The organism is Neisseria sp. P0016.S008 (assembly GCF_051957775.1).
Classification (GTDB): Bacteria; Pseudomonadota; Gammaproteobacteria; order Burkholderiales; family Neisseriaceae; genus Neisseria; species Neisseria flavescens_B.
Genome location: NZ_JBQCWB010000001.1, coordinates 409575 through 457607, shown reverse-complemented (window position 1 = coordinate 457607; position 48033 = coordinate 409575). Strand labels below are relative to the sequence as shown.

The window sequence follows — 48033 nt, the reverse complement described above, 5'->3', positions numbered from 1 at the left end:
ATATCTAAAAATATTTTATAAAATAAATTATATTAAAAATAAAGTGCTAAGTAATTAAACTAGAAAATGTTGAAAAATTTTTTGTAAAAATTTAATTTAGCTCAAAATTTGTGTAAATTAGTGCTAAATTGTCAACATTGTTAATGAGTGTATTACGCGAATATAGGGAAGGTCGCCCCATTGAAGACAGAGAGGCAGGCCGTCTGAAAATTCGGTACAATACACACGAAATTCCCACAACACATACACTAAGGAAACACATGAAAGCCTATCACGACCTTATGCGCCATGTTCTCGACAATGGTATCGACAAATCCGACCGTACCGGCACCGGTACACGTTCCGTGTTCGGTTACCAAATGCGTTTTGATTTGAGTGAAGGCTTTCCGCTGTTGACCACCAAAAAACTGCATCTGCGCTCGATTATTCATGAGCTGCTTTGGTTTCTCAAAGGCGATACCAACATCAAATACCTGAAAGACAACAACGTTTCCATTTGGGACGAATGGGCGGATGAAAACGGCGATTTGGGCCCGGTTTACGGCTACCAATGGCGCAGCTGGCCTGCACCCGACGGCCGCCATATCGACCAAATTGCCAATGTGGTGGAACAAATCAAGAAAAATCCCGACTCACGCCGTCTGATTGTATCGGCATGGAATCCGGCTTTGGTCGACGAAATGGCCTTGCCGCCTTGCCATGCGCTGTTTCAGTTTTACGTTGCCAACGGCAAACTGTCCTGCCAGCTTTATCAACGCAGCGCCGATATTTTCCTTGGCGTACCGTTCAACATCGCCAGCTACGCATTGTTGACCATGATGATGGCGCAAGTGTGCGGCTTGGAAGCCGGTGAATTTATCCATACGTTTGGCGATGCGCATTTGTACAGCAACCATATCGAGCAGGCCCAGCTGCAATTAAGCCGCGATTTCCGAAACCTGCCAACCATGAAAATCAACCCTGAAGTCAAAGATTTGTTTGCCTTCAAATTTGAAGACTTTGAGTTGGAAGGCTATGATCCGCATCCGCACATCAAAGCAGCCGTATCGGTGTAATCCAAGTTGAAAATAAAAAGGCCGTCTGAAACTTCAGACGGCCTTTTGTTTAGGCAGGTTTATTGACGTTTCGCGCCATAGCCACCGATTAAGTGTTCGGTTGCATCTTTGTTTTTCAAGCCGTAAGTGCCGCCAATTTCTGCAGCATTTGGGCCGTAGAATTTGCCGTTCAGATTACCGCTTAACTTGTCATCGGCCGTGCTGACTTTACCGGAGAAGAGGTTGCCGTCTTTCCAGCTTGCCGTACCTTTGAAATCGTAGTTTTTATCTGCTTCGGATACTCGCTTACCATTTTCCAAAGTATGGAAGTGTGAGTTTGACGTTTCAAAACGGACACCTTTGAGGCCGAAATCAACGATAGCCATGACATTGGAAGTCAGCTGACGATTGTTATTGTCGGTAACCACATAGGCAGTGGAAATACCTTTGTAGGTGGCTGTACCTTTTGCAGGCAGAGTAGTGAAGACAGTTTCATCGCCTAGGCTTTGGTAGCCTTGGTATACATGTCCTTTAGGGTCGGTGTAATGCGCGAAGGTTTGATATGTCCAGCCGGCTGCGGAAGGGTCATGCAACACAATCTGGGTACCGTCATCAAAATTGATGACATAGACACCGTCGAATTGTTTGTCAAAAACTAAGCCATCTTGGTTTGGACGGAAATAAGCTAGATCCTTGCTGGCTTTTTCATTCATTTCTGCTAGTTTAGCCCGAACTTCAAGATTTTTAGCGTGTAAAGTATTTAATTCTTCAATCTTTGCTTTGATCTCAGTTACTTTTTTATTGTTAACTGGGCCAGCTTCTGGATTTTCTTCTTTTTCAAGCTTTTCTTGTTCAGCTTTTAACTTTTTAGAAATTTCAACAATACTGTCATCCAAAGTTGATTTTCCGTATGCGAATTCAGTATTTTTCTCTTTACCTTTTTGTTCGCTGACATCAGTTTGAGTATTGCCTTTTGAATATACTTTGGCGATAAGGGAGCTAGGGCTTGCCCATGTAGGCTGAGTTGCACTTCCTTCTGGGGTTTTATTCAACAACACAACGCCGTCCATTTTGACTTCATCATTGCTGTTAAAGTCAATAGAACTGATCAGGCCATTTTGGTTGCGGTCTTGATTGTCCGTTTGGAACATTTTGCCTGCGGCATCTCTGCGGATTTGTACGTTAGGGTTGGATTGCTGCGCACCTTTGGAGGAGATGAAATGTGTGTGCAAAGGCTGGGTTACGTTGGCCGGATCGATTGGAGCTTCATCGGTCAGTTCGGCAAGCTTGTCGGCATGGTTGGTAAGCGTAGTAGACGGCGCTTTCGGAGTGTTGGCATTGCTGTTGTTATTGGCAGAATTGCCATTGTTGCCGGCAGAGTTGCCGGTATTATTGGTAGGAGTCGCGCCGGTGCTTAAAGCAGATGAACCGCCGCCTCCGCCACCACCACATGCAGACAAAATGGCTGTGCTGACGGCCGTGAAAACGATGGTTTTAAGTTTGGTTTGAATGTTTGACATGGTATTCCCTGTATGGTTATTCGCTTGATGAAAAGGTTGGAGAGATCGTTTATCTGATTTTTAAACCTTTAATTTCCGATAATAACCATAAATCATAAAAAAATAAACAGTTTGTTTGCATTTCTGTACAAAAATTAATCAAAGGGCAGGTGGTTGGGCAGATGTTTTTTTAGGTAATTGTTTTATATTAATTTATTTTAAATATTTTAGTGAGTTCGATAGCTAGTCTGTTTCTTTTTAACAAACTTTTCAGACGGCCTTTTGAAGATAAAAAAGCAGTCGGACTTTATGGATGCTTTTCTCTCAACGGATAAGCGTATTTCCGTTAAAATACGCCTTCTTTTCCGATTCGAAACATTGCCATGCGCCTTACCCACATCAAACTCTCCGGCTTCAAATCTTTTACCGACCCAACCACGATTCATGTGCCGGGGCAGCTTGTTGCGGTTATCGGGCCGAACGGCTGCGGCAAGTCGAATGTGATTGACGCGGTGCGCTGGGTGTTGGGTGAGGCTTCGGCGAAGCAGCTTCGTGGCGAGAGTATGCAGGACGTGATTTTTAACGGTGCGGCGACGCGCCGTCCTGCGCCGAGGGCTTCAGTGGAGCTGGTGTTTGACAATAGCGACCACAGTTTGCAGGGCGCGTGGGGGCAGTATGCCGAGGTGAGCATCAAGCGGCAGCTGACGCGGCAGGGCGAATCGACTTATTTCATCAACAATCAGATCGTGCGCCGCCGCGACATTACCGATTTGTTCTTGGGGACGGGCGTGGGCGCGCGCGGTTATGCCGTTATCGAGCAGGGGATGATTTCGCGCATCATCGAAGCGCGGCCGGAGGAGTTGCGCGCCTATATCGAAGAAGCGGCGGGTGTGTCCAAATATAAGGAACGCCGCAAGGAGACAGAAGGCCGTCTGAAAGACACGCGCGAGCATTTGCAGCGTTTGGGCGATTTGCAGAACGAGTTGGCGCGTCAGGTGGAAAAGCTGGAAAAACAAGCCGAAACCGCCGAACGCTACAAATCCCTGACCGCGCAGTTGAACCAGCAACAGGATTTGCTCGATTACGCCCAATGGCAGCAATCGCTTGCCGCCGCCGACAAGGCGACCGCGCAACATCAGTCTTTGCAGGCGCAGCAGGACGAAACTGCCGCTCAGGTTCAGGTGTTAAACGACGAAGTATACGCCTTGCAGACTGCCGAACAGGCGCAGCAGCAGGCGGTACATGAATTGAGCAACAAACGTGGTGTGTTGCGCGAGCAGATTGCCCGTTTGGAAGAACAAATCCGCCACCAGCAAAACCTGCACCAACGCATCGAACGCGATAAGCAGGCGGCGCAGGCGCAGTTGCAACGCATCCATCAAGAGCAGCAGCAAATCCGCGTCAAGCTGGAAGAAAACGAGTTGCAGGTTGAAGAAAAGCAAACTGAATTGGCGGAATGGGCGATGCAGGTTGCCGAACACGAAGAGCGTCTGCCCGAATTGGAAGAAGCCCAAGCCACGCTCAACGCCGCCTTCCAAACCCAGCAGGACGAGGCAAACCGCATCCGCCGCGAACTGGCGTTGAAGCAGCAGCAACTTGCCCATGCCGAACAAACGATTGCCAAGCATGAAGAGCGTAAAGGTCGTCTGAAACAGGAAAACCAAGCCCTGAACCTGCCCGACGAAGCCGAAACCGCCGCCGCGCAGGAAGCCGCCGCCTTGTTGCAAAGCCAGCAAGAGCATTACGAAGAGCAAATCATCGCCGCCGAAGAGGCCTTACACGCCGCCCGCGAAGCGTTTCGGACGGCCTCAAACCGCTTCCAAAGCCTGAAGCAGCAACACATCACCTTGCAGGCGCAGCAACAGGCGTTGTCGCAAATCCTGTCGCAACAGCAGGAAGCCGCTGACTTCTGGCAGGCAACCGACCACGCCGCAGCACCGCAACTGTGGCAACACATCACCGCGCCCGCCGAGTGGCAGCACGCCCTGTCTGTCATCCTTGCCGAACGTCTGCACGCCCGTAGTGTGCCGCAAGGCTTCGTTCCGCCCGCGCCGTTGCCGCAGGGGCAGGCGGCATGGCTTTCAGACGACCTCTCCGGAGGCATCAAAAAATCCCTGCCCGTACAGGCATTGCTGAACCAAATCCAAGCGCAGCCGCCGTTTCAGACGGCATTGCACCACTGGCTCGACGGCGTATTGTGCGCGCCCGATTTGAGCTACGCCCTCGCGCATCAAAATGATTTGGGCACGCATCAAATCTGGCTCACGCCCGAAGGCCATCAGGTCGACAAAGTCAGCGTCCTGCTCTATGCCAAACCCGCGCAGGAAAGCCTGATTGCCCAAAAAGCGCGCCTTGACGGCATAGCGTCCGAACTGGACAACCTCGCCCCCGAACTTTCCGCCGCCGAAGCCGCGTTCAAACAGGCGGAAGTCGCCGTGCGCTCGTCTGAAGTGCAGCATAAAAACCTGATGCAGCAGCAACAGCAGCACACGCGCCAATACAGCCAAGCGCAGCAACGCGCCGCCGAGCTTCTGGCGCGTACCAACCAAGGGCAAATCCGTCGCGAACACATCGAGCGCGAACTGGCGCAGTTGGCGGAAGAACAGACCGTGTTGCAACACACGTCCGACGGGCTTTCAGACGACATCGCTACTTTGCAGGAAGCCGTTGCCGAACTTGAACACCAACAGCAAACCGCCGCACATAGTCGCCAAGAGCAGCAAGGCCGTCTGAAACAGGCGCAGCTTGCCCTGTTGGAAGCCAACCGCCAATACGGACTGGCCGAAGTTGCCGTCCACAAGCTCAATCAGCAAAAACAAAACTACCAACAGCAAATTGTCCAGCTTGAACAGCAAACATTCGATTGGCAGGAACGCCAGCAAGAGCTTGCCCTTGCCTATGAAACCGAGTTCCAAAACGATGAGCAGCACATCAAGCTCGACGAGTTGACAGAAGCCGTACAAACTTTGGATGAAGAATACATCGCCGTGCAAGACAAACTCGCGCAGATTCAGGAACAGGGCAGGGAACAATACGCTAAAGTGCAAACCCTGCAAACCCAGCTGCCGCAGCTTCAGGCCGCGACCCAAACCGCCCTGTTGCAACAGCAGGAAGCCCTGATCAACGCCAAACGCTACCATCAAAACCTAACCGAACGCGCCGCCGATTTGGACGCGCTCGAAGCGTTGGCAAAAGAATCGCCGAAAGTATTGAACAGCAGCATAGGCAGCCTCACCCAACAAATCGAAGCCCTCGGCGCTGTCAACCTTGCCGCCCTGCAAGAACTTGAAGAAGCGCACGAACGCGATGGCTACTACCGCAGCCAAAGCGAAGATGTGCAGGCCGCCATCGCACTTTTGGAAGAAGCCATCGCCCAAATCGACGACAAAACCAAAGCGCGTTTCAAAGAAACCTTCGATGCCGTCAACGGCAAAGTCCAAACCTTCTTCCCAACCCTGTTCGGCGGCGGCGAAGCTACTCTCAAAATGATAGGCGACGACCTTTTGACCGCCGGCGTGTCCATCATGGCGCGCCCGCCCGGCAAGAAAAACAGCACCATCCACCTCCTCTCCGGCGGCGAAAAAGCCCTCACCGCCATGAGCCTCGTGTTCGCCCTGTTCAGCCTCAACCCCGCTCCGTTCTGCCTTCTGGACGAAGTCGATGCCCCGCTGGACGATGCCAACACCTCGCGTTTCTGCAACTTGGTCAAAGAAATGTCGGCGCAAACCCAGTTCCTCTACATTTCCCACAACCGCCTGACCATGGAAATGGCAGAGCAGCTCGTCGGCGTCACCATGCAGGAAAAAGGCGTATCGCGCGTCGTTGCTGTGGACATCAAGCAGGCATTGGAAATGGCAGAGCCGAATTGAGGTAAGAGATTGTTTTTTATTTAAGTGTGAAATATAAAAGGTCGTCTGAAAACTGATTTGGTTTTCAGACGACCTTCTTTATATATGCCATCTCTTTAAAATTGTTTGGAAATATCAATAAACAAGCGATGCTGGTTTTGACGGTAATAAAAATGATTGCTGTGGACATGTGTCCAACCCCAGTTCAGGCGCGGAGTAAAGCCTTTCCAGGACAACTTTTTATGACCTGCTGACAAATGGACGTAGGTTTCACGATCATTCCGTTTGATATTGAAAATATCTTCTGCCTGATAGCGGCGGTACTGTACAGTAGTATTGAGTGAAGTAACAAGCTTGCCTGACTTGCCCCATGCTTTTGTCCAGCCTGCACGCAGATTTTCATATTTATAGGCATCAGAACGGTCATGCGCACTGTTGTATCCTTTTCCTGCGCCAAATACGAAATATTCACCACTCTTACGATAATAGAGGGCTGATATAGAGGCAATATGGTTTGCGCCGTTTAAGAATTTTCTTTCTTTATGTTTACGGTAGCCGGACTGCCATGCGCCAAATACTTGCCATTTGGGCGATAACACACGTGAATAGCGCAAAATACCGCCTGATGTATTGGAGTAGGGCTCTGTACCATACCAGCGCTTTTCATAAAATGGCGATAAGGAGATTTCCTGAGTATGATTACGCCAGTCGGCACCGGTTTCAGCACGTACCGTTAAATCATCATAATCATGCGCATCCCAATAGAACTTGCCACCGGCAGACAGGTTTTTTTTCCAGACCCAATGCCCATTGAGCGGAGTATTTTTTTGTGCAGAAACATCGTAGGCAATACCGTTTGCTGTACGAGGCGCTTCAAACTCAAAACCTCCGTACACACGTTCGCGCGGCGTTCGGGCAATATTATTATCTCGAACGTAGGAAATATTACCGTCAAAATTCCAAGATTTATCTTTTTTTAAAAATTTATCAAATTCATTCAAATATTGCAGTGTTGGTTCAGGTAGGTCGGGAGTTTTGCGGACTTCTTGTAACTCTTTTGCTGCGTCACGCATTTTTCCGTCTTGTGAAAGGGTTAATGCCAATTGTAGGCGTACAGGAGAGTAGTCAGGATGATTGGCAAGGATATTCCGAAAATCCTGTTCTGCTACTTTGTACTTTCCATCTGCACGGGAAAGAATTGCATCTGCATAGGAAGCCATTGTTTCGTCGTGTCCGGTCATGCGACGGTAGAGTGGCAATAGGAAACGGATGTTGTCAATATTTTGGTGTGCAAGGGCAGTATCCATTGCATCGGTTAAGATTTCAGGTTGTTGGAGCAATTCTTCTGATGACATAGAAAACTGTTGTTGCTCAACCTGATTGTCTTCTTTCAGAGTTTGTTTTTCAGCCTGGCGGATTTGATTATGGTTTAGGTCGGGCTGAATTTCATCGTGTGGTGTTGGTGCAGCTGAGGCATAGTGTACCGCAGCGTATAAGATTAAAGCCAAAGTTGGATAGCGCATATTTTTTTATTTCGTTTCGGGACGTTTGAACATGGTAAAAATTCTTTCAGACGGCCTCTTGGTAAAACAAACCGCCCGGCGATGCCGGACGGTTGAAAACGGCAGATTATTGTTTTTTCGCGCCGAAAGAGCCTTGGTAAACACTATTCTCATGCTCAGCACTAAAGACACCACCTAGTTCTGCAGCTTTAGGGCCAAAGAAATTACCCTTCATACGGATACCGTCTTGCTCGCCGCTGAAGGATGAGCCGGAAATTTTACCGGAAACAGGAATGCCATATGGATGATCAATTATGCCTGAGATGGTTTTACGACCGAAATCAACATCAAATTTAGATGCGCCTGTTGTATAAGCTGCACCTTGAAGCAGAATGGCATCACCGACATAAGATGCTTTGCCAGAAGTTGGCATAGCATCTGCACCACTAGTTGGCGTAATATTACCAATAGCAAAAGAATCATGATGAAGTGTTGGTTGATAAGTAGGGCTAATAATGCCGACAGTTTGTGCACCGAATTGAACATGGCTGTATTTACGTCCGCTCAAGACAGTTTGACGGGTAGACATTTTGTCTTCGGTAGGAGCAGTTTCTCTATAGAAGAGAAATGCTGCATTGGCTTTGGATAAATCAATTTTACGACCGTCAATGGTAACACTAGCATTCATCTTGCCTTGAGGAGTAACGTATTTTGCAGTGTTATAGGATGCATTTGTTGAAGTCATTGCATTACCGCCAACAGCTGCGCTAGGTGTTGGTTGAGATGGAGTAGTCGGTTTAGCCGGAGTCACAGGATTAGCTGGTTTAGTCGGAGTTGTAGGAGTAGTCGGTTTAGCCGGAGTCACAGGAGTAGTTGGTTTAGCCGGAGTTTCAGGAGTAGTCGGTTTAGCCGGAGTTTCAGGAGTAGTCGGTTTAGCCGGAGTTTCAGGAGTAGTTGGTTGAGCTGGAGTCGTAGGAGTAGTCGGCTTAGTTGGAGTAATTGGATTAGTTGGGTTGATATCTGGACCGCTCTCACCATTGCTACTACATGCAGTTACCGCAAACAAAGCGGCGCAAACCAAAGCTGTCGTTTTGATTTTTGTATTCATAAGTTTGAATCCTTAAATATTTGAATATCGGTTAAATTTGGTTAATGACTTTTACGGTCGAAAAGAATTCTACAACAAATACATATACAAACAAACAGATAAGATAGAAAGTGTAGGAGGAAACTGTTAGGAGAATAATGAAATTTAAATATTTCTTTTATGAAATCAAGATATTATGTATTTTGATATTTTTGAATATTTTTTTGATGTTGTAGGAAAGATACAATATATAAAACAAAGTGTTATTAAAATTAAGAGGAATTGAGTCAGGGTAATATGTATAGCCTTACGTAATAGAGTGTCAAATGCTTTTATTTAATAAACTGTTTAGAGTGTGCCCCAAGCTTGTTCATATTTTTTTAGATATGCGTTAAGTCTTTGGTAATACTACGTTAAATTTAACAAGGCTATGCTTTGTCAGATTCAAATATTTCCAATGTGTTGGGTATATTTGATTGCATCAATAAATCTATTTTATTGACGATATGGGGTATTTGAGTAGTTTGGATTTGTTTTATACATAGTGCTTATCTCTATCAGAATGGGTAGTGTTAGAGAAGCATGTTTTGAACATGGCAAATTGAAGTGTTTTTATTTTCAATGAAAAACTGCCTTCGTGCATTAAATATGCAGAAGACAGTTTTTTAAGTTGGCTTGCTATATTTGAATTTTTGATAAAAAGGCTTTGATATAAAAGGATTTTAATCTGATATAAATATTATTATTGTTTTGACGTATTATCTTTGGCGCGTTGAGACTGTCCCGAGCGTTGGTTGCTGCGGTTGACGGCATCGCGCCATGCTTTGCGTTCGGCTTCGATTTTGGCGGCTACTTCGTGAACCATGGTTTCTTGTTTTTTGACGGCCGGCTCTTTTGGTGTGTTGTCGGAAAAGTGGAGGCCGTACCACAAGGCGGCGAAAATGCTGCAGACGAAGATAACGGCAATCAGGCCGACGATGGCTTGTTTGCCGGCGAGGGGTTTTTCAGGGGGAGGGACGAGGACGTCAAAGCAGTCGGCGCAATCGAGGGCGAAGCAGACGTTTTCAGCTTCTTTGCGGCCGCGCCGGCCTTCTGTGATGTTGAAGGAGATGTATTGCCCTTCGGCCGGAAGGCGGGTAAGGGTGGTGAAGGCGGCAAGGGCAAGAAAGATTTCTTGGCCTGTGTCTTCTATGGTAGCGGCGCCGAAGCCGCGCTTGCTGTTCCAGCGAGTAATCGTTCCGTAATAGCGCATAATGTATGTGGGGATATTATTATAGGTAACAGTTTTTCCTTGGACTGATTTTAAATCAAAAAGTTTGGTTATTGTCTTAATTTTACACTAGATTTGTCTTGTTGGAAGAAGGCGGGCCGTCTGAAGGATTTCAGACGGCCTGCATGGTTTATGCCTATTTATTAAACACTTTTTGGAAGGTGTCGATCAGGTGTTGCGCTATGGCTCGGCTGCCGAATTGTTGCAGGCAATCTTGGCGCAAGCGGACGGGATCGTAGTGTGCATGGTTTTCGTAGAGGGTGAGCAATGCTTTGGTCAGTTCCGGTATGTTTTCGATTGGCACCAGCAGGCCGTTGTCGGAAGTGACGATGGATTCGGGGCCGCCGCAGCGTGTGGCGATAACGGGCAAACCTTGCGACAGTGCTTCGATATAGACGACGCCGAAGGTCTCGGTACGGCTGGCGAGGACGAAGGCGTTGCTGTGGCGCATGAGGTCTAGGGTTTGGTTGGTGGTCAATGCGCCGGTAAAGGTAACGGCGTGGTTGATGCCCAAGTTGCTTGCCAATTGTTTCAGACGGCCTTCTTCTACGCCGCCGCCGCCGATTTTGAGTTTGAGTTGCGGATAGGTTTTGAGTGCTTCGGCAAAAGCAGGCAGGAGCAGGTCGTGGCCTTTGAGGTGGCGCAGGTGGGAGACGCTGCAGAAGGTGAAGTCTTGATTGTTTTTTTCGGGGAACTCGAAATCCTGTTCAAAATTGCCGCCCAGCATATTGGGCAGGTATTGCCAGTCTGTACCGGCGTAGGTTTTTTCGAGAATGCGGCAGAAATCACGGCTGACGGCGAACCGTGCCGCGCTGTGGCGCACGGCTTCGTGCATGGACGGCCATTGGTTTTTGCGGACAAGGCCACGTGAAATGGCGCTGCTGTGTTCGGTAATGACGTAGGGAATGCCGTATTTTTTGAAGATGGCGCAGGCCAAAATGGCGGCATAGTTGACGCAATGGGCGTGAATTACGTCGGGTTTGCCGTTGTCGGCGATATAGGCTTCAAAAGCTTTCATGCCTGCATTGACCCAGCGGATGCGGTCGATATCGACAACCGGACAGCGCGGGAAGAAATACATGCTGTCGTAGGCGTAAGTGTTGAGTCCGCCTTGCTGATGGCGGCGCAGGCCGTAGAAGCGCGAGAAGATGGTCTTCGGCTGACTTCTCAAGTAGCGGAACATGGGCACGACCATGCCGATTTTCATGCCTTCGCGTTGCAGGGCTTGGGCTTGGAGGCGGAAAAAGATTCCATCCACGTCGGTTTCGGAAGAAGGATACCAAGAGGGGATAACGACAATATGCATGATGTGTTTTTTATGGAAGTAGATAACGGCGAGGCCGTCTGAAAAGAACAGATATCTTTCAGACGGCCTTTTGTATATTTAGTTCAATCAGTTGCCGGCAATCGTCATTTTGGAAACCAAGATGGAGCCGATTTGGTTGGACGAACGGCGTAATGCGTCGTCTGCCACGCCGATGATGTCGCGGTACATCTCCTGCAAGCGTCCGGCAATGGTGATTTCCTGAACCGGATAGGCAATGACGCCGTTTTCCACCCAAAAACCGGCCGCGCCGCGCGAGTAGTCGCCGGTAATGCCGTTGACGCCTTGTCCCATCAATTCGGTAACCAGCAAACCTGTTCCCATTTCTTTCAACAGGTCGGCCTGCGTGGCGTGGGTGTGGTTCAGATACAGATTGTGCGCGCCGCCGGCATTGCCCGTTGTCTGCATGCCGAGTTTTTTCGCGCTATAACTGCTGAGGAAATAGCCCTCGACTATGCCGTCTTTCACCACAAAACGCGGCTGCGTGGCCACGCCCTCGGCATCGAAATAAGTGCTGCGGAACGAGCGCAGGATATGCGGTTCTTCACGAAGGCTGAGAAACTCGGGAAGCACCTGTTTGCCGATGCTGTCAATCAGGAAGCTGCTTTGACGGTAGAGCGCGCCGCCGCTGAGTGCGCCGATAAGGTGGCCGATTAAGCCGACGGCGACGGTGGTGTCAAACAGTACGGGATAGTTGCCGGTCGGAACGCTGCGGCTGTTCAGACGGCGTAAAGTCCGTTCGGCTGCGATTTGGCCGATGAGTTCGGGCGCGTCCATGTCTTCGTGACGGCAGGAAGAATCGTACCAATAGTCACGCTGCATGCCATGCTCATCACTGGCGACCACGCTGCAAGAAATGCTGTGGTGCGTGCTTTGCTGGTGTGCGGCAAAGCCGTGGGTGTTGCCGTAGACGTATTGGTAATGGCCGGTATGAACCGATGCGCCTTCGGAATTTTCAATGCGTTTGTCCGTTGACAGAGCGGCCTGTTCGCATTGCTTGGCCAAATCAATGGCGGATTCGGTACTCAAATCCCATTCGTGGTAGCGGTCGAGGTCGCCGATATGGGTTGCCATAAAGGCAGCATCGGCAAGTCCGGCGCAATCGTCTTCGGCGGTATAGCGTGCAATATCAATGGCGGCTTTGACCGTATCTTGCAGAGCGCGTTCGGAGAAGTCGGCAGTGCTGGCTCGGCCTTTGCGTTGGCCGACATAGACCGTAATGTCTAAAGATTTATCTTGTTGGAACTCGATTTGTTCGATTTCGCCCAAGCGTACGCTGACGCTTTGACCGAGCGACTCGCTGAAATCGGCTTCGGCCGAGGTGGCGCCGGATTGTTTGGCCAAATCCAGCGTGTGTCCGCACAAGCGCAACAGCTCGTCCGGTGTGTGGTTAAACAGCATAAAAGGTTTCCTGACAGGGTTTGGCGGCATTTTAACCGTTTCAGACGGCCTCTGCAAAAATCGCACGGAAAGGCCGTCTGAAAACTGATAAAATAGGCAGATTCAGAAAATCAGGGAAACACAATGTTTGAACAAGAAGACGAATGGGTCAGCAAAACCCAAATGAAAAAGCAGATGAACGATTTGCAGGCTTTGGGTATGGAATTGACCAAGCTCTCCAGCGATACGCTGAAAAAAATCGGCTTGGACGAAGAGCTGTTCGAGGCCATCGCCACCTATAAAAAAATCACGTCCAACAGCGCGCTCAAACGCCAAGCCCAATTTATCGGCCGCCTGATGCGCGATACCGACCCTGCGCCCATTGAAGCCTTCTTGGCCAAACTGCGTGGCGACAATACGGCGCACAATGCCTTTTTGCAACGTGTCGAGCAGGCGCGTACCCGACTGTTGGCAGACGATGGCGCGATTACCCAATTTATGGCTGATTTTCCGCAAGCCGATGCCGGCAAATTGCGCACCTTGATCCGCAACACCAAAAAAGAGCAGGAACAAAACAAACCGCCGAAAAACTTCCGCGCTCTGTTCCAAGAAATTAAAGCAGTGATGGAGGCCGGTCAATCCGACGTTTCAGAAGAAGGGCAGGATTGGGAAGAATAAACTCTAAGGCCGTCTGAAAACGGATTGCAGGTTTCAGACGGCCTGTATCGTAATACTGAAGGAGGATGACCATGAAATTTCGCCACTCTGCAACCGTCTTGCTGGTTGGTGTATTGACCCTCAATGGATGTACTGCCTTTCTTTGGGGAGAGAACAACCCGTTCCATAAAACCACAACCGAAAAAACCGTTGCCAAAGACAATATTCAAGCATTTGGCGTGGTTGCCAAAGACAATACGCAACTGGAAACAGGCAGCTTGGTTATGATGGGCAAAAAATATTGGTTTGTCGTTAATCCTAAAGATTCGGCCAAATTGAAGGCAGTCTTGGATGTTAAATTGGACAAACAGTTTCAAATGGTTCAGCAAAACCCAAGATATGTGTATGAGGCTTTGCCGGTCGAATTGAAATCCCCTGAAGCGCAAACTTTCCGCTCGAATTTCTGCCTGCGTTACGATACTCAAAAAGCTGCCGAGATTGCCAAGTTAAAACAGTTGGCGTTCAAACCGGTCGAACTCGATGACAAAACTGTCTACACACGGTGTATTTCTACCGAAGGTCATTATTATGCAACACCGAAAAATGTTGCCAAAGATCGCCGTTTTGATACTGCCGTCCCGGTCAGAATTTATTATACGGAAACCAAAAAAAGCACCGACGTTCAGAAGTTGACGGAGAATATCCTGCAAACGCCATTCACATTGGCTTTGGATGCAGTCGGCGCAGTGATAGCAATCCCCTATGTCGTAGTCAGTGAAATTATCGATGCTTCACGCAAATAATATCCCAGGCCGTCTGAAAACGGATTGCAGGTTTCAGACGGCCTCCTCCTTAAAATAAACGCTTCAAAAATATTAATTTTCTCTCTATTTAAACCCACACACCATGTCCGTCAAAATCCAAACACGTTCCATTAATCTGACTGTTTTTAACGACTTGCTTACTGCCGGTACCGATCCTTTGATTGCGCGGCTGTGTGCTGCGCGTGATGTGCAAAGTCCGGCCGAGTTGGACGACAAGCTTGCTGCGCTTTTGCCGTATCAAACGCTGACAAACTGCGAAGCCGCCGCCGGCCGTCTGGCGGATGCGATTGAGCGTCAGGAAAAAATCTTGATTGTCGCCGACTACGATGCCGACGGTGCGACAGCGTGTGCCGTCGGTATGAGCGGTTTGGCGGCTATGGGGGCGAAAGTGGATTTTCTTGTGCCCAACCGCTTTGAACACGGCTACGGCTTAACGCCCGAGCTGGCTGAAATCGCGGCAGAGCAAGGTGTGGATTTGTTGGTAACGGTGGATAACGGTATCGCCAGTATTGCAGGCGTGGCGCGTGCGCAGGAGTTGGGTTTGGATGTGATTGTGACCGACCACCATCTGCCTGCCGAGACCGTGCCCGACTGCATCATCGTCAATCCGAACCAAAAAGGCTGCGGTTTCCAAAGCAAAAGCTTGGCGGGCGTGGGCGTGATTTTTTATGTATTGATGGCTTTGCGCGCCGAACTGCGCCGCCGCAATTATTTTTCAGACGACCTAAAAGAGCCGAATCTGGGCGACCTTTTGGATTTGGTCGCACTCGGTACCGTCGCCGACGTCGTTACTCTAGACCACAATAACCGTATCCTCGTGTCTCAAGGTTTGAAACGGATGCGTTTGGGCAAAATGCGCCCCGGTATCCGTGCCTTGTTTGAAGTAGCGCGACGGGATTGGCGCAAGGCTCAGCCTTTTGATATGGGCTTTGCGTTGGGACCGCGCATCAATGCGGCCGGACGGCTGGACGATATGTCGGTCGGCATTGCCTGTCTGTTGGCGCAAGATGATGCCGAAGCGCAGGAACTGGCGGCTCAGTTAAACAACCTCAATATCGAACGCCGCGAAATCGAGCAGTCTATGCTGCAAGACGCGCTGAATGATTTTCCCAAAACCTTACCTTCAGGGCAGACGACTTTGGTGGCGTATCGCGACGACTTCCATCAAGGCGTGGTTGGCATCGTTGCCAGCCGCCTCAAAGACCGTTTTTATCGTCCGACCATCGTGTTTGCGCCTGCCGACAACGGCGAAGTGCGCGGTTCGGGACGTTCCATTCCCAATCTGCACCTGCGCGATGCTTTGGACTTGGTGTCCAAACGCCATCCCGATTTGATTTTGAAATTCGGCGGACACGCGATGGCGGCGGGTTTGAGCATACTTGAACACAATATTCCCGCGTTTCAGACGGCCTTTGAAGAAGCCGTGCGCGAGATGGTGTGCGAAGACGACTTGTCGCAAACCTATATCACCGACGGCAGCCTGCCTGCACGCGACATTACGCTGGAACAGGCGCAAAACCTTGCTAAACACGTTTGGGGACAGGGCTTCGCGCCGCCAAGTTTTACCGATGAATTTCACGTTGTCCGCCAGCAGCCTTTGGGCGCGGAGGGCAAACACAAAAAAGTCTGGCTGCAAAAAGACGGCTACGAATTTGAAGCCATGTTTTGGCGTTGCAGCGAAGACATTCCCGAATACATCCGCACGGTGTACCGCCCCGTTGCCAACGAATGGCGGAATAATCTTGAATTGCAGCTTTATATCGACTACTGGGAAGCCGCGTAAGCAAAGGCCGTCTGAAAAATGAAGAAACAAAAACCTTGGCTCGGCTTTTCATTGGCGCTGCTTGCCACCATGACTTGGGGCTCGCTGCCGGTCATCGCACAACAAGCCTTAAAAGCCGTCAATGCGCCCACGCTGGTGTGGATACGCTTTTTAGTGGCTTCGCTGGTGTTGTTTGTGTTGTTGGGGCTGACCGGCAAGCTGCCGAGGCCGTCTGAATTTTCCAAGCAAACCTTGTTTTTATTGGTGTTGGGCATTATCGGCATTTCCGCCAACTTCGTTCTCGTTGCCATGGGTTTGCACTATATTTCGCCGACAACCACGCAGGTGTTGTGGCAGCTCTCGCCCTTTACCATGATTTTGGTCGGCGTAGGCGTGTTTAAAGAAGCTTTTACGCACTGGCAAAAAATCGGCTTGATGCTTTTGCTGACGGGTTTGGCCATGTTTTTCAACGACAAATTCGGCGAACTTTTCAGCTTGGGCAGCTACGCGGTCGGCGTGATGATGGCGGCTTCGGGCAGCATGATTTGGGTGTGCTACGGCGTGGCGCAAAAACTTTTGTCCAAACATTTCAATTCGCAACAAATCCTGCTCATGATTTATTTTTGCAGCAGCTTTGTTTTCCTGCCGTTTGCCGAACCGTCGCAAATCGCCCATATCGGCAATCCGTTTTTATGGGGCTGCTTTATCTATTGCTGTTTGAACACGCTGATCGGCTACGGTTCATTCGGCGAAGCGCTCAACCATTGGGACGCTTCAAAAGTCAGTATCGTAACCACGCTGATTCCTGTGTTCACCATGATATTTTCTACCATCGGTCATCATCTCGCCCCCGATTATTTTGCCGCTTCGGATATGAATATCGTCAGCTATGTGGGTGCCATGGTGGTTGTGGCCGGGGCATTGCTGGCGGTGGCCGGAGAGAAAGTAATGGGGCTTTTTTTGAGAAAGATATAAAGCATTTATTGCAAAACAGAATAAAGCAAGGCCGTCTGAAACAGGTTTCAGACGGCCTCATGTGGAACGGTCAGCCGAAAGACCGCCCGCCAAATTCCCTTTCTGCAGGATTCTGCTGCACAGAAATTTCCCTCGCTGCCGTTTGTTGCCGTTCCTGTTCCATTCTTTCCTGCACTTTGGCATTGAAAGCATCAACAACTTCGCGGTTCTCTGCCAAAACCTGTTTGGCGAAAGAGCCGTCCTTATCGTTGAGCAAGCCTTGAACTAAGGCATGGAATTTATCTGCTTGGGATAACGTTTTTTCACGGGTCGGAGCGGTAACGTCCTCGATGTGTTTGTCTCTGCGACGGGCATCGGCGGGATGTTTGACGCCGTAAGCCGTATTCATACGGAAGTTTTTTAAATCTTCTATATCCAGTTTGCCTTCGACTTTGACCTGTCGTCCTCCCGGCAGCCTTACTCCGTTATCTTCTTTACTCTGGCTGAGGAACTCCTCCAAAGCTCTGTTTACTTTTCCTCCATATTGGTTGCCTATATCGGCAATAAAGACTTGTGCCTGCATATTGGATTGCAGGAATTTTTTATTGTCAGGATTTGTAATTTTAGAGATAACGTTATTTACCTTCTTAACTTTGTCATCAAGTGCTTTATCATAATCCTTATTAATTAATGAGATACCGGTTTCGGAAGCCAAAGCCTGATTCAATTTCGGTTTCAAATTTTGATACACCTGTTTGTCTTCGGCAGACATTTTATTGAATGGCTTGTATAGATGGATTTGCATCTGCTTTATTTCATTATCGGAAATAAAACGGTTGCCTTTTGAGTCTGCTGCCTCTCGCGCAATCCGTTCCAATAATTGCTGTCCTTTGTCATTGCCGCCTATGTCGTATTGGATGGGGCCGAAGCTCGGACCGCTGGCAGCCTTCTCCGCATTCGATATTTTGTACGCGCCGCGCCCGCCCGACAATTCGTTTACCATCATGGCTTGATGGATATAGTATTTCAAACCGTCTTCCGGTTTCAGATGGTCTCCGCCTGTAAAACGACTCATATCAGCCTCCTATAAAAATTAAAAACGTTCCAATGCTTTCAAATGAAGTTTCGTCTGTTCAATGGCGCAAAGAGAATAAATCCTGTCCGCAGGTGTTTTCAAATCGGTCGTTACCGTCGGGTCGTCGCAAAGTTCTTCTTTGTAAGCCTCCCATTTCGAGCGGACGCTTGCAAAATACTGTTTGGACAATCCGTGCAATTTTCGGTCTTTGGCTACTGCACGTCGAAATAATTCTTCATACTTCTTCTTCAGCTTGTCCTCGAATTCCCCTAAAGTAATACTCAAGCAATCATCACTCATCAGATTGACAGGCTCTGGACAAATAGCCCTGTTCTGTTGCTTTGCATCTTTTTCGTTAGTTTTTTCAGACGGCCCCGCCGCACCGACACAGGCGGCGGATGTCATTATTGCCAGCAACGGCAGAATGTAACGGATTTTGTGTTTCGACATATCAGTCTCCTATAAAAATTAAAAACGTTCCAATGCTTTCAAGTGATATTGTGTTTGTTGAACGTCACACAGATAGAGGATTTTGTCTGAATGAGTTTTCAAATCGGTTGTAATTGTCGGGTCGGAACAAAGTTCCTCCTTATAAGCCTTCCATTTTGAACGGACATTTATAAAATATTGTTTGGACAGCCCATGTAGCTTTGAATCTTTGGAAGCGGCACGTCGAAATAAATCTTTGTACTTCATATCCAGTTTGTTTTCAAGTTTCAGCAGAGTAATTTCTAAACAATCTTCATCCATTTGGTCAACAGGTTCGGGACAAAGATTCTTTTCCTGTTTCGGTTTAACGGCATCTGCAGCTTTTTCAGACGACCCCGCCGCACCAATACAGGCGGCGGATGCCATCACGGCCAGCAGAGGCAGAATGTAACGTGTTTTGTGTTTCGACATAATTTATCTCCTAAAAAAGGTATTGTGTAATTAATAGGGCAGTTTGAAAAGTTTTCAAACTGCCCTATCATGTTCAAACCGCTATTATGCGAACATTCAATCAATAGAAGCCTTCGCGTTCTTCACGGGTGCTGATATAGATGTTTTTCACTTGGGTGTAGGCGGCGAGCATCATTTTGTGGGTTTCGCGGCCGATACCTGAAGTTTTGTAGCCGCCAAACGGCGCACCGGCAGGCAGGCGGTTGTAGCAGTTTACCCAAACGCGGCCGGTTTCCAATGCGTTGGAAACGCGCAGGCAGCGGTTGATGTCGGTACTCCACACTGCGCCGCCCAAGCCGTATTCGCTGTCATTGGCCATTTTGATGACTTCTTCTTCGGTTTTGAATTTAATCACGGTGGCAACCGGGCCGAAGATTTCTTCTTGGGCAACACGGGCTTCGTTGCTGCTGGCTTCAATCAAAGTAGGCTCGACAAATTCGCCTTTGCCCAATGCGCCTTCGATTTTTTTACCGCCGGTAATGATGCGGCAGCCTTCTTGTTCGCCGATTTTGACGTATTTCAAAATAGTCTCGAGTTGACCGGCGTTGACTTGCGAACCCATTTGGGTATCGTCTTCCCAAGGCAGGCCGACTTTGATTTTTTTGAATTCTTCAGCCAAAGCATTGACGAATTTGTCGTAAATGCCTTCTTGTACAAAAATGCGCGAACCGGCGCAGCACACTTGGCCTTGGTTGAACAAAATACCTTTTTGCGCGCCTTCGAGGGCTTTGTCGAAAGGCATATCGTCGAAGAAGATGTTGGCAGATTTGCCGCCCAATTCCAAAGTGGACGGAATCAGCAATTCGGCGGCGGCGATACCGACGCGGCGGCCGACTTCGGTTGAGCCGGTAAAGGCCAGTTTGTTGAAGCCTTTGTGGTGCAGCATATATTCGCCGGATTTGGAACCGCGGCCGGTAATCACGTTCAGCACGCCTTTAGGCAGCAAGTGGTTGATTTTTTGAGCAAGGGACAACAGGCTCAATGAAGTGCTGGAAGAAGGGTGGATGACGATGGTACAACCTGCGGCCAATGCCGGAGCGATTTTCCATGCGGCCATCAAGAATGGGAAGTTCCAAGGAATGATTTGGCCGACAACGCCGATCGGTTCGCGCAGAACAATGGATAAGTCTTCGGCGTCAAGCTGGGTCGCAGTGCCTTCTTCGCCGCGGATCACGCTGGCGAAATAGCGGAAATGGTCGGAAGCCAGCGGTATGTCGGCAGCTCGAGTTTCGCGGATGGGTTTGCCGTTGTCCAAGGTTTCTTGCAGGGCGAACAATTCGGCGTTTTCATCAATCACGTCGGCGATTTTGTTCAAAATGGCCGCGCGTTCGGCAGTCGTGGTTTTACGCCATGTTTTGAACGCTTCTTGCGCAGCGACTACAGCAGCATCGACATCGGCATCGGTTGCGTCTGTGAACTTGGCCAACTCATCGCCATTGGCAGGGTTATAAGAGGATAAAAGTTTGCCTTCGCTACCTTTTGTCCATTCGCCGTTGATCAAAAGGCCGTATTCTTTATCAAACACATTTAAATCTTTTGCCATAATGCTGTCTCCTTAATGAATGGGAATAGGTGTTTCCACACCATGAAAACAGCTTATGCTTTTTTCTTTTTAAGTTCAAGTATTAAAAATGAGAATGTTCTCAAAATTTACATTTGCAATGTTGTTTCATGTAGCAGGCCGTCTGAAAAATAAAGGATTTAATTGAAATAAAAGTGCATTTGTTAATATATTTAAAGATTTATAGGGCTTAAATAGATTTTGTTATGATATAACATTATAACCCATTGTTTTAAAAAAGATTATGGGTTGACGATTTAGGATATGGGGAGTATTCTCATTCACAGCTAAACAGTTTTTCAACACCCTAGGAGACTCTCTCATGAAAATGCATGCTGTGGTAGTAAATAAAGATGTAGCAGGTGATGTAGAAGTTGTTGAACGCGAACTGCGTCCGCTGGAATACGGCGAGGCGTTGGTGGAAGTCGAGTATTGCGGCGTGTGCCACACCGACTTGCACGTTGCGGCAGGCGATTACGGCGACAAACCGGGTCGCGTGTTGGGACACGAAGGCATCGGTTTGGTTAAAGAAGTTGCCGACGGTGTGAAAAATCTGAAAGTTGGCGACCGTGTCAGCATCGCATGGCTGTTCCAAAGCTGCGGTTCTTGCGAATACTGCAATACCGGCCGCGAAACCTTGTGCCGCTCTGTATTGAACGCAGGCTATACTGCCGACGGCGGCATGGCGACCCACTGTATCGTCGATGCGGACTACGCCGTTAAAGTACCCGACGGTCTTGACCCTGCGCAAGCTTCGAGCATTACTTGTGCCGGTGTGACCACTTATAAAGCGATTAAAGTTTCCGGCGTTCGTCCGGGTCAATGGATTGCGATTTACGGTGCAGGCGGTTTGGGCAACTTGGCGGTTCAATACGCGAAAAAAGTGTTTGGCGCGCACGTTGTCGCCATCGACATCAACGATGAAAAACTGGCATTCGCTAAAGAAAGCGGCGCTGATTTAGTCATCAATGCCGCCAAAGAAGACGCTGCCAAAGTGATCCAAGAAAAAACCGGCGGCGCACACGCAGCCGTTGTTACCGCCGTATCCGCCGCCGCGTTCAATTCTGCCGTGGACTGCGTCCGTGCAGGCGGCCGCGTCGTTGCCATTGGTCTGCCGCCCGAATCTATGGACCTGTCCATCCCGCGTCTGGTCTTGGACGGCATCGAAGTGGTCGGCTCTCTGGTCGGTACCCGTAAAGATTTGGAAGAAGCATTCCAATTTGGCGCAGAAGGCTTGGTTGTGCCTAAAGTCCAGTTGCGTGCTTTGGATGAAGCGCCTGCCATCTTCCAAGAAATGCGCGAAGGTAAAATTACCGGCCGTATGGTGATTGATATGAACAAAGAGTGCAGCTGCATTCATCACTAATCAAATGATTCCGTGACAAAAGGCCGTCTGAACAATTTCAGACGGCCTTTTTTATTGGATTGAATAACTTAAAGCATAAAGCTACTTTCAAATACGCAGATTTCTCCGCTGACAGGATCAGTAAACTCTATTCTTTTGGCCAAAAGTTTTAAAGGTCTATCGTAGTCTTCATCACCGGCCGCCAATGGGGTAGGGTAAAGCGCATCGTTCATTAGCGGCATATTCAAACTCATCATATGCACGCGGAGCTGGTGTTTCTTTCCGGTATGCGGTGTGAGGCGGTAGAGGCTGAATGCGCCGCGGTTTTCGATAAGCTCGATGGTTGTGTGGGCGTTGGGTTCGCCTTCCGTTTCCCGTGTGAGAAAGAATTTTTCGCCGCGTTCCATTCGTGACGAAATATTCAGCGGATAGTCCAAATCCATCCGAGTTGGTGCAACTGCCTCATAGGTTTTTCGGACGGTTTTTTCTTGGAACATGGTCTGATAATCACGACGCGTGGCAGGATTGAGCGAAAGCAGCATAACGCCTGCCGTATCTTTGTCCAAGCGATGAATCGGCGTAATGTCTTCAACATTCAAATGCTGCAATTCCGGCCGCAAACGCAGGCGCGTGAGCAAGGTTTCCCGCAAAAACCTGCCGCTGGGGATGACAGGCAGAAAATGCGGTTTGTCCACCACAATCAAATGCTCGTCAATATGCAAAATCTTTTCTTCAAACGGAATACGCGGCTCGCTCTCACAGCTGGTTTCACGGTAATAAAACATCGTCTTGCCGGGTTCGAACAAGGTATTCTCATCAAACGGTACGCCATCCGCGCCCACCACAAAACCGCTGTTCAGCCGCCGCCGCCAGTTTTCTTCGCCGACAAAGGGAAAATGAGCGCATAAAAAATGCAGTAGCGGCAAGCCGTAAAACTGCTTTTCATGCGGCAAAACCAAGTAGCTGGGTTTGACACCGTCTAAAAGGGGTAGGGGATTGGTACGTTTTTTCATGCGGCGGATTGTACTCGGTTTTTAGGATTTTTTCAGGGTGATATTTTGGTTTAAAAAATAGTAGCAGAGTAGGGGGATACCTGACGTTTATAACGTCTGTAATAGAGTAGGATATTGCCGTTTTTCTTTTAGTCAGTACACCTACACATTACTTTCGATATATTCCACAAAAGAGTTTTCCATACTGACATGGAATGGAAAAGAAATTTGGAGGCCGTTTCGGTTTACAGTAAGATACAAGAAAAACTGTTAAATAGAAGGGAAATTTGATGAAACCGATGACCGCATTAATGACCGCCGCCGTATTTTCAGTACTCAGCCTGAATGCCTGCGGCGGTTCGGAGAAAAGCATGAGTATTCAGGAACAAACCGAAGCAAGATTCCAGCTAAATCCCCATCCCAAACAGGCTTACCGTCTTAGAATCAAAATCAACGATGCGCCGGGGCCGTTAAAACTGATAGGTAAATTTGGGGTTGGCTATAAAGCCGAAAATTGTACGTACATCATCAATAAAATCGAAGGAGCCCCTGCAAAACCTGAAAAGAACTTACAGACCGATATCCGCCAGCTTGGGGAGTTTGAATATGAAACTGTGGTTTATGCTGACGCATTGTTGGATGAAGACTATTTCGGAGAAGGTGTCTGCCACTGGCAGCCTGAAGGCTTCGGTTTTTCGCTGAAGGCAACAGGAAGTCCTGAAGAAACAGAGTTTAATTTCAGCGATATAATGAAATATTTATTAGAAAAAAAGACGCTGACTAATTATTATTGGAAATGGTCATATCCTTATTCTAGAAAAGAAGATGGTACTCTTTACACCGATTCCGTTGATTTTGGAATTGAATCGCCCGAAATTTATAGTGCCGAAGAACATAAAGAAATGTTTACTATCACAGTAACCCTTGAGGAAATTTCATTATGAGCAAAATTACCCGACAACAACAGGCTGACCTTGCCGTAGATGCCTACAATACCCGTACAGTAACCAAAGGAAATAAAAAAATTACCATTGAAGGCAACGATTACAAAGTCTTGGCCGTCCGCAACAACCCTGTAACAGGTTATCAAGGCACGGTGTACCAAGATGTCCAAACCAATGAAATTGTCGTTGCCCACCGAGGAACGGCAAGCGTTACGGATGGTATCATCAACCTTGCGATGGTGATCAACAGTGTCAACTATCAGGCTGCTGAATCGAAAAAACAATGTCTATATTGTCAAGAACAGTTATGAAATATTTTAAAAATCTGTCAACTAAAAAGTTGTTATCTTTTTTCTCATTATTTGTGCTTTCCAGTTGCACCCCTTCTTCCGTAATCAGTGATGAGGATTGGAAAAAAGCTGAAAACACTCCCCTGCCGTTTTCTTATATTGCACCTAATGCACACTACATATGTATCCAAAGTTCATACCAACCTTATGAGGATTTTATTTCTTCAAACCATCAGCCACATATTCCCGAAAAAGAGTTTTCTATGCTGACACAGGACGGACAGGAAATTTGGTGGTTGTTTTCGACTGACGGAAAAGTACAGGAAAAACGGTTTAATGGAGGGAAATATCCTAAAATTTCTCAAAATCAAAGTTTTTGTGTCGATTTACAAAATGCTTGCCTGTTTGTTGACAAAAGGTCGTCTGAAAAGCGGTATGAAATTCGTTCGTGTATTAATTTGAAAAAGGAAAAAATTTGATGAGTGCTGAATATGCTTATGAAAAAAGCCATAGTCCTGTTAATGATTTTTTTACAGGGCATGTGGCAAGTGCTGCTATTAATGAAAGTGTAGGTTCTCATTTGCCTGGCCGCAGTGATGGACCTGCTGATGCGTATCGACATGTTTTGCTTTCTGCTGAGTTGACTCGTCGTTATGGAGAAAATTATGCACGGTTTATTTTATCTGCACATGAATTTACAGGAAATATGCAGGATCAGACTAAAGAAGCCAATGAGATGGATGTGCATAATAATGAACTAGGTATCAAAATTGGAAACAGATTACGCCAGCAAAGAGGAGGCAGTTCTTGGGAGGACGTGGTAATAGAAGCAAGAAAAACCATTGTTCCCAATGATCCAAATGGAAATAACGCTCGGTGGCTGCCACAAGACAAGTGGAAAGTAAATCCCAAATTGGATGGTAAAGAACTTCCAGTTGGGCATAAGGATGTTAATTGGCCTGTAAATTGGAAACCAGGGGCATATTCCAAATATCCCATTCCACATTTAGAAGATTATGATACTCATCATGATCAACATTCTTCACTATCGCCTTTAGAAATGGAAATTCTAGGAGAGTATTATCCTAACCTTGTTGCTTCGGGCGGTTATATAAAAAACACCTTTTATCAGTATGATAATGAGAATGAATGGGTCGATATTACTAAACCCTTAGCCAAAAACGTCTCTGCCGAAGAATTCCGCAAATACGGTTTTGCAGCCTTGCTATCGGATGACGATAACAAAAGGTATGCCGCTTTGGATAGTATGCTGGATTCTGATGTTGGGCGCGGTTTACGGCAAAACGTAGACAAGATTTATGTCACACAGGAACACGAGCAGGAAATGGCGCGCTTGGCGGAGGAACAGGCACGGCAGGTTGATATGTCTGTGATGCGGATGGGCCGCGGTTAGTAGGTTGGATAAATAAAAGCATTAATCGATCAAAGGCTGTCTGAAACTTTCAGACGGCCTTTTGATTTGTTCCCAAACTCACAAACCCTTAAAAATCAGCTATAATGCCCAACTATTTGATTTTCGCTTATCCCATATTGAAATGGCACAAAAAATTCAATCTGTAAAAGGTATGAACGACCTTTTACCTGTCGAACAAAAAGATTTCAAACTGACGGCTTCGTTTTGGCAGGCGTTTGAAGATACGGTCGGCCGTTGGACACGCGCTTACGGCTATCAGCAAATCCGTACGCCGATTGTCGAGCAAACCGGTTTGTTTGTCCGCTCTATCGGCGAGGAAACCGATGTGGTCGGCAAGGAAATGTATACCTTCTCCGATTCAAACGATTCTTTGAGTTTGAGCCTGCGTCCTGAAGGTACGGCTTCTTGTCTGCGTGCGGTGGTCGAACACAACCTTCTGTACAACAGCCCGCAAAAGCTGTGGTATATGGGGCCGATGTTCCGCCGCGAGCGTCCGCAAAAAGGCCGTTATCGTCAGTTCCATCAGGTCGGTATCGAGGCTTTGGGTTTTGAAGGGCCGGATATCGATGCGGAAATCATCGCGATGTCTGCCGACTTATGGGAAAAATTGGGTATTCGTGAATACCTGACTTTAGAAATCAACAGCTTGGGCAACCGTGAGGAACGCGCGGCACACCGTGCGGCATTGGTTGAATATCTGACCCGCTATGAGGCGCAATTGGATGAAGACAGCAAACGCCGTCTGAAAACCAATCCTTTGCGCGTTTTGGATACGAAAAACCCTGATTTGCAGGAAATCTGCAACGCGGCGCCGCGTCTGGTGGATTACTTGGGCGAGGCTTCGCAAAACCACTATGCACGCTTCAAGGCGATGTTGGACGGTTTGGGTATTCAATACATTGAAAATCCGCGCTTGGTCCGTGGTTTGGATTACTACAATCAGACGGTTTTTGAGTGGACGACCGACAAACTCGGCGCGCAGGCGACTGTGTGCGGTGGCGGCCGTTACGATGGTTTGATTGAAGAACTTGGCGGCAAACCTGCGCCGTCTATCGGCTTTGCGATGGGTATTGAGCGTCTGTTGCTTTTAGTAAGCGAATACGGCTCGCTGGAAGTGAACGCCGCGCCTGATGTCTATGCAATACACCAAGGCGAAGGTGCGGACTTGCAGGTGATGAAATACGCGCAAGCCTTGCGCGTCCAAGGTTTCAATGTGATGCAGCATTCCGGCTATCAGAGCCTGAAAGCGCAAATGAAAAAAGCAGACAACAGTGGCGCACGCTTTGCCCTGATTGTGGCTCAGGATGAGCTGGCAAACGGTACGGTTACCCTGAAAGATATGCAGGGCAAACACGAACAACAAACCGTTGCCGCCGCTGATTTGACAGACACTTTACAACAATGGAAGAACGCATAAATGGCAGCCCATTTGGAAGAACAACAAGAGTTAGACAACTTTAAATATTTTTGGAAAAGCATCGGCCGTTGGATTTTTGCCTTGCTGATCGTGGCGTCTTTGGGGTATTTGGGTTACACCATTTACCAAGGCCAAAAAGCTTCAAAAGATCAGGAAGCCGCTGCCGTATTGGCGCAAATGGTGGAAAAGGCGCAGCAAAAAACCGACCCCAAAGCCATCAACGCCGATTTGGCCGAATTGCAAAAAAACTATCCTGATTCTATTTCGACAGCCCAAGCCACTTTGATGGTGGCGGCAACTGAGTTTGATGCCGGCCGTTATGATGTGGCGGAAGGTCATTTGAATTGGGTGCTGAAAAACCAAAACGCACCGTTGGTTCAAGCTTTGGCGGCGCAGCGTTTGGGCGTTGTCCTGTTACAGCAGAAAAAATACGATGCCGCCATCAATGCCCTGAATACTCAGGTTGAGGCTGACTTCGAGCCTTTGATGTTGGAAACCAAAGGCGATGTTTACGTTGCCCAAAATAAAACCAAAGAAGCCGTACAAAGTTATGAAGCTGCTTTGAGCAAAATGCCACAAACCGCAGTAGGCCGCGAATTGCTGCAAATGAAAATCGACAGCTTGAAATAAGTTTGTTTGAAATCAAGGCCGTCTGAAGTTGCAATGACTTTTCAGACGGCCTACACTTATCCTTATCAACCGTGTTTTTAAAACACCTGCTTGTGTTCCGCTCCCGTTTTTAGGCGGCACTTGACACAGAAAGACTCAATCATGAAACCAACCATCGCGCTTGTCGGCCGCCCTAACGTCGGCAAATCTACTTTATTCAACCGTTTGACGCGCACCAAAGATGCGCTCGTGCATGACCTGCCCGGCCTGACGCGTGACCGCCATTACGGTCATGGCAAAGTCGGCAGCAAACCTTATTTGGTCATCGATACCGGCGGTTTTGAGCCGGTTGTGGACAGCGGCATTTTGCACGAAATGGCAAAACAAACCTTGCAGGCTGTCGATGAAGCCGATGCAGTTGTGTTTTTGGTGGATGGCCGTACCGGTTTGACGCCGCAAGATAAAATCATTGCCGACCGTTTGCGCCAAAGCCCGCGTCCTGTTTATTTGGCGGTAAATAAAGGCGAGGGTGGCAATAGGGCCGTGCTTGCCGCCGAGTTCTACGAACTTGCTTTGGGCGACCCTTATGTTATTTCAGGTGCGCACGGCGATGGCGTGTATTATCTGATTGAAGATATTTTGGAAACCTTCCCTGAGCCTGAAAAGGAAGAGGAAGAAGCGAAACATCCTGTTTTTGCTGTAATCGGCCGCCCAAATGTCGGTAAATCGACCTTGGTAAATGCCATTCTCGGCGAAGAGCGCGTGATTGCCTTTGATATGGCAGGCACGACGCGCGACAGTATCCATATCGATTTTGAACGTGAAGGCAAACCGTTTACCATCATCGATACCGCAGGTGTGCGCCGTCGCGGTAAAGTGGATGAAGCAGTAGAAAAATTTTCTGTTATCAAAGCTATGCAGGCGGTTGAAGCGGCAAACGTTGCTGTTTTGGTGTTGGACGCTCAACAAGATATCGCCGACCAAGATGCAACGATTGCAGGTTTTGCTTTGGAAGCAGGCCGTGCCTTGGTGGTGGCGGTCAATAAATGGGACGGCATCAGCGAAGAGCGCCGCGAGCAAGTGAAACGCGATATTAACCGCAAACTGTATTTCCTTGATTTTGCTAAGTTCCATTTTATTTCTGCATTGAAAGAGCGCGGTATAGACGGTTTGTTTGAAAGCATTCAGGCTGCCTATAATGCGGCGATGATTAAGATGCCGACGCCGAAAATCACGCGCGTATTGCAAAGCGCGATCGAGCGTCAACAGCCGCCGCGTGCTGGCTTGGTGCGTCCGAAAATGCGTTATGCCCACCAAGGCGGCATGAATCCTCCGGTGATTGTGGTACACGGTAATTCGCTGCACGCGATTTCAGACAGCTACACACGCTATCTGACCCAAACGTTCCGTAAGGCCTTCAATCTGCAAGGTACGCCGCTCAGAATTCAATACAATGTTTCGGAAAACCCGTATGAAAATGCGGAAGACAAACCGAAGAAAAAACCGTTGCGCCGTGTCAGCCTGAGCAACCGTATTGAGAAACGCGAAGGCCGCAAGGAAGAGAAAAACCGCTTCAAGAAGAAAACCAAAGTCAGCGTGAAAAAACAATTCAGCAAATAAACACAAAGGCCGTCTGAACAATTTCAGACGGCCTTTTATAATGAAAAACAGCTCATTAGAGCTTCATAGCATATTTTCGACAGGGTTTGCCGAATTTAAAGAAAACATCCAATTTGGATTTGGGATTGTTGTGAATATGGAAATGAAACAGTCGGTTTGACGGAAAGTTCCCTTATTACTGGATTCCTAAACGGTGTGATAGAAAAAAATAGTTGGTAATTTATCCTATTCGGGGCTACAATCCCATCAAACGCCGATTTTGGCGTCTTTACAATCATAATAATGGAGCTCAAGAATATGACAGCTAAAGGACAAATGTTACAAGATCCTTTTTTGAATGCGTTGCGTAAAGAGCACGTTCCGGTTTCAATCTACTTGGTAAACGGCATCAAGCTGCAAGGCCAAGTGGAATCATTTGACCAGTACGTTGTTCTGCTGCGTAATACTTCCGTCACTCAAATGGTTTACAAACACGCTATCTCAACAATCGTCCCTGCACGCGCAGTCAGCCTGCAACACGAAAACAAGCAACCTCAAGCCGCTGCCGCAGCTGCTCCGGTTCAAGTTGAGACTGTGCAACAACCTGCCGAATAAATGATGTAACGCATTCCTGTTTTTCAATACCTTACCGCTTTTGCGGTAGGGTATTTTTATTTTCAGACGACCTTTATCATGCTGCTTGAAAACATTCTTCCCTTTGCCCACTCCTTATTACGACAAGCCTTAAAAGCAGGCGGCCGCGCTTTGGATGCGACGGCCGGAAACGGGCATGATACTTTGCTGTTGGCGCAGTTGGTTGGCGAGACGGGTAGGGTGTGGGCATTTGATGTGCAATCTAAAGCACTGGCGCAGACTCAAGGCCGTCTGAAAGAAAACGGCGTAGATGGTCGGGTAGCCCTGATACATGACGGCCATGAAAACCTTTTATCTTATATCGACGAGCCTTTAGATGCCGCAGTATTTAATTTTGGTTGGCTGCCAGGGGGCGATAAAAGCTGTACGACTGAAGCAGCAAGCAGCATCCGTGCGCTGACGGATACTTTGGGTTTGTTGAAAGAGGGTGGGCTTGCCGTAGCGGTATTGTACCCGGGGCATGAAGCCGGCCGAATAGAGGCTGAAGCTATTGTGCAATGGGCGGAAACTTTGCCGCAGGAAGCTTTTGCCGTGTTACGCTATGGCTTTGTCAACCGCCGCAATGCGCCGCCCTATCTGCTGGCGATTGAAAAGTTGCGTCAGAAATAGATGTTTGCGGTAAAATAGCTGCTTTGTTTTTCAACCCTCAACATAAGAAACTGCCATGCAATATCTGTTTGTAAAATACAGCCATCAGATTTTCGTTGCCATCACTATTCTGTTGTTCAACATTCGTTTTTTCCTGCTCTGGCGTCATCCTGAGAAGCCGTTGGCAGGCATTTGGAAAGCCATGCCGCATTTGAACGACACCATGTTGCTGTTTACCGGCTTGTGGCTGATGAAGATTACCCATTTTTCGCCGTTCAATGCGCCGTGGCTCGGCATGAAAATCCTGCTGTTGCTGGTTTATATTGTGTTGGGCATGATTATGATGCGTTCGCGTCCGCGTTCGCCGAAATTCTATATCGTCTACGTTTTGGCCATGTCGTGTGTTGCCACGATTGTTTTCCTTGCCAAAACCAAAACGCTGCCGTTTTAAAAGAGGCCGTCTGAAATGTATCCGCATTTTGCCATTATCGCTTTGGGCAGCAATCTCGCCAATCCTGCCGAACAGGTTCGCGCCGCTTTGACCGAATTAGCCGCGCATCCGCATATCTGGCTCGAAAAAACATCTTCCTTGTATCTGACTGCACCGGTCGGCTATGATGATCAGCCCGATTTTGTGAACGCCGTTTGTACCGTGAAAACATCATTGGACGGCGTGGCTTTGTTGGCAGAGTTAAACCGCATCGAGGCCGAATTTGGGCGCGAACGTACCTTCCGCAATGCGCCGCGCACTTTGGATTTGGACATTATCGATTTTGACGGTATTCGCAGCGATGACCCGCATCTGACTTTGCCGCATCCACGCGCGCATGAGCGCAGTTTCGTTATGTTGCCGCTGGCTGAAATCCTTCCGGATTTTGAGTTGGGCGAGCATGGCCGTGCGGCTGATTTGGCTCAGGCTTTGGGCGGGCAGGGTATTCGCCTGTTGAAAGAATAAAGGCCGTCTGAAAAACGGACTAAAACAAGAACGGGCGTGTTGGACACGCCTTTTTTGCTATAAAATATTGTTGGGAAACACATTACAAAGAGTTACTATGAATCCTCGTTATATTGTTGTCGAAGGCGCCATCGGTAGCGGCAAGACCGCTTTGAGCCGCCGCTTGGCAGAGCATTTCAGCGCGTTGCTGTTGTCGGAGAATCCGGATCACAATCCGTTTCTCATGAAGTTTTACAGCAATGTTTCCAATAATGGCTTGGCTGCCGAGCTTTTCTTCCTGACGCGCCGCGCTGAAAGCGTGAATATTATTGAAGAGCAATGCGCGCAAGGCGGAATGGTTGTGGCTGATTTTCTGCCGGAAAAAGACCGTATTTTTACGCCTATCGTTTTGAATGATGACGAGCAGCAGCTTTTTGCCGATATGAAGCAACGCATTCTGCCGCAATACGCAGAGCCCGATGTGGTGATTTATCTGCAAACCGCCGTCGAAAACAACCGCAAACGTCTGCAAAAACGTCACGAAGGCATTATCAGCTTGTTTCCCGAAGGCTATTTGGGACGTGTGCATGACGAATACAGCCACTTCTTTCATTTGTATCAAAGCGCGCCTTTGCTGACCGTCAATGCCGATGAGTTGGATTTGGCCGGCAATGACGACCACTTCCAGCTTTTGTTACGCGCATTGGAAGATTTTCAAGGTACGCGCAGTTATTTGAATTTAAGCGAAAAATAAATGCAGGCTAGGTTTAGGCCGTCTGAAAGGAATAATATGTCAAAATATCAATTCACACTCCCATCTTCTTCCGGCAGCGATTTTAACTCTGCCGAACATTTGCCGTTGGTTGTCTATTTTTATCCTAAAGACAGCACGCCCGGCTGTACCACCGAAGGCTTGGATTTCAATGCCCGATTGGAACAATTCAAAGCATTGGGCTATACCGTTGTTGGTATTTCGCGCGACGGTGTCAAATCGCATCAGAATTTCTGCGCCAAACAAGGCTTCCAGTTTGAGTTATTGAGCGACAAAGAAGAAACCGTCTGCAAACTGTTTGACGTGATCAAGCTGAAAAAGCTTTACGGCAAAGAATCCCTCGGCATTGAGCGCAGCACGTTTGTGCTGGACGAAAACGGCGAAATCGCCCATGAGTGGCGCAAAGTCAAAGTGGCCGGACATGCGCAGGAAGTGTTGGATACAATTTCTCAGGCCTCTTAAATAGGGCTTTGAAAACCTAAGGCCGTCTGAACGGATGTAAAGTCATGCCGTTCAGACGGCCTTTCAATACAGTTTGATGAATATGGACGATTTAATAGACAAACTGCTTGAATCCCTTTGGTTGCAAGACAGGCTCAGCAACAATACGCTGCAAAGTTACCGCCGTGATTTGGTCAAAGTTGCGGCGCGGTTGGCCGAGGGCGGGCAGGATTGGTTGAGTGCCGATGAGTTTGCCCTGTCTGATGCCGTGTATGCGGAAGGGGAAAAAAACACGTCCCAAGCGCGGGCATTGTCGGCTTGCAAACGTATGTACGGCTGGCTGGAAGAAACGGGCCAAAGAGCAGACAATCCCACCCGTTTTCTCAAAACGCCGAAATCGGAACGCAAACTTCCCACGCTGATTACCGAAGCCCAAATCGACGCGCTGCTGGCTGCGCCGGATGTGGAAACGCCGCATGGACTGCGCGACAAAGCCTTGCTCGAAGTTATGTATGCAACAGGTTTGCGCGTGACCGAAGCCGTCAAATTGACGCTCAGTGATATCGATTTACATCGCGGCAGTATCCGTACCATAGGCAAGGGCGACAAATTGCGTTTGGTTCCGTTGGGGCAGGAAGCGGCATATTGGGTAGAACGCTATTGCAACGAATCGCGCCCGTTGTTGCTAAAAAACAAAATCTGCGACGAAGTGTTTGTCAGTCAGAAACGCAGCGGCATCAGCCGTCAGCTTGCATGGATGATAGTCAAAGAATATGCCGAAGCGGCCGGTATTGCTTCGCTCAGTCCGCACGGCTTGCGCCATGCTTTTGCCACGCATTTGGTCAATCACGGCGTCGATTTGCGCTCAGTCCAGATGATGTTGGGACATTCCGATATCAACACCACGCAGATTTATACCCATGTTGCCAATATCCGTTTGAAAAACATGGTCGATGAACATCATTCCCGTTCATAAATAAAGGCGGCATCTCGAAGATGCCGCTTTTTTATTGAGGCCGTCTGAACAGTTATCAAACTTTAAAATTATAAAATATCAATCAGAATATAAATTTCCATAGAAAAATTTCAAAGCAAAAGGGCTGTGCCAATATTGCAATGCAAACCGTTTTTATTTATATTTACGTTCAAGAATAAATCCTACTCTCAATTACAGAGGGTAACAAAATAATTGGAGCACATCATGTTTGTCTGCATCTGCAACGCCATTACTGACCACGACATCAAAGAGACCATCGCCGCCGGTGCAACCACCATGAGCGATTTACAGGCTCAATTAGGCGTGGCGACTTGTTGCGGTTGCTGCGGCGAATTGGCTGCATCGTTTTTAACTGCAAGCAGTGCTCAAAATACCGTGACTGCCGGTATTAACGTTCAGTCTTAATTTTAGAATACACACAAAGGCCGTCTGAAGGCGTGACAGAAATCCTTGATTTCGTTTCGCGCCTTCAGACGGCCTTTGTCATGCCTGTATGGTTTGGAGGCATTTTGCTATACAATGGCCGCTTTTGTCCCTTCGAGAGTAACCGCCATGAAACTAACCTTGATGTTTCGGGAATATTGCAGCCTGTGCCACAAAATGCGCGAACAATTAAAGCCTTATCAGGAGCAGTTTGGATTTGAGCTGGATATTGTCGATGTTGATGCCGATCCGGTTTTAGAAGAAAAGTACAATGAGCTGGTGCCTGTTTTGCTGGATGGCGATACCGAAATTTGCCATTGGTTTTTGGACGAAGAAAAACTGAAAGCGCATTTGAGCGCGTAACAAACCTTTGACCATATTATCTTTCAGACGGCCTTTGGCTGTTTATGCCGTCTGAACATTGATTTTATTATGACTGAAAAACTTTCTCCCGATGCGCTGATTGAAGCGGCGCTGTTGACGCAAGTCGAACCCTTAAACGAAAAAGCCATGCGCGAATTGTGCGTGCCGCCGTTGTCGCAAGACAAGCTGATTGACGTATTGGCGCAACTGAAGACCCGTTGGCAGGGCAGGGCTTTGCAACTGGTGCATACCCATGAGGGCTGGCGCTTCCAAATCGCCCAAGCTGCATTTGAACGACTGGGCAGCCTGCAAGAGCAGCGCGCGCCGCGTTATTCCCGCGCCGTGATGGAAACACTGGCGATTATTGCCTATCAGCAACCGGTCACGCGTGGCGATATCGAAGGCATACGCGGCGTGGCGGTGTCGCAAAATGTAATGCAAACTTTGCAGGATAGGGGCTGGATTGAAGTTATCGGCCACCGTGATTCTGTCGGCCGTCCGGCATTGTGGGCAACAACGGCAACATTCTTAAGCGATTTGCGTTTGGAAAGTTTGGAAGAATTGCCGCCACTGACTGAATTGGGCGAGCTGGTGTTGCCTGATTTGATGGAAACGCCGCCGACTGGCGATGAGGAGGCTGAAGAAGCAGTAGAATCAGGAAGCAGACTGATTAACTGATTTGAATGTAAAGGCCGTCTGAAACAATCGTGTTTCAGACGGCCTTTATTGTTGTATAACATCATGATTTTAAATATAATTTTCATCTATTTTAATAACTTATTGATTTTATGATATAATTTAAAAATTATTAGAATAAATATCTCTCATTCTGTAATAGTTTGAGAAGGCATACGGAAACGTTTCCCTCTTTATCAATCGGCAGCCCGTTTGTTCTTCAAATATGCGCTGTATCAACTACGGAACCGATATGAAATTCAAACAATTCATTCAAAACAAATCTTCTTTCAACCCAAGCGTGGTCGGTATTACGCTTTTCTTCGTCCTTTTGCTTTTGTCAGCTGCTTTGGTTTGGCCTCAAAATACTGAGGCTTTGTTAAATGCCATGAAGCAGTTTATCTTTCAAAATGTCAGCTGGTTTTACATTCTGACTTTCTCTGTATTTCTTATTTTCTTATTGGCGCTTCCCATCAGCAGCCTCGGCAGTATCAAGTTGGGTACAAACGAGGACGAACCTGAGTTTTCGTTTTTATCATGGCTGGCCATGCTGTTTGCGGCCGGTATGGGCGTGGGCTTGATGTTTTTTGGTGTGGCCGAGCCTTTATCGCATTTCTCTTCCCCGATTGCCAAAGGCAATGCGCAAGAGGCGATTCTGCATACGGTGTTCCACTGGGGGATTCATGCCTGGGCAATCTACGGAATCATTGCGCTTGCCTTGGCGTATTTCGGTTTCCGCTATAAATTGCCGCTGGCGTTGCGCTCCTGCTTTTATCCGATTTTAAAAGACAAAATCAACGGCAAAATGGGCGATGCCATCGATGTGATGGCTTTGATTGCGACTTTGTTCGGTATTATCACAACCTTGGGATTTGGCGCGGCACAAATGGGTTCCGGTTTGTTGAAGATGGGCTGGGTGCAGGACAACAGCTATGTCTTGCAGGTCGGCATTATCGTTGTTGTGATGGCGATTGCCATATTTTCCGCAACTTCGGGCGTGGGCAAAGGCGTCAAAATTTTGAGTGAAACCAACTTGGTATTGGCACTGTCATTGCTGTTGTTTGTCTTGTTGAGTATGCCGACGACGTATTTGATTTTCGCATTCAGCGACAATTTGGGCACTTATCTGAGTAACTTCGTTTCGTTCAGCTTTAAGTCATATACCTACGAGCCTGAGCATACAAAATGGTTTACCGGCTGGACGGTGTTGTATTGGGCTTGGTGGTGTTCGTGGTCGCCTTTTGTCGGTTTGTTCATTGCCCGAATTTCGCGAGGCAGAACTATCCGCGAATTTATTTTTGGCGTATTGGCAGTGCCTAGCCTGATGAGTATTTTGTGGTTTACCGTATTTGGCAATTCAGCCTTGTGGCTGGACACACATGTGGCAAACGGCGCTTTGTCTGCTTTGACCAACGAGCCTGAAAAATTGTTGTTTGCCTTTTTGAATTATCTGCCGTGGCCGGTTGTCAGCAGCTTGGTAGCATTGCTGGTGATTTCGCTGTTTTTTATCACTTCTGCCGACTCGGGCATTTATGTGCTGAACAATATTGCTTCGCGCGATAAAGGGCTGGCTTCGCCCAAGTGGCAATCGGTTATGTGGGGCGTGTTGATTTCGGCTGTGGCTATTGTGTTGCTGGGTGCCGGGGGTTTGCCTATCTTGCAAACCATGACCCTGATTGCGTCTCTGCCGTTTGCGGTGTTGATGATTTTTATGATGGTTTCTTTGTGGAAAGCCCTGAACAACGATGCCAACTATTTTGCAACCGCCGTCAATCCGAGCAGTATTTTCTGGTCGGGCGATCATTGGAGGGAACGCCTTGGCCAAATGATGAATCAGACGCAGGAAGTCGATATCATCAAATTTATGAAAAATACGGCGCTTCCGGCAATGCAGGAATTGAAAAACGAATTGACCGAAAAATACAATATGGACGTAGAAATCCGTTGCCTGTTGCAGCAGGATGAGCCGTCGGTGGAGCTGGTGGTGCATAAAGGGACGGTAAGGGATTTTGTCTATGGGATTAAATCTGTAAAGCGGGAAATTACCGACCAGTTGATTCGCGAAGACAGCCTGCCTCATTTCAAATATGCGGCAACGTTCATACCGTTGACGTATTTCTCGGATGGGCGCGATGGATACGATGTGCAATATATGACGCACAAAGAATTGATTGCCGATATGCTCAAACAGTATGAGCGTTATCTGAACCTGCTTGCCGGAGTAGGGCAGGAATTGATGGGGCATGAACAAGTAGATCTGGCAGAGTAAAGTGAAGTTAGGCCGTCTGAACATGTAGCAATATTCAGACGGCCTTTTTATTGCCTGCTTAAAAAATAATTTGTTTAAAATAAATATCTTAGATAAATTATAAGAAAAATCTGATTTAAACTATAAAAAATCTTAGTTATAATCAGCTTATCTAAAGCTATTCCGCATAGGTGCGGGTGATTTACTAAGGAATACTGCAATGCTGTTGGCACTTTCTTTGCGTGATTTTGTCATTGTTGAAAACCTGAATCTTGATTTTCAAAACGGCTTTACCGTATTGACGGGCGAGACCGGCGCAGGCAAATCGATTACTCTGGATGCGATTGGCCTGTTATTGGGCGATAAAGCCGATTACAGCCAAGTGCGCAGCGGCGCCAAAGAAGCGCAGTTGTCGGCTTTGTTCGATATCAGTGGTTTGCCTGAACTGAAAGCGCAGCTGCAGGAGCAAGGTCTTTTGGAAGAAGATGCGGAAGAGCTCAGCATCCGCCGTATTATCGATGCCAAGGGCAAAAGCCGCAGTTATATCAATAACCAAGCGGCAACACTGGCGCAACTGAAAGCCATCGGCGAGCAGTTAATCGATATTCACGGACAAAATGCCCATCATTCGTTGAATCAAGAATCTGCGCAACGCGAGTTGTTGGACGCATTTGCCGGCAGCAAAGAGCAGGCTGAAACGGTCAAACAGCTTTATCAAAATTGGGTCAATGCGAAAAAAGCCCTGCAAGAAGCACAAGAGCAGGTAGAAACCATGACCATCGAGCGCGAGCGTTTAGAATGGCAGTTTAATGAATTGAACCAATTGGAGCTCAAACCCAACGAATGGGAAACCTTAAGCCAAAGCCACGACAGTCTGGCGCATTCGGCCGAGTTGCTCCAAACCGCCGAACAAGTAGGCGACAGTATAGACGGAGATAACGGCATCCAACGTCAAATCTATCAATGCCAAAAACTACTGGGCAATCTGCAAAACATTGAGCCGCGCTTTGCCGAGAGCCTGAATATGTTGGCAAGTATTGAAGCAGAATTGGGTGAAATCAGTGCCAATATGCGCGATGTAGCCGGTCGCAGCGATATCGATCCTAATGAATTGGCCGCACAAGAAAGCCGTATGGGCGAATTGATGAGCATGGCGCGGAAATACCGCATTGAGCCGGAAGAGTTACCACAAAAGTTGGCTGAAATCGGCGAGCACCTGCAAAACCTGCACGCGGCTGCCGATTTGGAAGCCTTGGAAAATACAGTCGCACGCAATCTTGCCGAATACCACGAAGCCGCGCATATTCTTTCCGCCATGCGTCATCAGGCGGCCGGTCGTTTGGGTGAAGAGACCACCGAGCATATGCAACATTTGGCCATGAAGGGCGCACGTTTTGACATCATCTTGTTGCCGTCTTCGCCGACCGCACATGGTCTAGAGCAGGTGCAATTCCAAGTGGCGGCGAATAAAGGCAATCCGTCCCGTCCTTTGAATAAAGTGGCTTCCGGCGGCGAATTGGCGCGTATCAGCTTGGCTTTGCAAGTGGTTGCCAGCCAATACACGCAAGTGCCGACATTGATTTTTGACGAAGTGGATACCGGTATTGGTGGCGGTGTTGCTGAAATGGTCGGTAAAGCTTTGCGTGCCTTAGGTAAAAAACATCAAGTCTTGGCGGTAACCCATCTTCCTCAAGTTGCCTCTTGTGGTGAAAACCATTGGCAGGTCCGCAAGCATAGCGAAGGGGAGCAAACCGTCAGCGAAATCAGCGTCTTGAACCATCATCAGCGCATTGAGGAAATCGCGCGTATGCTGGGTGGCGAAATCATTACCGATACCACACGCAGCCATGCCGCCGAACTCTTGCATTTGGCAGCCGCCTAAAAGCCTCAAGGCCGTCTGAAAATAGGATTCAGACGGCCTTTTCTATATTTTGCCACCTTTTCAGGCAGGTAGAATACAAGGTATGATTATATCGTCTGTTTACAAGGAAATTTTGATGAAAGTCCTGTTTATCGCCGATCCGATGGCAAGTTTTAAAACCTATAAAGACACTACTTACGCCATGATGCGTGAAATGGCAAAGCGCGGTTGGCAGCTTTTTCATACCTTGAGCGGAGAATTGTCCGTCCGTGAAGGCTTGGTAGTGGCTCAGGCTGCGGCATTTGAGTTTGTCGGCGCGAAGAGTGATGACGATCATGAATGGTTTAAAGCAGAGGCAAAAGTTCAGACGGCCTTAAAAGATTTCGATGCGGTCATTATGCGCACTGATCCGCCGTTTGATATGCAATATCTGTATGCGACCCAGTTTTTGACGTTGGCACAGCAGCAGGGCGCAAAAGTATTTAACAGCGGACAAGCAATGCGCGATTTCAATGAGAAATTGGCGATTTTAAATTTTAGTCAGTTTACTGCGCCGACTTTGGTTACCACACGTTCCGCCGATGTCCGTGCCTTTTTGAAAGAACACGGCGACATCATCATCAAACCTTTGGACGGCATGGGCGGTATGGGCATTTTCCGTCTGACCGAATCCGACCCCAATATCGGCAGTATCCTTGAAACCCTGATGCAGCTTGATTCACGCACCATCATGGCACAACGCTATATTCCTGAAATCGTACATGGCGACAAGCGCATTTTGATTATCGGCGGGGAAGTTGTTCCGTATGCTTTGGCGCGTATTCCGCAAAACGGTGAAACGCGCGGCAACTTGGCTGCCGGCGGTCGCGGCGTGGCGCAGGAGTTGAGCGAGCGCGACCGTGAAATTGCAGAAACCCTGGCGCCTGAATTGAAGCGGCGCGGTATTTTGCTTGCCGGTTTGGATGTCATCGGCAGCAACCTGACCGAAGTCAATGTAACCAGCCCGACCGGCTTCCAAGAAATCATGAAGCAAAAAGATTTCGACGTTGCTGCCATGTTTGCAGATGCCGTCGCATCTTGGGCGAAACAATAAACCCAAAGGCCGTCTGAAAATTGACTTGACCGTTTCTTTTCAGACGGCATTCTAATGTTGAGTATATGATGAAACTATCTTCCTACGCTTCCGAGAAAAAAGGCAAAAACGGCATCAAGCGCATCATTAATGCGTTTGGCTATTCCAAAGACGGACTGGCTGCCGCATATCGGTATGAAAGCGCATTTCGCCAAGTTTTTTGGTTGAACCTGATTTTAATTGTCTTGGCCTTATTCCTTGATTTCGGTTCGGCCACCAAAATGGTGCTTGTTGTCGCATCGTTTATTTCACTGATTACCGAATTGTTTAATACCGCCGTTGAAGCAGCCGTTGACCATACTTCTACTGAAAAACACGAGCTGGCCAAGCGTGCCAAAGATGCCGGTTCGGCCGCGCAACTGATGGCTTTGTTAATGTTATTTATTGTTTGGATTGTTGCATTAACTGCTTAGAAATGTGGTAATATGGTAATTCATTAGGATTAGATAGTATTAGTTAATCTATATCAAAGTTTTCAGACGGCCTTCGGCTGTAAGATGAAGGCTGTATATCCCAGCCATTTGGCAAACACAAGGAGCAAAAGATGAAAAAATTAATGGCAACCCTGATTCTGGCAGGCTTGGCAACTTCCGTATCTGCAGCCGGTATCCATATTGAAGACGGTTGGGCACGTGCCACTGTCGAAGGTATGAAAATGGGTGGCGCATTCATGAAAATCCAAAACGATGAAGCCAAACAAGACTTCTTGGTAGGCGGCAGCAGCCCTGTTGCCGAACGTGTTGAAGTACACACCCATATTAACGACAACGGTGTTATGCGTATGCGCGAAGTTAAAGGCGGCGTTCCTTTGGCTGCAAAAGGCGTAACCGAGCTGAAACCAGGCAGCTACCACGTTATGTTCATGGGTCTGAAAAAACAATTGAAAGAAGGCGAAAAAGTGCCTGTAACCCTGAAATTCAAAAACGCCAAACCTCAAACTGTCGAGCTGGAAGTGAAAACCGCGCCTAAAGCCGAAATGCAGCACGACCACGGCGCACACGGTGGCGCACATCAGCACTAATTGCTTGAATTTGCATATAAAGGCCGTCTGAAAGTCATTGGGCTTACAGACGGCCTTTTCTGTCGTCAAATCAAAATGTGCTAAAATCACGCTTTAAAAAATGTATTTAAAACCCACATTCCCCTCATGAATACTCACAACACACCAGCAAACATCATCGTCGGCCTCTCCGGCGGCGTCGATTCATCCGTTACCGCGGCCCTGCTCAAACAGCAAGGCCATCAAATCAGCGGCGTGTTCATGCAGAACTGGGAAGATGACGACAACGACGAATATTGCAGCATCAAACAAGACTCCTTCGATGCCATTGCCGTTGCCGACATCATCGGCATCGACATCGACATCGTTAATTTTGCCGCGCAATATAAAGACAACGTATTTGCCTATTTTCTCAAAGAATACAGCGCAGGCCGCACGCCAAACCCGGATGTCTTGTGCAATGCTGAAATCAAATTCAAATGCTTTTTGGACTACGCCATAGAGCAGGGCGCAGATACCATTGCCACCGGACACTATGCCCGCAAAGAAGTTCGAAACGGCGTGCATTACCTGCTCAAAGGCTTGGATCAAAACAAAGACCAAAGCTATTTTTTGTACCGCCTCAAACCTTTCCAACTCGAGCGCGCGATTTTCCCATTGGGCGAGTTGGAAAAGCCTGAAGTCCGCCGTCTTGCCGAAGAATTCAAATTACCGACTGCAACCAAAAAAGACAGTACCGGTATTTGCTTTATTGGTGAACGCCCGTTCCGCGAATTTCTGCAAAAATACCTGCCGACCAATAATGGCAAAATGGTTACCCCTGAAGGCAAAGTAGTCGGCGAACACGTCGGCTTGATGTTTTACACGCTGGGCCAACGCAAAGGCTTGGGTATCGGCGGCGCAGGCGAACCATGGTTTGTTGCGGCCAAGGATTTGACCAAAAACGAACTGATTGTCGTACAAGGCCATGACCATCCTTTGCTTTATACGCAAAGCCTGATTATGAACGATTTGAGTTTCACATTGCCCGAACGCCCGAAAGAAGGCCGCTATACCTGCAAAACGCGCTACCGTATGGCTGACGCGCCTTGTACGTTGCGTTACTTGGATAATGAAACCATCGAGCTTGTCTTTGACGAGCCACAATGGGCAGTAACCCCCGGTCAATCAGCGGTACTGTACGACGGCGATGTGTGCTTGGGCGGCGGTATCATTATGTCCACCGACAAGCCTGTCATCATTACTGCTTAATAAAAGGGCCGTCTGAAAACGAAGCGGCGGATTAAATAAAGCCTTCAGACGGCCTCGATTCCAAAAAACGACTAAATAAAAGACTGATCAATATGGAAAAACTCTGGCTCAAAAGCTACGAACAAGGCGTAAACCCTGAAATCGATATCTCTCAATACAGCTCCATCAGCGACGTATTCCGTCAAAGTGTCGAGAAATTCTCGGATAAACCTGCTTTTCAAAACATGGGCAAAACGCTGACTTATGCCGAAGTGGGCAAGTTGGCGACCGATTTTGCGTCTTACCTGCAAAACGTATTGAAACTGCCGCGCGGTGAGCGCGTGGCGATTATGATGCCGAACGTTTTGCAGTATCCGATTGCGCTTTTCGGTATTTTGCAGGCTGGTTTGGTGGCAGTGAATACCAATCCGCTTTATACGCCGCGCGAGTTGGAGCATCAGTTGAAAGACAGCGGTGCGACAACGATTGTCGTGTTGGAGAACTTTGCCAATACGTTGGAGTTGGTGTTGCCGCGTACGCAAATCAAACATGTGATTGTCGCGTCGGTCGGCGAAATGTTCGGCATGATTAAAGGTGCGTTGATGAACTTCGTCATCCGCAAAGTGAAAAAAATGGTGCCGGAATACCGTATTCCCAATACCGTGACTTTTCAGACGGCCTTGAAGCAAGGTGCGGCAAATACGTTCAAACCAGTCGAGTTGACACGCGACGATACTGCCTTGTTGCAATATACAGGCGGCACGACCGGCGTGGCAAAAGGCGCCGTCCTCAGTCACGGCAATATCTGCGCCAATATGTTGCAGGCAAAAGAATGGATTAAAAACAGCCTGCACGAAGGCAAAGAAACGGTTATTGCCGCGTTGCCGCTTTATCATATCTTTGCCTTGACGGTAAACCTGATGATCTTTGCGAATACCGGTTCTAAAATCATCCTGATTACCAATCCGCGCGATATGAAGGGGTTTATCGGCGAATTGAAAAAAGAGCCGATTAGCGTGTTCATCGGTGTGAATACCTTGTTTAATGCGATGGTCAACCGTCCAGATTTCGCTGAAGTCGATTTTTCCCGTTTGAAGCTGACTTTGGGCGGCGGTATGGCAACGCAAAAAGCCGTGGCGGAAAGATGGAAAAAAATCACCGGTACGCCGATTGTGGAAGCTTACGGCTTGACCGAAGCCAGCCCGGGTGTATGTTGCAATCCTTTGAATATCGAGGCTTACAGCGGCGGTATCGGCCTGCCTGTTCCTTCAACTGAGATAGAGTTGCGCGATGCGGACAGCAAAGAAGTGCCTATCGGACAGCCGGGCGAATTGTGGGTACGCGGTCCGCAAGTGATGAAAGGCTATTGGAACCGTCCTGAAGAAACCGCCAAAGCAATCGATGCACGCAGCTTTTTAGAGACCGGCGACATTGCCGTGATGGATGAAAAAGGCTGGCTGAAGTTGGTGGACCGCAAAAAAGATTTGATTGTGGTATCCGGTTTCAATGTATATCCGAACGAAATCGAAGAAGTGGTGGCCAGCAACGACAAAGTCTTGGAAGTCGCCTGTATCGGCGTGAAAAGTGAGAAAACCGGTGAAGCGATTAAGGTCTTCGTCGTACGCAAAGACCCGTCTTTGACCAAGGAAGAACTGATCGATTTCTGCCGCAAAGAACTGACGGCGTATAAAGTGCCGAAAGACATCGAATTCCGCGACGAGTTGCCAAAATCCAACGTTGGCAAAATCCTGCGCCGCGAGCTGCGCTGATATATAGAATCAGTATGATAAGGCCGTCTGAAAACGCTGTTTTCAGACGGCCTGAAGCTTTTGCCGTTTGCCAGAATATGCTGCTTCAAGTTAAAATCATACATTCCAACATGGGTATCACATCATGACTAAATTTATTTTCGTAACCGGCGGCGTTGTATCTTCTTTGGGTAAAGGTATCGCCGCCGCTTCTATTGCTACTATTCTTGAGTCGCGTGGCTTGAACGTGACCATGCTTAAGCTCGACCCGTATATCAACGTTGACCCGGGTACCATGAGCCCATTTCAACACGGCGAAGTATTCGTGACCGATGACGGCGCGGAAACCGACCTTGATTTGGGTCACTATGAGCGTTTCATCAACGCCACCATGACCCGCCGTAACAGCTTCAGTACCGGCCAAGTCTATGAAAACGTGATTGCCAAAGAGCGTCGCGGCGACTATTTGGGCGGTACCGTACAAGTGATTCCGCACATTACCGATGAAATCAAACGCCGTATCCACGAAGGCGCGGCTGGTTATGATGTGGCGATTGTCGAAATCGGCGGTACAGTCGGCGATATCGAGTCTTTACCTTTCTTGGAAGCCATCCGCCAAATGCGCAGCCAGCTCGGCCGTAACAATACATTGTTTGCCCACCTGAGCTATGTTCCTTACATTGCCGCTGCCGGCGAAATCAAAACCAAACCGACCCAGCATACCGTTAAAGAAATGTTGAGCATCGGTTTGCAACCGGACATCCTGATCTGCCGTATGGACAGAGAAATGCCTGCGGACGAGCGCCGCAAAATCGCCTTGTTCTGTAACGTTGAAGAACGCGCCATCGTGGGCAGCTACGATGTGGACAGCATTTACGAATGTCCTGAAATGCTGCACAACCAAGGCATCGACAGCATCATTACCGAGCAGCTCCAACTGAATGTCAAACAAGCCGATTTGACCGAATGGAAGAAAATCGTTCACGCGATTCAAAATCCGAAACATACCGTCAAAATCGCGATGGTCGGCAAATATGTTGATTTGACCGAGTCCTACAAATCATTGATCGAAGCCCTGAAGCACGCTGGTATTCACACTGAAACCGATGTACAAATTACCTTTGTCGACAGCGAAAGCATCGAGAAGGGCAATGGCGACGTTTCCATGCTCAAAGGCATGGACGCGATTTTGGTGCCGGGCGGCTTCGGTTCACGCGGCGTAGAAGGCAAAATTGCCGCCGTACGCTATGCGCGTGAAAACAACGTACCATACTTGGGTATCTGCTTGGGCATGCAAATCGCCCTGATCGAATACGCCCGCGATGTTGCAGGCTTGAAGGGTGCGAACTCTACCGAGTTTGACTTGAAATGCGCCGCGCCTGTCGTTGCCCTGATTGACGAATGGCAAACTGCCGACGGCAGCGTAGAAACCCGTGACGAATCTGCCGATTTGGGCGGTACCATGCGTTTGGGTGCGCAAGAAGTTGACCTTAAACCGGGCAGCCTTGCGGCAAAAATCTACGGCAGCGAACATATCCGCGAACGTCATCGCCACCGCTATGAGGTTAACAACAACTATGTTTCTCAGTTGGAAAAAGCCGGTTTGGTCATTGGCGGCGTATCCGCAGGCCGCGAGCGTTTGGTTGAAACCATCGAATTGCCAAATCATCCTTGGTTCTTCGCGTGTCAGTTCCATCCGGAATTCACTTCCAATCCGCGTAAAGGCCATCCTTTGTTCAGCGCGTTTGTGAAAGCCGCGTTGGGTAACAAAAAAGCCTGATTGATGTGATTGAAAAAGCACCCGTTATCCGGGTGCTTTTTTTGTTTTCAGACGGCCTTAGAAGTTATTTGTCTTCATTGACTTCGCGGTCGTTTAAAGGTTGTACGGGACGGTTGTTTTCGCCGCCGATAATGTCGCGCATGGCTTTAAACTGCGCCGCATCTGCCTGAACCGGAGTTTTTAAGACAACCCAAGTAACGTTTTCGCTGCAAGGCGGCGTTGTCAGCGAGCCTTTCAGTTGGAAGGACTTGCTATCTTTAGGCAGCAGGGCTTGGATATTCAGGTTTTTCAACGCTACGGATTCGCCCGCTTTCAGTTTTTTGGCAGTGAGTGCGGACAGGGCAGGATTGTTTTTGCCCGGTTTAAATACAGAGCCGATGACCGCCAAAGTACCGTCTTCGGCTTGATGGACGAAATGCGCTTCCATTGGGAAATGTTTGCCTTTGAAAGTATGTTCGCTCGGCGTATGGAAGTGGAATTGTTTGAAGGTATAGGTTTTACCGTTAATCACGATGGTTTGGGCCTTGCCTTGCGGCGTGGCTTGAAGGGTATGGCCGTTATTTTCTACTTTGTAGTCGGCGACGTTGTAACGGTATGCCAGTTGTTTGCCTTTTACTGCTTTTGTTGTGGAGAAATCCACTGGAGATTGCTGTTTGCCTGTTTTGCAGACAGCAAAGTCTTCACTCAAATCGCCCCAGTGTGCAGCATCGTTTTCACCTGTGTAAGACCAATGTGCATGATGGGTTTCGGCGGATACCGTTGCAGTAGAGACAGCCATTAGCAAAGATAAAAAGAGATGTTTGTTCAACATAAGGACTCCTATTTATTTATATTAGGTAAAAGGAAAAATTATACAAAATAAATTGTTGATATAAAAAAGCTTCTTCATAAAAAGAAAGTTAATAATAGTGGTAATTTGGGAACATTGGGTTGATATATGGCAAACATTTATCAAGCAATCATTTTTGATTAAATGATTACAATAATAGGGATGATTGTCCTTGCCATGACTTTGAATGGGAGAGGCCGTCTGAAATTTTTTCAGACGGCCTGTTTTATTTAAAAATGTTGTAAAAAGTCTAAACTCTAATGAATAAAAGTGTCTATCAAGATGAAAGTAGTTGTTTGTATCGTTAGAAAACATTAATATTGCCAAACGTGTTTTCACGAGATTTTAACTTTGTTTTGGAGAGAATAATGAAAAAATCGATTATCGCTTTGGTTATTGCCGGTTTGCCACTGGCTGCCTCTGCAGAAGTGATTCTGTATGGTCAAATCAAAAGCAGCGTGACCGTTGGTCAAGTAAAAATCAAAGGTGACGCAGGTTCTGAAACCAGCTCTACCGCAACCAGCATCAATGACAATACCTCCCGTATCGGTTTTAAAGGTAGCGAGAACTTGGGCGGCGATTTGAAAGCCATCTGGCAAGTTGAACAAAAAACGGCCATTACCGGCGGCTCTCAAGGTTTTGCCAATCGCGATTCCTTCATCGGTTTGCAAGGTAAATTCGGTAAGATTCGCGCCGGTAAACTCAGCAATATGCTGAACGAAATGGACACCATCGATCCATGGATGTACAAAACCAATGCCGCAGGCTTGGGCATCTTTACTCGTACCGGCAACCGTAACGCCGCTGTACGCTACGACAGCCCGGATTTCGGCGGATTCAAATTCAACGTGTCTTACGCACCGCGCGACAACCGCAATCCTTCAGACAAATACACGCACACCAAACCGGCCAAAGACCAATACACCGGCGGCGTGAGCTTCTCTAAAAACGGCTTTACCGCCAATGCGGCTTACGGCCACTACAACGGCGCGTACACCGACAAATCAGGCA

At 48.0% G+C, this 48033-nt stretch carries 45 protein-coding genes (1 of these 45 cut by a window edge); 33 read left to right on the top strand and 12 right to left on the bottom strand.

What is annotated here, in order from left to right; all coding sequences use genetic code 11:
- Positions 1–260: 260 nt before the first annotated feature.
- Positions 261–1055 (top strand): thymidylate synthase, encoded by a 795-nt coding sequence (locus tag ACTHS8_RS02190; RefSeq protein WP_070591013.1) that lies wholly within the window; start codon positions 261–263, stop codon positions 1053–1055.
- A gap of 59 nt (positions 1056–1114) precedes the next feature.
- Here ACTHS8_RS02190 and ACTHS8_RS02185 read toward each other — a convergent pair whose 3' ends face one another.
- Complete coding sequence (locus ACTHS8_RS02185; protein ID WP_440372844.1) at positions 1115–2554, bottom strand: transferrin-binding protein-like solute binding protein; 1440 nt, start codon at positions 2552–2554, stop codon at positions 1115–1117.
- Between the two features lie 362 nt (positions 2555–2916).
- Between ACTHS8_RS02185 and smc the strand changes: the two genes are divergently transcribed.
- Positions 2917–6402, top strand: coding sequence for a chromosome segregation protein SMC (gene smc / locus ACTHS8_RS02180; RefSeq protein WP_440372843.1), 3486 nt, complete (start codon positions 2917–2919; stop codon positions 6400–6402).
- A 95-nt stretch (positions 6403–6497) separates the two neighbouring features.
- On the opposite strand, the gene ACTHS8_RS02175 is transcribed toward smc, so the two are convergent.
- From ACTHS8_RS02175 to pmbA, 5 genes are all read right to left on the bottom strand, one after another.
- A complete protein-coding gene (locus ACTHS8_RS02175; protein WP_440372842.1) occupies positions 6498–7904 on the bottom strand; it encodes a surface lipoprotein assembly modifier in 1407 nt (468 codons plus the stop codon).
- Between the two features lie 106 nt (positions 7905–8010).
- A complete protein-coding gene (locus ACTHS8_RS02170; RefSeq protein ID WP_440372841.1) occupies positions 8011–8991 on the bottom strand; it encodes a transferrin-binding protein-like solute binding protein in 981 nt (326 codons plus the stop codon).
- A gap of 721 nt (positions 8992–9712) precedes the next feature.
- Positions 9713–10222, bottom strand: coding sequence for a cold-shock protein (locus ACTHS8_RS02165; RefSeq protein ID WP_440372840.1), 510 nt, complete (start codon positions 10220–10222; stop codon positions 9713–9715).
- A 154-nt stretch (positions 10223–10376) separates the two neighbouring features.
- Positions 10377–11546, bottom strand: coding sequence for a glycosyltransferase (locus ACTHS8_RS02160; RefSeq protein WP_440372839.1), 1170 nt, complete (start codon positions 11544–11546; stop codon positions 10377–10379).
- Between the two features lie 87 nt (positions 11547–11633).
- Positions 11634–12965, bottom strand: coding sequence for a metalloprotease PmbA (pmbA, locus tag ACTHS8_RS02155; protein WP_440372838.1), 1332 nt, complete (start codon positions 12963–12965; stop codon positions 11634–11636).
- 123 nt (positions 12966–13088) lie between these two features.
- Here pmbA and yjgA point away from each other — a divergent pair, with 123 nt between their 5' ends.
- The 4 genes from yjgA (at position 13089) to ACTHS8_RS02135 (ending at position 17162) form a co-directional block, all read left to right on the top strand.
- Complete coding sequence (yjgA, locus tag ACTHS8_RS02150) at positions 13089–13622, top strand: ribosome biogenesis factor YjgA (RefSeq protein WP_311476449.1); 534 nt, start codon at positions 13089–13091, stop codon at positions 13620–13622.
- A gap of 71 nt (positions 13623–13693) precedes the next feature.
- Positions 13694–14404, top strand: a complete 711-nt coding sequence (locus ACTHS8_RS02145; RefSeq protein WP_440372837.1) for a hypothetical protein — start codon at positions 13694–13696, stop codon at positions 14402–14404.
- A 103-nt stretch (positions 14405–14507) separates the two neighbouring features.
- Positions 14508–16208 carry a single-stranded-DNA-specific exonuclease RecJ gene (gene recJ / locus ACTHS8_RS02140; protein ID WP_440372836.1) on the top strand — a complete coding sequence of 567 codons (1701 nt, stop codon included), beginning with the start codon at positions 14508–14510 and terminating at the stop codon, positions 16206–16208.
- 18 nt (positions 16209–16226) lie between these two features.
- A complete protein-coding gene (locus ACTHS8_RS02135; RefSeq protein ID WP_440372835.1) occupies positions 16227–17162 on the top strand; it encodes a DMT family transporter in 936 nt (311 codons plus the stop codon).
- Positions 17163–17232: 70 nt separating this feature from the next.
- Here ACTHS8_RS02135 and ACTHS8_RS02130 read toward each other — a convergent pair whose 3' ends face one another.
- The 4 genes from ACTHS8_RS02130 to ACTHS8_RS02115 form a co-directional block, all read right to left on the bottom strand.
- Complete coding sequence (locus ACTHS8_RS02130) at positions 17233–18171, bottom strand: hypothetical protein (protein ID WP_440372834.1); 939 nt, start codon at positions 18169–18171, stop codon at positions 17233–17235.
- A gap of 63 nt (positions 18172–18234) precedes the next feature.
- Positions 18235–18666 (bottom strand): hypothetical protein, encoded by a 432-nt coding sequence (locus ACTHS8_RS02125; protein ID WP_440372833.1) that lies wholly within the window; start codon positions 18664–18666, stop codon positions 18235–18237.
- A gap of 18 nt (positions 18667–18684) precedes the next feature.
- Positions 18685–19071 (bottom strand): hypothetical protein, encoded by a 387-nt coding sequence (locus ACTHS8_RS02120; protein ID WP_440372832.1) that lies wholly within the window; start codon positions 19069–19071, stop codon positions 18685–18687.
- A gap of 145 nt (positions 19072–19216) precedes the next feature.
- Positions 19217–20698: an aldehyde dehydrogenase family protein gene (locus ACTHS8_RS02115; protein ID WP_440372831.1), complete on the bottom strand. Its 1482-nt coding sequence runs from the start codon at positions 20696–20698 to the stop codon at positions 19217–19219.
- A gap of 340 nt (positions 20699–21038) precedes the next feature.
- Here ACTHS8_RS02115 and adhP point away from each other — a divergent pair, with 340 nt between their 5' ends.
- On the top strand, positions 21039–22082 hold the full coding sequence (adhP, locus tag ACTHS8_RS02110; protein WP_254321641.1) for an alcohol dehydrogenase AdhP: 1044 nt from the start codon (positions 21039–21041) through the stop codon (positions 22080–22082).
- Positions 22083–22150: 68 nt separating this feature from the next.
- Here the strand turns inward: adhP and ACTHS8_RS02105 are convergent, their stop codons facing one another.
- Positions 22151–23074 (bottom strand): RluA family pseudouridine synthase, encoded by a 924-nt coding sequence (locus ACTHS8_RS02105; protein ID WP_440372830.1) that lies wholly within the window; start codon positions 23072–23074, stop codon positions 22151–22153.
- 269 nt (positions 23075–23343) lie between these two features.
- Between ACTHS8_RS02105 and ACTHS8_RS02100 the strand changes: the two genes are divergently transcribed.
- The 25 genes from ACTHS8_RS02100 (at position 23344) to ACTHS8_RS01980 (ending at position 46193) form a co-directional block, all read left to right on the top strand.
- Positions 23344–23997 carry a hypothetical protein gene (locus ACTHS8_RS02100; RefSeq protein WP_231900171.1) on the top strand — a complete coding sequence of 218 codons (654 nt, stop codon included), beginning with the start codon at positions 23344–23346 and terminating at the stop codon, positions 23995–23997.
- Positions 23994–24308, top strand: a complete 315-nt coding sequence (locus ACTHS8_RS02095) for a hypothetical protein (protein ID WP_440372829.1) — start codon at positions 23994–23996, stop codon at positions 24306–24308. The genes ACTHS8_RS02100 and ACTHS8_RS02095 overlap by 4 nt, the downstream gene beginning before the upstream one ends.
- Positions 24305–24766 (top strand): hypothetical protein, encoded by a 462-nt coding sequence (locus ACTHS8_RS02090; RefSeq protein WP_156474255.1) that lies wholly within the window; start codon positions 24305–24307, stop codon positions 24764–24766. Before ACTHS8_RS02095 ends, ACTHS8_RS02090 begins: the two co-directional genes overlap by 4 nt.
- Positions 24766–25701: a DUF6973 domain-containing protein gene (locus ACTHS8_RS02085; protein ID WP_063076035.1), complete on the top strand. Its 936-nt coding sequence runs from the start codon at positions 24766–24768 to the stop codon at positions 25699–25701. Before ACTHS8_RS02090 ends, ACTHS8_RS02085 begins: the two co-directional genes overlap by 1 nt.
- 142 nt (positions 25702–25843) lie before the next feature.
- Entirely contained in the window at positions 25844–27139 is a 1296-nt protein-coding gene (gene hisS, locus ACTHS8_RS02080) for a histidine--tRNA ligase (RefSeq protein ID WP_440372828.1), read from the top strand.
- Positions 27140–27769, top strand: coding sequence for a YfgM family protein (locus ACTHS8_RS02075; RefSeq protein WP_440372827.1), 630 nt, complete (start codon positions 27140–27142; stop codon positions 27767–27769).
- A 141-nt stretch (positions 27770–27910) separates the two neighbouring features.
- Positions 27911–29368, top strand: coding sequence for a ribosome biogenesis GTPase Der (gene der / locus ACTHS8_RS02070; protein ID WP_049331367.1), 1458 nt, complete (start codon positions 27911–27913; stop codon positions 29366–29368).
- 297 nt (positions 29369–29665) lie between these two features.
- A complete protein-coding gene (hfq, locus tag ACTHS8_RS02065; protein WP_036493792.1) occupies positions 29666–29962 on the top strand; it encodes an RNA chaperone Hfq in 297 nt (98 codons plus the stop codon).
- Positions 29963–30040: 78 nt separating this feature from the next.
- Positions 30041–30610 carry a tRNA (mnm(5)s(2)U34)-methyltransferase gene (locus ACTHS8_RS02060; protein ID WP_049329895.1) on the top strand — a complete coding sequence of 190 codons (570 nt, stop codon included), beginning with the start codon at positions 30041–30043 and terminating at the stop codon, positions 30608–30610.
- A 55-nt stretch (positions 30611–30665) separates the two neighbouring features.
- The gene (locus ACTHS8_RS02055; RefSeq protein WP_003681989.1) at positions 30666–31040 is read left to right on the top strand and encodes a SirB2 family protein; all 375 of its coding nucleotides are present in this window, start codon (positions 30666–30668) and stop codon (positions 31038–31040) included.
- A gap of 15 nt (positions 31041–31055) precedes the next feature.
- A complete protein-coding gene (gene folK, locus ACTHS8_RS02050) occupies positions 31056–31544 on the top strand; it encodes a 2-amino-4-hydroxy-6-hydroxymethyldihydropteridine diphosphokinase (protein WP_440372826.1) in 489 nt (162 codons plus the stop codon).
- 97 nt (positions 31545–31641) lie between these two features.
- Positions 31642–32277 carry a deoxynucleoside kinase gene (locus ACTHS8_RS02045; RefSeq protein ID WP_049350657.1) on the top strand — a complete coding sequence of 212 codons (636 nt, stop codon included), beginning with the start codon at positions 31642–31644 and terminating at the stop codon, positions 32275–32277.
- A 36-nt stretch (positions 32278–32313) separates the two neighbouring features.
- The gene (locus ACTHS8_RS02040; protein ID WP_003683206.1) at positions 32314–32757 is read left to right on the top strand and encodes a peroxiredoxin; all 444 of its coding nucleotides are present in this window, start codon (positions 32314–32316) and stop codon (positions 32755–32757) included.
- A 76-nt stretch (positions 32758–32833) separates the two neighbouring features.
- Positions 32834–33712, top strand: a complete 879-nt coding sequence (xerD, locus tag ACTHS8_RS02035; protein WP_440372825.1) for a site-specific tyrosine recombinase XerD — start codon at positions 32834–32836, stop codon at positions 33710–33712.
- A 225-nt stretch (positions 33713–33937) separates the two neighbouring features.
- Positions 33938–34138, top strand: a complete 201-nt coding sequence (locus ACTHS8_RS02030) for a (2Fe-2S)-binding protein (protein ID WP_003681978.1) — start codon at positions 33938–33940, stop codon at positions 34136–34138.
- A gap of 147 nt (positions 34139–34285) precedes the next feature.
- Entirely contained in the window at positions 34286–34519 is a 234-nt protein-coding gene (locus tag ACTHS8_RS02025; protein WP_070461515.1) for a glutaredoxin family protein, read from the top strand.
- Positions 34520–34588: 69 nt separating this feature from the next.
- Entirely contained in the window at positions 34589–35197 is a 609-nt protein-coding gene (gene scpB, locus ACTHS8_RS02020; RefSeq protein ID WP_314588504.1) for an SMC-Scp complex subunit ScpB, read from the top strand.
- 250 nt (positions 35198–35447) lie between these two features.
- On the top strand, positions 35448–37463 hold the full coding sequence (locus ACTHS8_RS02015; RefSeq protein ID WP_440372824.1) for a BCCT family transporter: 2016 nt from the start codon (positions 35448–35450) through the stop codon (positions 37461–37463).
- Positions 37464–37662: 199 nt separating this feature from the next.
- Complete coding sequence (gene recN, locus ACTHS8_RS02010) at positions 37663–39324, top strand: DNA repair protein RecN (protein ID WP_440372823.1); 1662 nt, start codon at positions 37663–37665, stop codon at positions 39322–39324.
- A 115-nt stretch (positions 39325–39439) separates the two neighbouring features.
- Positions 39440–40396 (top strand): glutathione synthase, encoded by a 957-nt coding sequence (gshB, locus tag ACTHS8_RS02005; protein WP_440372822.1) that lies wholly within the window; start codon positions 39440–39442, stop codon positions 40394–40396.
- Positions 40397–40464: 68 nt separating this feature from the next.
- The gene (locus tag ACTHS8_RS02000; RefSeq protein WP_440372855.1) at positions 40465–40848 is read left to right on the top strand and encodes a diacylglycerol kinase; all 384 of its coding nucleotides are present in this window, start codon (positions 40465–40467) and stop codon (positions 40846–40848) included.
- A gap of 131 nt (positions 40849–40979) precedes the next feature.
- Positions 40980–41456 carry a copper chaperone PCu(A)C gene (locus ACTHS8_RS01995; protein ID WP_004519448.1) on the top strand — a complete coding sequence of 159 codons (477 nt, stop codon included), beginning with the start codon at positions 40980–40982 and terminating at the stop codon, positions 41454–41456.
- Between the two features lie 126 nt (positions 41457–41582).
- Positions 41583–42686: a tRNA 2-thiouridine(34) synthase MnmA gene (gene mnmA / locus ACTHS8_RS01990; protein WP_440372821.1), complete on the top strand. Its 1104-nt coding sequence runs from the start codon at positions 41583–41585 to the stop codon at positions 42684–42686.
- A gap of 92 nt (positions 42687–42778) precedes the next feature.
- Entirely contained in the window at positions 42779–44434 is a 1656-nt protein-coding gene (locus ACTHS8_RS01985) for an AMP-binding protein (protein ID WP_440372820.1), read from the top strand.
- Positions 44435–44558: 124 nt separating this feature from the next.
- Positions 44559–46193, top strand: coding sequence for a CTP synthase (locus ACTHS8_RS01980; RefSeq protein ID WP_440372819.1), 1635 nt, complete (start codon positions 44559–44561; stop codon positions 46191–46193).
- A 64-nt stretch (positions 46194–46257) separates the two neighbouring features.
- Here ACTHS8_RS01980 and ACTHS8_RS01975 read toward each other — a convergent pair whose 3' ends face one another.
- The gene (locus ACTHS8_RS01975) at positions 46258–47004 is read right to left on the bottom strand and encodes a carbonic anhydrase (RefSeq protein ID WP_440372818.1); all 747 of its coding nucleotides are present in this window, start codon (positions 47002–47004) and stop codon (positions 46258–46260) included.
- A gap of 386 nt (positions 47005–47390) precedes the next feature.
- Here ACTHS8_RS01975 and ACTHS8_RS01970 point away from each other — a divergent pair, with 386 nt between their 5' ends.
- A protein-coding gene (locus ACTHS8_RS01970; protein ID WP_440372817.1) for a porin crosses the window boundary here: on the top strand, positions 47391–48033 show its 5' portion. The gene runs 473 nt beyond the window's last position; only the first 643 of its 1116 coding nucleotides appear in the window; its start codon is at positions 47391–47393; its stop codon lies off the right edge, out of view.

What these genes read in the sequence shown, in the direction of transcription:
- ACTHS8_RS02190 (WP_070591013.1), top strand. Translation starts at nt 261, where the DNA reads ATGAAAGCCTATCACGACCTTATGCGCCATGTTCTCGACAATGGTATC.
- ACTHS8_RS02185 (WP_440372844.1), bottom strand. Translation starts at nt 2,554, where the DNA reads ATGTCAAACATTCAAACCAAACTTAAAACCATCGTTTTCACGGCCGTC.
- smc (WP_440372843.1), top strand. Translation starts at nt 2,917, where the DNA reads ATGCGCCTTACCCACATCAAACTCTCCGGCTTCAAATCTTTTACCGAC.
- ACTHS8_RS02175 (WP_440372842.1), bottom strand. Translation starts at nt 7,904, where the DNA reads ATGCGCTATCCAACTTTGGCTTTAATCTTATACGCTGCGGTACACTAT.
- ACTHS8_RS02170 (WP_440372841.1), bottom strand. Translation starts at nt 8,991, where the DNA reads ATGAATACAAAAATCAAAACGACAGCTTTGGTTTGCGCCGCTTTGTTT.
- ACTHS8_RS02165 (WP_440372840.1), bottom strand. Translation starts at nt 10,222, where the DNA reads ATGCGCTATTACGGAACGATTACTCGCTGGAACAGCAAGCGCGGCTTC.
- ACTHS8_RS02160 (WP_440372839.1), bottom strand. Translation starts at nt 11,546, where the DNA reads ATGCATATTGTCGTTATCCCCTCTTGGTATCCTTCTTCCGAAACCGAC.
- pmbA (WP_440372838.1), bottom strand. Translation starts at nt 12,965, where the DNA reads ATGCTGTTTAACCACACACCGGACGAGCTGTTGCGCTTGTGCGGACAC.
- yjgA (WP_311476449.1), top strand. Translation starts at nt 13,089, where the DNA reads ATGTTTGAACAAGAAGACGAATGGGTCAGCAAAACCCAAATGAAAAAG.
- ACTHS8_RS02145 (WP_440372837.1), top strand. Translation starts at nt 13,694, where the DNA reads ATGAAATTTCGCCACTCTGCAACCGTCTTGCTGGTTGGTGTATTGACC.
- recJ (WP_440372836.1), top strand. Translation starts at nt 14,508, where the DNA reads ATGTCCGTCAAAATCCAAACACGTTCCATTAATCTGACTGTTTTTAAC.
- ACTHS8_RS02135 (WP_440372835.1), top strand. Translation starts at nt 16,227, where the DNA reads ATGAAGAAACAAAAACCTTGGCTCGGCTTTTCATTGGCGCTGCTTGCC.
- ACTHS8_RS02125 (WP_440372833.1), bottom strand. Translation starts at nt 18,666, where the DNA reads ATGTCGAAACACAAAATCCGTTACATTCTGCCGTTGCTGGCAATAATG.
- ACTHS8_RS02120 (WP_440372832.1), bottom strand. Translation starts at nt 19,071, where the DNA reads ATGGCATCCGCCGCCTGTATTGGTGCGGCGGGGTCGTCTGAAAAAGCT.
- ACTHS8_RS02115 (WP_440372831.1), bottom strand. Translation starts at nt 20,698, where the DNA reads ATGGCAAAAGATTTAAATGTGTTTGATAAAGAATACGGCCTTTTGATC.
- adhP (WP_254321641.1), top strand. Translation starts at nt 21,039, where the DNA reads ATGAAAATGCATGCTGTGGTAGTAAATAAAGATGTAGCAGGTGATGTA.
- ACTHS8_RS02105 (WP_440372830.1), bottom strand. Translation starts at nt 23,074, where the DNA reads ATGAAAAAACGTACCAATCCCCTACCCCTTTTAGACGGTGTCAAACCC.
- ACTHS8_RS02100 (WP_231900171.1), top strand. Translation starts at nt 23,344, where the DNA reads ATGAAACCGATGACCGCATTAATGACCGCCGCCGTATTTTCAGTACTC.
- ACTHS8_RS02095 (WP_440372829.1), top strand. Translation starts at nt 23,994, where the DNA reads ATGAGCAAAATTACCCGACAACAACAGGCTGACCTTGCCGTAGATGCC.
- ACTHS8_RS02090 (WP_156474255.1), top strand. Translation starts at nt 24,305, where the DNA reads ATGAAATATTTTAAAAATCTGTCAACTAAAAAGTTGTTATCTTTTTTC.
- ACTHS8_RS02085 (WP_063076035.1), top strand. Translation starts at nt 24,766, where the DNA reads ATGAGTGCTGAATATGCTTATGAAAAAAGCCATAGTCCTGTTAATGAT.
- hisS (WP_440372828.1), top strand. Translation starts at nt 25,844, where the DNA reads ATGGCACAAAAAATTCAATCTGTAAAAGGTATGAACGACCTTTTACCT.
- ACTHS8_RS02075 (WP_440372827.1), top strand. Translation starts at nt 27,140, where the DNA reads ATGGCAGCCCATTTGGAAGAACAACAAGAGTTAGACAACTTTAAATAT.
- der (WP_049331367.1), top strand. Translation starts at nt 27,911, where the DNA reads ATGAAACCAACCATCGCGCTTGTCGGCCGCCCTAACGTCGGCAAATCT.
- hfq (WP_036493792.1), top strand. Translation starts at nt 29,666, where the DNA reads ATGACAGCTAAAGGACAAATGTTACAAGATCCTTTTTTGAATGCGTTG.
- ACTHS8_RS02060 (WP_049329895.1), top strand. Translation starts at nt 30,041, where the DNA reads ATGCTGCTTGAAAACATTCTTCCCTTTGCCCACTCCTTATTACGACAA.
- ACTHS8_RS02055 (WP_003681989.1), top strand. Translation starts at nt 30,666, where the DNA reads ATGCAATATCTGTTTGTAAAATACAGCCATCAGATTTTCGTTGCCATC.
- folK (WP_440372826.1), top strand. Translation starts at nt 31,056, where the DNA reads ATGTATCCGCATTTTGCCATTATCGCTTTGGGCAGCAATCTCGCCAAT.
- ACTHS8_RS02045 (WP_049350657.1), top strand. Translation starts at nt 31,642, where the DNA reads ATGAATCCTCGTTATATTGTTGTCGAAGGCGCCATCGGTAGCGGCAAG.
- ACTHS8_RS02040 (WP_003683206.1), top strand. Translation starts at nt 32,314, where the DNA reads ATGTCAAAATATCAATTCACACTCCCATCTTCTTCCGGCAGCGATTTT.
- xerD (WP_440372825.1), top strand. Translation starts at nt 32,834, where the DNA reads ATGAATATGGACGATTTAATAGACAAACTGCTTGAATCCCTTTGGTTG.
- ACTHS8_RS02030 (WP_003681978.1), top strand. Translation starts at nt 33,938, where the DNA reads ATGTTTGTCTGCATCTGCAACGCCATTACTGACCACGACATCAAAGAG.
- ACTHS8_RS02025 (WP_070461515.1), top strand. Translation starts at nt 34,286, where the DNA reads ATGAAACTAACCTTGATGTTTCGGGAATATTGCAGCCTGTGCCACAAA.
- scpB (WP_314588504.1), top strand. Translation starts at nt 34,589, where the DNA reads ATGACTGAAAAACTTTCTCCCGATGCGCTGATTGAAGCGGCGCTGTTG.
- ACTHS8_RS02015 (WP_440372824.1), top strand. Translation starts at nt 35,448, where the DNA reads ATGAAATTCAAACAATTCATTCAAAACAAATCTTCTTTCAACCCAAGC.
- recN (WP_440372823.1), top strand. Translation starts at nt 37,663, where the DNA reads ATGCTGTTGGCACTTTCTTTGCGTGATTTTGTCATTGTTGAAAACCTG.
- gshB (WP_440372822.1), top strand. Translation starts at nt 39,440, where the DNA reads ATGAAAGTCCTGTTTATCGCCGATCCGATGGCAAGTTTTAAAACCTAT.
- ACTHS8_RS02000 (WP_440372855.1), top strand. Translation starts at nt 40,465, where the DNA reads ATGAAACTATCTTCCTACGCTTCCGAGAAAAAAGGCAAAAACGGCATC.
- ACTHS8_RS01995 (WP_004519448.1), top strand. Translation starts at nt 40,980, where the DNA reads ATGAAAAAATTAATGGCAACCCTGATTCTGGCAGGCTTGGCAACTTCC.
- mnmA (WP_440372821.1), top strand. Translation starts at nt 41,583, where the DNA reads ATGAATACTCACAACACACCAGCAAACATCATCGTCGGCCTCTCCGGC.
- ACTHS8_RS01985 (WP_440372820.1), top strand. Translation starts at nt 42,779, where the DNA reads ATGGAAAAACTCTGGCTCAAAAGCTACGAACAAGGCGTAAACCCTGAA.
- ACTHS8_RS01980 (WP_440372819.1), top strand. Translation starts at nt 44,559, where the DNA reads ATGACTAAATTTATTTTCGTAACCGGCGGCGTTGTATCTTCTTTGGGT.
- ACTHS8_RS01975 (WP_440372818.1), bottom strand. Translation starts at nt 47,004, where the DNA reads ATGTTGAACAAACATCTCTTTTTATCTTTGCTAATGGCTGTCTCTACT.